The organism is Planomonospora parontospora (assembly GCA_014647935.1).
In the GTDB taxonomy this organism is placed as follows: Bacteria; Actinomycetota; Actinomycetes; order Streptosporangiales; family Streptosporangiaceae; genus Planomonospora; species Planomonospora parontospora.
The window spans coordinates 622,115-679,241 of sequence record BMQD01000001.1; the positions used below are offsets into that span (position 1 = coordinate 622,115).

At 74.2% G+C, this 57,127-nt stretch carries 47 protein-coding genes, 1 tRNA gene and 1 pseudogene (1 of these 49 only partly in view); 20 read left to right on the plus strand and 29 right to left on the minus strand.

Translation table 11 applies throughout. From position 1 onward, the window contains the following. From IEZ07_RS02825 to dhaK, 4 genes are all read right to left on the minus strand, one after another. Positions 1–234, minus strand: partial view of a DUF421 domain-containing protein gene (locus tag IEZ07_RS02825; protein WP_191893299.1) — the start only. Its footprint begins 315 nt before the window's first position; the window shows 234 of its 549 coding nt (coding positions 1–234); the start codon lies at positions 232–234; its stop codon lies beyond the left edge, outside the window. Between the two features lie 188 nt (positions 235–422). Beyond that, positions 423–794, minus strand: a complete 372-nt coding sequence (locus tag IEZ07_RS02830; RefSeq protein WP_068894055.1) for a PTS-dependent dihydroxyacetone kinase phosphotransferase subunit DhaM — start codon at positions 792–794, stop codon at positions 423–425. Beyond that, a complete protein-coding gene (dhaL, locus tag IEZ07_RS02835; RefSeq protein ID WP_239319365.1) occupies positions 788–1,420 on the minus strand; it encodes a dihydroxyacetone kinase subunit DhaL in 633 nt (210 codons plus the stop codon). Before dhaL ends, IEZ07_RS02830 begins: the two co-directional genes overlap by 7 nt. 104 nt (positions 1,421–1,524) lie before the next feature. Next, positions 1,525–2,517, minus strand: a complete 993-nt coding sequence (gene dhaK, locus IEZ07_RS02840; protein ID WP_191893301.1) for a dihydroxyacetone kinase subunit DhaK — start codon at positions 2,515–2,517, stop codon at positions 1,525–1,527. Positions 2,518–2,585: 68 nt separating this feature from the next. On the opposite strand from dhaK, the gene IEZ07_RS02845 reads away from it, so the two are divergent. From IEZ07_RS02845 to IEZ07_RS02880, 8 genes are all read left to right on the plus strand, one after another. Beyond that, the gene (locus IEZ07_RS02845) at positions 2,586–3,521 is read left to right on the plus strand and encodes a sulfite exporter TauE/SafE family protein (RefSeq protein WP_191893302.1); all 936 of its coding nucleotides are present in this window, start codon (positions 2,586–2,588) and stop codon (positions 3,519–3,521) included. A gap of 315 nt (positions 3,522–3,836) precedes the next feature. Continuing rightward, positions 3,837–4,910, plus strand: a complete 1,074-nt coding sequence (locus IEZ07_RS02850) for a polyprenyl synthetase family protein (protein ID WP_068894052.1) — start codon at positions 3,837–3,839, stop codon at positions 4,908–4,910. A 213-nt stretch (positions 4,911–5,123) separates the two neighbouring features. Continuing rightward, positions 5,124–6,542: a family 2B encapsulin nanocompartment shell protein gene (locus IEZ07_RS02855; protein WP_191893303.1), complete on the plus strand. Its 1,419-nt coding sequence runs from the start codon at positions 5,124–5,126 to the stop codon at positions 6,540–6,542. Next, complete coding sequence (locus tag IEZ07_RS02860; protein ID WP_191893304.1) at positions 6,542–8,737, plus strand: terpene synthase family protein; 2,196 nt, start codon at positions 6,542–6,544, stop codon at positions 8,735–8,737. Before IEZ07_RS02855 ends, IEZ07_RS02860 begins: the two co-directional genes overlap by 1 nt. Positions 8,738–8,760: 23 nt before the next feature. Further along, positions 8,761–9,765, plus strand: a complete 1,005-nt coding sequence (locus IEZ07_RS02865; RefSeq protein ID WP_301549299.1) for a family 2B encapsulin nanocompartment shell protein — start codon at positions 8,761–8,763, stop codon at positions 9,763–9,765. Positions 9,766–10,062: 297 nt separating this feature from the next. Continuing rightward, positions 10,063–12,561: an MMPL family transporter gene (locus tag IEZ07_RS02870; RefSeq protein WP_191893305.1), complete on the plus strand. Its 2,499-nt coding sequence runs from the start codon at positions 10,063–10,065 to the stop codon at positions 12,559–12,561. Positions 12,562–12,600: 39 nt separating this feature from the next. Next, entirely contained in the window at positions 12,601–13,344 is a 744-nt protein-coding gene (locus tag IEZ07_RS02875; RefSeq protein ID WP_068894048.1) for a lysophospholipid acyltransferase family protein, read from the plus strand. A gap of 152 nt (positions 13,345–13,496) precedes the next feature. Continuing rightward, a complete protein-coding gene (locus IEZ07_RS02880; protein ID WP_191893306.1) occupies positions 13,497–14,048 on the plus strand; it encodes a hypothetical protein in 552 nt (183 codons plus the stop codon). 107 nt (positions 14,049–14,155) lie between these two features. On the opposite strand, the gene IEZ07_RS02885 is transcribed toward IEZ07_RS02880, so the two are convergent. Genes IEZ07_RS02885 through IEZ07_RS02915 form a run of 7 tightly spaced genes read right to left on the minus strand, consistent with a single transcriptional unit; the run spans position 14,156 to position 23,219 of the window. After that, complete coding sequence (locus IEZ07_RS02885; RefSeq protein ID WP_191893307.1) at positions 14,156–14,995, minus strand: glutamate ABC transporter substrate-binding protein; 840 nt, start codon at positions 14,993–14,995, stop codon at positions 14,156–14,158. 31 nt (positions 14,996–15,026) lie between these two features. Then, complete coding sequence (locus IEZ07_RS02890; protein ID WP_239321021.1) at positions 15,027–16,499, minus strand: GlnX family signal transduction membrane protein; 1,473 nt, start codon at positions 16,497–16,499, stop codon at positions 15,027–15,029. Next, positions 16,496–17,164, minus strand: a complete 669-nt coding sequence (locus IEZ07_RS02895) for an FHA domain-containing protein (RefSeq protein ID WP_191893308.1) — start codon at positions 17,162–17,164, stop codon at positions 16,496–16,498. The genes IEZ07_RS02890 and IEZ07_RS02895 overlap by 4 nt, the downstream gene beginning before the upstream one ends. 13 nt (positions 17,165–17,177) lie before the next feature. After that, positions 17,178–18,512 carry a vWA domain-containing protein gene (locus tag IEZ07_RS02900; protein WP_191893309.1) on the minus strand — a complete coding sequence of 445 codons (1,335 nt, stop codon included), beginning with the start codon at positions 18,510–18,512 and terminating at the stop codon, positions 17,178–17,180. After that, entirely contained in the window at positions 18,509–19,561 is a 1,053-nt protein-coding gene (locus tag IEZ07_RS02905; protein WP_191893310.1) for a PP2C family protein-serine/threonine phosphatase, read from the minus strand. Before IEZ07_RS02905 ends, IEZ07_RS02900 begins: the two co-directional genes overlap by 4 nt. Further along, positions 19,558–21,894 carry a serine/threonine-protein kinase gene (locus IEZ07_RS02910; protein WP_191893311.1) on the minus strand — a complete coding sequence of 779 codons (2,337 nt, stop codon included), beginning with the start codon at positions 21,892–21,894 and terminating at the stop codon, positions 19,558–19,560. The genes IEZ07_RS02905 and IEZ07_RS02910 overlap by 4 nt, the downstream gene beginning before the upstream one ends. Next, entirely contained in the window at positions 21,891–23,219 is a 1,329-nt protein-coding gene (locus tag IEZ07_RS02915) for a hypothetical protein (protein WP_191893312.1), read from the minus strand. The genes IEZ07_RS02910 and IEZ07_RS02915 overlap by 4 nt, the downstream gene beginning before the upstream one ends. 279 nt (positions 23,220–23,498) lie before the next feature. Between IEZ07_RS02915 and IEZ07_RS02920 the strand changes: the two genes are divergently transcribed. From IEZ07_RS02920 to IEZ07_RS02930, 3 genes are all read left to right on the plus strand, one after another. Next, a complete protein-coding gene (locus IEZ07_RS02920) occupies positions 23,499–23,831 on the plus strand; it encodes a putative quinol monooxygenase (RefSeq protein ID WP_191893313.1) in 333 nt (110 codons plus the stop codon). Positions 23,832–24,343: 512 nt separating this feature from the next. Continuing rightward, positions 24,344–26,584, plus strand: a complete 2,241-nt coding sequence (locus IEZ07_RS02925; protein WP_191893314.1) for a transglycosylase domain-containing protein — start codon at positions 24,344–24,346, stop codon at positions 26,582–26,584. Between the two features lie 58 nt (positions 26,585–26,642). Next, complete coding sequence (locus IEZ07_RS02930; protein ID WP_191893315.1) at positions 26,643–27,209, plus strand: hypothetical protein; 567 nt, start codon at positions 26,643–26,645, stop codon at positions 27,207–27,209. Between the two features lie 80 nt (positions 27,210–27,289). On the opposite strand, the gene IEZ07_RS02935 is transcribed toward IEZ07_RS02930, so the two are convergent. After that, positions 27,290–28,066: an alpha/beta fold hydrolase gene (locus IEZ07_RS02935; RefSeq protein ID WP_191893316.1), complete on the minus strand. Its 777-nt coding sequence runs from the start codon at positions 28,064–28,066 to the stop codon at positions 27,290–27,292. 92 nt (positions 28,067–28,158) lie between these two features. On the opposite strand from IEZ07_RS02935, the gene IEZ07_RS02940 reads away from it, so the two are divergent. After that, positions 28,159–28,896, plus strand: a complete 738-nt coding sequence (locus tag IEZ07_RS02940; protein ID WP_191893317.1) for a hypothetical protein — start codon at positions 28,159–28,161, stop codon at positions 28,894–28,896. Between the two features lie 54 nt (positions 28,897–28,950). Here IEZ07_RS02940 and pruA read toward each other — a convergent pair whose 3' ends face one another. Both pruA and IEZ07_RS02950 read right to left on the minus strand, forming a co-directional pair. Continuing rightward, entirely contained in the window at positions 28,951–30,576 is a 1,626-nt protein-coding gene (pruA, locus tag IEZ07_RS02945; protein ID WP_191893318.1) for an L-glutamate gamma-semialdehyde dehydrogenase, read from the minus strand. A gap of 2 nt (positions 30,577–30,578) precedes the next feature. Continuing rightward, on the minus strand, positions 30,579–31,505 hold the full coding sequence (locus IEZ07_RS02950) for a proline dehydrogenase family protein (protein ID WP_191893319.1): 927 nt from the start codon (positions 31,503–31,505) through the stop codon (positions 30,579–30,581). 76 nt (positions 31,506–31,581) lie between these two features. Between IEZ07_RS02950 and IEZ07_RS02955 the strand changes: the two genes are divergently transcribed. Then, positions 31,582–32,676 carry a PucR family transcriptional regulator gene (locus IEZ07_RS02955; RefSeq protein ID WP_191893320.1) on the plus strand — a complete coding sequence of 365 codons (1,095 nt, stop codon included), beginning with the start codon at positions 31,582–31,584 and terminating at the stop codon, positions 32,674–32,676. Between the two features lie 97 nt (positions 32,677–32,773). Here IEZ07_RS02955 and IEZ07_RS02960 read toward each other — a convergent pair whose 3' ends face one another. From IEZ07_RS02960 to IEZ07_RS02970, 3 genes are all read right to left on the minus strand, one after another. Next, positions 32,774–33,391: an FMN-binding negative transcriptional regulator gene (locus IEZ07_RS02960; RefSeq protein ID WP_068894037.1), complete on the minus strand. Its 618-nt coding sequence runs from the start codon at positions 33,389–33,391 to the stop codon at positions 32,774–32,776. A 95-nt stretch (positions 33,392–33,486) separates the two neighbouring features. Then, positions 33,487–34,659: a glycosyltransferase gene (locus IEZ07_RS02965; RefSeq protein WP_239321024.1), complete on the minus strand. Its 1,173-nt coding sequence runs from the start codon at positions 34,657–34,659 to the stop codon at positions 33,487–33,489. A gap of 230 nt (positions 34,660–34,889) precedes the next feature. Continuing rightward, a complete protein-coding gene (locus IEZ07_RS02970; protein ID WP_191893322.1) occupies positions 34,890–36,749 on the minus strand; it encodes a SpoIIE family protein phosphatase in 1,860 nt (619 codons plus the stop codon). A gap of 127 nt (positions 36,750–36,876) precedes the next feature. On the opposite strand from IEZ07_RS02970, the gene IEZ07_RS02975 reads away from it, so the two are divergent. Next, positions 36,877–37,611, plus strand: a complete 735-nt coding sequence (locus IEZ07_RS02975) for an ANTAR domain-containing response regulator (protein WP_191893323.1) — start codon at positions 36,877–36,879, stop codon at positions 37,609–37,611. Positions 37,612–37,699: 88 nt separating this feature from the next. Here IEZ07_RS02975 and IEZ07_RS02980 read toward each other — a convergent pair whose 3' ends face one another. Next, positions 37,700–38,074: an anti-sigma factor antagonist gene (locus IEZ07_RS02980; RefSeq protein ID WP_239321030.1), complete on the minus strand. Its 375-nt coding sequence runs from the start codon at positions 38,072–38,074 to the stop codon at positions 37,700–37,702. A 194-nt stretch (positions 38,075–38,268) separates the two neighbouring features. Here IEZ07_RS02980 and IEZ07_RS02985 point away from each other — a divergent pair, with 194 nt between their 5' ends. The 3 genes from IEZ07_RS02985 to IEZ07_RS02995 all read left to right on the plus strand — a co-directional run bounded on the left by IEZ07_RS02985 (position 38,269) and on the right by IEZ07_RS02995 (position 41,120). After that, complete coding sequence (locus tag IEZ07_RS02985) at positions 38,269–39,045, plus strand: SigB/SigF/SigG family RNA polymerase sigma factor (RefSeq protein WP_068894032.1); 777 nt, start codon at positions 38,269–38,271, stop codon at positions 39,043–39,045. A 257-nt stretch (positions 39,046–39,302) separates the two neighbouring features. Then, entirely contained in the window at positions 39,303–39,686 is a 384-nt protein-coding gene (locus IEZ07_RS02990; RefSeq protein ID WP_239321033.1) for an ATP-binding protein, read from the plus strand. 27 nt (positions 39,687–39,713) lie between these two features. Beyond that, complete coding sequence (locus IEZ07_RS02995; protein ID WP_191893326.1) at positions 39,714–41,120, plus strand: NAD(P)/FAD-dependent oxidoreductase; 1,407 nt, start codon at positions 39,714–39,716, stop codon at positions 41,118–41,120. A 150-nt stretch (positions 41,121–41,270) separates the two neighbouring features. On the opposite strand, the gene IEZ07_RS03000 is transcribed toward IEZ07_RS02995, so the two are convergent. The 4 genes from IEZ07_RS03000 to IEZ07_RS03015 all read right to left on the minus strand — a co-directional run bounded on the left by IEZ07_RS03000 (position 41,271) and on the right by IEZ07_RS03015 (position 43,557). Next, positions 41,271–41,456: a hypothetical protein gene (locus IEZ07_RS03000; protein WP_068894029.1), complete on the minus strand. Its 186-nt coding sequence runs from the start codon at positions 41,454–41,456 to the stop codon at positions 41,271–41,273. A 3-nt stretch (positions 41,457–41,459) separates the two neighbouring features. Next, a complete protein-coding gene (locus IEZ07_RS03005) occupies positions 41,460–42,278 on the minus strand; it encodes a hypothetical protein (RefSeq protein WP_191893327.1) in 819 nt (272 codons plus the stop codon). A gap of 51 nt (positions 42,279–42,329) precedes the next feature. Further along, a complete protein-coding gene (locus IEZ07_RS03010; RefSeq protein WP_239321036.1) occupies positions 42,330–43,031 on the minus strand; it encodes a hypothetical protein in 702 nt (233 codons plus the stop codon). An 85-nt stretch (positions 43,032–43,116) separates the two neighbouring features. Continuing rightward, positions 43,117–43,557 carry a hypothetical protein gene (locus IEZ07_RS03015; protein ID WP_191893328.1) on the minus strand — a complete coding sequence of 147 codons (441 nt, stop codon included), beginning with the start codon at positions 43,555–43,557 and terminating at the stop codon, positions 43,117–43,119. 126 nt (positions 43,558–43,683) lie between these two features. Here IEZ07_RS03015 and IEZ07_RS03020 point away from each other — a divergent pair. Then, positions 43,684–43,760 (plus strand) — tRNA-Pro (locus tag IEZ07_RS03020). A gap of 265 nt (positions 43,761–44,025) precedes the next feature. On the opposite strand, the gene IEZ07_RS03025 is transcribed toward IEZ07_RS03020, so the two are convergent. From IEZ07_RS03025 to IEZ07_RS03055, 7 genes are all read right to left on the minus strand, one after another. Then, positions 44,026–45,009: a BtrH N-terminal domain-containing protein gene (locus tag IEZ07_RS03025; RefSeq protein WP_191893329.1), complete on the minus strand. Its 984-nt coding sequence runs from the start codon at positions 45,007–45,009 to the stop codon at positions 44,026–44,028. Between the two features lie 336 nt (positions 45,010–45,345). Then, complete coding sequence (locus IEZ07_RS03030) at positions 45,346–46,593, minus strand: cytochrome P450 family protein (protein WP_191893330.1); 1,248 nt, start codon at positions 46,591–46,593, stop codon at positions 45,346–45,348. Further along, a complete protein-coding gene (locus IEZ07_RS03035) occupies positions 46,590–47,819 on the minus strand; it encodes a cytochrome P450 family protein (RefSeq protein WP_191893331.1) in 1,230 nt (409 codons plus the stop codon). The genes IEZ07_RS03030 and IEZ07_RS03035 overlap by 4 nt, the downstream gene beginning before the upstream one ends. Continuing rightward, positions 47,816–48,412 carry a GTP-binding protein gene (locus tag IEZ07_RS03040; protein ID WP_068894023.1) on the minus strand — a complete coding sequence of 199 codons (597 nt, stop codon included), beginning with the start codon at positions 48,410–48,412 and terminating at the stop codon, positions 47,816–47,818. The genes IEZ07_RS03035 and IEZ07_RS03040 overlap by 4 nt, the downstream gene beginning before the upstream one ends. Next, positions 48,393–48,719 carry a DUF742 domain-containing protein gene (locus IEZ07_RS03045; protein WP_204054714.1) on the minus strand — a complete coding sequence of 109 codons (327 nt, stop codon included), beginning with the start codon at positions 48,717–48,719 and terminating at the stop codon, positions 48,393–48,395. The genes IEZ07_RS03040 and IEZ07_RS03045 overlap by 20 nt, the downstream gene beginning before the upstream one ends. Positions 48,720–48,748: 29 nt before the next feature. Beyond that, positions 48,749–49,183 (minus strand): roadblock/LC7 domain-containing protein, encoded by a 435-nt coding sequence (locus tag IEZ07_RS03050; protein ID WP_191893333.1) that lies wholly within the window; start codon positions 49,181–49,183, stop codon positions 48,749–48,751. After that, on the minus strand, positions 49,180–50,685 hold the full coding sequence (locus IEZ07_RS03055; RefSeq protein ID WP_191893334.1) for an ATP-binding protein: 1,506 nt from the start codon (positions 50,683–50,685) through the stop codon (positions 49,180–49,182). The genes IEZ07_RS03050 and IEZ07_RS03055 overlap by 4 nt, the downstream gene beginning before the upstream one ends. A 909-nt stretch (positions 50,686–51,594) precedes the next feature. Between IEZ07_RS03055 and IEZ07_RS03060 the strand changes: the two are divergent. Then, positions 51,595–55,107: pseudogene (locus IEZ07_RS03060) on the plus strand (type I polyketide synthase); the annotation flags it as partial. A 247-nt stretch (positions 55,108–55,354) separates the two neighbouring features. Beyond that, positions 55,355–57,034, plus strand: coding sequence for a beta-ketoacyl reductase (locus IEZ07_RS03065; RefSeq protein ID WP_191893335.1), 1,680 nt, complete (start codon positions 55,355–55,357; stop codon positions 57,032–57,034). Positions 57,035–57,127: the final 93 nt, after the last annotated feature.

Below are 57,127 nucleotides of genomic sequence, written 5' to 3' on the forward strand. Positions count from 1 at the left end.
CAGGGCGAAGAGGGTGACCATGCCGAGCAGACCGGCGGGCAGGGTGGGGGAAGGGCCCAGGGCGGTGCGGCCCATGACCGCGCCGAGCGCGATCAGGGAGGCGAAGTCGAAGCTCGACATGGCCGACAGCGCCCGCTGCCCGACGAGTTTGACGAGGACGAGGAAGGCCACGTAGACGCAGACGGTGGACACGACGACCGTGATCGCCTCTGTCCAGGTCAGCTCCAACCACATCGCTCGGCTCTCCTGCCGTCACGCTCGATCACCGTCTCCGCCGAGACGGGCGTGCTCCGCGAACCGGATGTGAATTCCCGCCGGCGGGTAACGGCAGACGCCGGATACGGGCGGGATGTCACCATGCGCCTTCCGGCCGGGAGAGGCGGGCCCGGGATGATCCGCGAGGCGGCGCCCGGCCCGTCACCTCAGCGTTTGCGGAAGGTCCGCGCCTCCTCGGCCGCGGCGAGCACGGCCTCCAGCGAGCCGCCCGCGCTCGCCGCGACGGCCGCCGCGATCGCGCCCTCCACGAACGGCACGTCGGCGACCACGATCCCGGGCCCTTCGAACAGCCGGGCGGTCAGCACCGAGCCGCCCAGGTCGGGGATGAGGAGCACCCCGTCGCCCTCGTCGGCCCGCTCGATCGCCGCCGCGACCAGGTCGGCGCTGGTGCCCAGCCCGCCGTCCTCGGTGCCCCCGGCCGGCACCGGCGGGGAACCGGCGCCGCAGATCCCCGCCGCCAGCGCCGCGACCTCGGCGGCCAGCGGCCCGCTGTGGGAGACCAGCACGATGCCTACCAACGTGCGGCCACCGTACGGAGCGCCTCCACCAGGAGCGCGGCCGAGGCGGCGCCCGGGTCCTCGTGGCCGACGCTGCGCGGCCCGAGGTAACTGGCCCGGCCCTTGCGCGCCTGCATCGGGACGGTCGCCTCCGCCCCGCCCCTCGCCGCGGCCGCCGCGGCGTCCAGCGCCTCCCGGACGTCCCGCCCCTCCCGTACGGCCTGCGCCAGCGCCCTGACCGCCGGGGCGAGCGCATCGACCATGGTCTTGTCCCCCTCCGCCGCCGACCCCAGACTCCGCACCCCGTCCACGGCGGCCTCCAACGCGCCGGCGAGAGCACCGGGGGAGACCTCGGGCTCCTCGCCCAGCGCCTTGCCCGCCTCCCGGAAGGCCGTGCCGTACAGCGGGCCGGAGGCTCCGCCGACCCTGCGGATGAGCGTGCCCCCCACCAGGACGAGCAGCGCTCCGGGAGTCGCGGGCCGGTGGTCGGCCAGGGCCTGGACGGCGGCGGTGAGGCCCCGGTCGAGGTTCGTCCCGTGGTCGCCGTCGCCGATCGCGGTGTCGAGCCGGGTGAGCCGGTCCTTCCCGGCCAGGACGGAGCGGGCGGCCTCCTCGACCCAGGCGGCGAAGAACCCCGCGTCGAGCACCGCCCCCTGCGTCCTCGGTGCCGCTGAGCCTCCCGGTGTCCCCGGCGGCTCCGGCGTCCCCGGGCTTTCCGGTGTCCCCGGTGTTCCGGGCGGTTCCGGGGCCATCAGCGCCCCCAGCGCAGGGCGGGGGTCTCGACCGGGGCGTCCCAGAGCCGGGTGAGCTCCTCGGTGAGCCGGCAGATCGTGACGGAGAAGCCCTGCATGTCCAGGCTGGTCACGTAGTTCCCGACGAGGCTGCGGGCGACCCGCGCGCCTCTGCCCGCCAACTGGTCCACGACTTCGGCGAAGGCGATGTGGAGCTCGATCAGCGGGGTCGCGCCCATGCCGTTCAACAGGACGAGGACGTCACCGGAGACCGGCATGTCCGCGCAGATCGCGTCCAGCGCGACGGAGACCAGGCCCCGGGCGTCGCGTACGGCCTCGCGGGAGCGGCCGGGCTCGCCGTGGATGCCGACGCCGAACTCGGCCTCGGTCTCGCCCAGGTCGAAGGAGGGTCCGCCCGCCGCGGGTACGGTGCAGGCGCTCAGCGCGACGCCGAAGGAGCGGCTCCGCCCGACGACCTCGCGGGCGACCCGGGTCACCTCGGCGAGCGGGGCACCGGTCTCGGCCAGCGCTCCGGCGACCTTCTCCACGAAGAGCGTCGCCCCGGTGCCCCGGCGGCCCGCCGTGTGCAGCGAGTCGCGCACCGCCACGTCGTCGTCCACGAGCACGCTCGCCACCTCCACGCCCTCCTCGGCGCAGAGCTCGGCGGCCATCCGGAAGTTGAGCACGTCCCCGGTGTAGTTCTTCACCACGTGCAGCACCCCGGCGCCGCCGTCCACGGCGGTGCTGGCCTGGACCACCTGGTCGGGGACCGGGGAGGTGAAGACCTCGCCGGGGCAGGCCGCGTCGAGCATGCCGTACCCGACGAAGCCGCCGTGCAGCGGCTCATGTCCGGAGCCTCCGCCGGAGACCAGCCCGACCTTGCCGGGGCGCGGTCCCGAGGCGCGCAGGACGATCCGGTTCTCCAGGTCAACCCGGAGTCGCGGATGCGCGGCGGCGAGCCCGCGCAGCGCGTCCGGGACGACCGTTCCGGGGTCGTTGATGAGCTTCTTCACATTCAGAACATCTCCCCTCCGCGGGGCGGGGGCAAGCGTGATCGGCCGGTCGCGCCCGCCACCGGGTCATGGACGTCGTCCGTGCACCGGTGGCGGCCCGGTGGCGGCCGTGTGGTTGGGTGGCGGATGTGATCGTCGGGGAGGTGCTCGGGCTGGCCGGGGTGGGGGTGGTGGCCGGCGTGGTCAGCACGGTGGTGAGCCTGGCGTCCGTGATCTCCTATCCGGCGCTGCTGGCGTTCGGCCTGTCCCCGCTGAGCGCGAACGTCACCAACACCGTGGCGCTCGTCTTCACCGGCCTGGGGGCGGCGGCCGGGTCGCGGCCCGAGCTCGCGGGCCAGGGCGGACGGGTGCTGCGCCTGGGGTGGGTCACCGCGCTGGGCGGGGCGGCGGGCGCCGCGCTGCTGCTGACGACCCCGCCCCGGGCCTTCGAGGCGGTCGCGCCCTGGCTCATCGCGGGCGCCTCCCTTCTGCTGCTCCGCCCGCCGCGGGCAGGCGGGCCGCGTGAGCGGGGCGGATCGGACGGACCGGGCACGCCTGCCGGATCGGGCGGGGGCGGCACGGGGAGCGGAGGACAGGGCGGGGGCGGCGCATCCGGCGAGGGCGGTGGACCCGGCGGACCCGGCGGGAACGCGGTGGCGGAGCACGGCCGGGCCGCGCGGGTGGCGCTGTTCGCGGTCGCGGTCTACGTCGGCTACTTCGGGGCGGCCGGGGGAATCCTCATGTTCGCGGTGCTCAGCACCGTGCTCCACCAGTCCGCGGTCAAGGTCAACGCCGTCAAGAACGTGGTCTCCGCACTCGCCAACGCGGTGGCCGCCCTCGGGTTCGCGCTCTTCGGGCCGGTCCAGTGGGCGGCCGCCGTACCGCTCGCCGCGGGCTTCCTGGCCGGCGGCTGGATCGGCCCGGCGGTCGCCCGGCGGCTGCCCGGGCAGTCGCTCCGGTTCGTCGCCGCCGCCTGCGGCCTGGTCGTCGCGGTCAAGCTCGGTGTGGAGACCTACCGGGTCTGAGTCCCCGGAACGGATGTCGGGCTCCGATCCGCACCGAATGGACATTTTCCCGCATTTCTGCTCATTGTGAATTATTAACGTTTTCAGGTGTCTCTTCGGAAATTCTTCGTGAAAAAGAAGGAGGCCCTGGATCCATCGACCCGGCTTCTTGACGGGACGGATCGCCTACGAGGTGATATCGACCTCGTATGGTTTTATATGCGCGGCGATCTGCACTTTCTGTAAAAACCGCGATTTTTAAAATGGGTATTTGCATTCTCGTTGTCATGGCGTAACTTCCTCTTTGTAATCCTGTCCGTCATCGAAGGGCCATCTATGACGACGGAGATCGCGGAGACGCCGATCTCGAAAGCCATCGATCAGGTGCGGCGGAAGGTGGACGCCAGGCTGATCCGGTTCCTGGATGCGCATCTCTCCCCGGTGGACGACCCGGATGTGATCGAGGGATACCGGCAGCTGCGCGAGTTCGTGGTCGCGGGCGGAAAGCGGATCCGGCCCATCCTGTGCTACTGGGGATGGCACGGGGCCGGAGGCGGGGACCAGGACGCGCCCGTGATCGACGCGGGTGCGGCGCTGGAACTCTGCCACGCCGGCCTGCTCGTCCACGACGACGTCATGGACGGCAGCGACACGCGCCGGGGCCGCCCGGCGCTGCACCGCAGCCTCGCCGGCTCCGCCCGGCCGCCCGGTGCCCAGGCGTTCGGCGGCTCCGCGGCGATCCTGCTGGGCGTGCTCGCCCAGGCCTGGGCGGACGAGCTGCTGACCGGCGTCGAGGTGGGCCAGGCCCGCACGCACGCGGCCCGGATGCTGTTCAGCCGGATGCGCCTGGAAGTGATCTCCGGACAGTACCTCGACATCCTGGCGGGCATGGGCGAGGAGGCGAACGTCGAGAAGGCCCTGCGGGTGGTGCACTACAAGACCGCCAAGTACACCGTCGAGCGCCCGCTGCAGATCGGCGGGGTGCTCGCCGGAGCCGACCCTCCCCTGCTGGAGGCCTACTCCCGGTTCGGGCTGCCGCTGGGAGAGGCGTTCCAGCTGCGCGACGACATCCTGGGGGTCTTCGGCGACACCGCGGTGACCGGCAAGCCGGTCATCGACGACCTGCGGGAGGGGAAGCGGACCGTGCTGATCGCGCACGCGTTCGCCCGCGCCCGGGGTCCGCAGCGCGACCGGCTCCGCACCTGGTACGGAGCACCCGGGCTGGACGAGCGGAGCGCGGACGCGCTCCGCGAGATCATCGTGGACACCGGGGCGCTCGCCCACGTCGAATCACTGATCGCCCAGCGTGCCGACCAGGCGCTCGGCGTGCTGCGGGACGGTGTGATCCCCGCACCGACCTGCGAGGCGCTGGCGCTGCTGGTCGACCGCCTGGCCCACCGGGTCGTGTAGAGGGCGGCACGGGACGCCGCGCCCCGTGCCGCTGCGCCGGCGGCCCCGGCCCGCCGGATCTCCCGCCGGCACGCCCGGCTTTCCCTCCGATCCGTCCGTCCGGCTTTCCTCCTGCCCGCCGTACCTCTCCGCCCGCTGAGCCCCGCTCACCGGAGCGGGACCGATTCCCCCGGCAACCGGCCACCGGCCGAACACAGATGGGTGACGTGCGCCATGACCGAACCTGTGATCTCCACCGACTCCCGCGGCGACGCCGGCGAGCCCCACGAGAACCGCCTCAGCCTGGGCACCCGGGCCGCGCGCAACCTGGCCACGACGACCAAGACCCCGCCGCAGATGCAGGCGATCACCTCGCGGCACCTGCTGCGCCTGCTGCCGTGGGTGGAGGCCGTCGGCGGCGCCTACCGGGTCAACCGGCGGCTGACCTACCAGATCGCCGACGGCCGGGTGACCTTCGTCTCCACCGGCGCCCAGGTCAGGGTCATCGCCGCCGAGCTGTGCGAGCTCCCCGCACTGCGCGGGTACGGCGACGCCGACGTGCTGGCGAGCCTCGCGGACCTGTTCGTCCAGCGGGAGTACGACCCCGGCCAGGTGATCGCGGAGGCGGGCACCCCGGTGGACGAGGTCTTCCTGCTGGCCCACGGAAAGGTCGGCAAGCTGGGCGAGGGGCCCTACGGCGGCGAGGCGCTGCTGGGCGTGCTCGCCGACGGCGACTACTTCGGGGAGCAGGCGCTGGTGAGCGCGGACGCGACCTGGGAGCACACGGTCAGGGCGACCACCGCCTGCACGGTGCTCGCCCTGCCCCGGGAGGCCTACGAACGGCTCGCCGCGCGCTCGGAGAGCCTGCACGCGCACGTCCAGCGCTCCCAGGAGGACCCCGACCGGCCGCGGAACGCCTACGGGGAGGCGGAGATCGCGCTGACGGCGGGCCACCGGGGCGAGCCGGTGCTGCCGGGCACGTTCGTCGACTACGAGCTCGCCCCGCGCGAGTACGAGCTGAGTGTGGCGCAGACGGTGCTGCGGGTGCACACCCGGGTGGCCGACCTGTACAACGAGCCGATGAACCAGACCGAGCAGCAGTTGCGGCTGACGATCGAGGCGCTGCGGGAGCGGCAGGAGCACGAGCTGGTCAACAACCGCGAGTTCGGGCTGCTGCACAACGCCGACCTCAAGCAGCGCATCCACACCCGCTCCGGGCCGCCCACCCCCGACGACCTCGACGACCTGCTCGCCACCGTCTGGAAGAACCCGGCCGTCCTGTTCGCCCACCCCAAGGCGATCGCCGCGTTCGCCCGCCAGTGCAACAGCCGGGGCATCAACCCGCAGAGCGTGGACATCGGCGGGCAGAAGGCGCCCGCGTGGCGGGGCGTGCCGATGCTGCCCTGCAACAAGATCCCGATCAGTGACGGCGGCCTGACCTCGATCATGGTGATGCGCCTGGGCGAGAAGGACCAGGGCGTCGTGGGGCTGCGCCGTACCGGGCTGGTGGACGAGTACGAACCGGGGCTGTCGGTGCGGTTCATGGGCATCGACGAGCACGCGATCATCTCCTACCTGGTGACCGCCTACTACTCGGCGGCCGTGCTGGTGCCCGACGCCCTCGGCATCCTGGAGAGCGTCGAGGTGGCCTGATGCCCTCCTACGAACTGCCGGACTTCTACCTGCCTCATCCCCCCAGGCTCAACCCGCACCTGGAGACCGCCCGCGCGCACACCCGCGCCTGGGCGGCGGACATGGGCATGCTCGACGACCCGGACATCTGGGACGCGCCGCGGCTGGAGGCCATGGACTACGGGCTGATGTGCGCCTACACCCATCCCGACTGCCCGGCCGCCGAGCTGGACCTGATCACCGACTGGTACGTCTGGGTCTTCTACTTCGACGACCACTTCCTGGAGACCTTCAAGAGGAGCAGGGACCTCAAGGGCGCGCAGGCCTATCTCGACCGGCTCGACGCCTTCATGGCCGACGATCCGCCCGAACCGGCCAACCCGGTCGAGCGCGGCCTGGCCGACCTGTGGCCGCGCACCGTGCCCGCCATGTCGCCGTCCTGGCGGCGGCGGTTCGTCCGGGTCACCCGCGACCTGACCCAGGAGTCGATGTGGGAGCTGTTCCACATCGAGCGCGACGCCGTCTCCAACCCGATCGAGTACATCGAGGAGCGCCGCAAGGTCGGCGGCGCCCCGTGGTCGGCCGCCCTCGTCGAGCACGCGGCGGGGGCCGAGCTGCCTGCCCGGCTCGCCGCGAGCAGGCCGGTCCGGGTGCTGACCGAGTCGTTCGCCGACGCCGTGCACCTGCGCAACGACCTGTTCTCCTACGAGCGCGAGGTCCGGCAGGAGGGCGAGCTGTCCAACTGCGTCCTGGTCTGCGAGCGCTTCTTCGGCTGCGACACCCGGCAGGCCGTGCAGATCACCAACGACCTGCTCACCTCGCGGCTGCACCAGTTCGAGCACACCGCGCTGACCGAGCTCCCGCAGCTCTTCACCGACGAGGGCGTCCCACCCGAGGAGCAGGGACGCGTCCTGCGCTACGTCGGAGGGCTGCAGGACTGGCAGGCCGGCGGACACGCCTGGCACACCGCCTCCAGCCGCTACACCAGGGCCGTCCGTCCGTCCGGGCCCCTCGGCATGAACGTCTCGCGCGCCCACCTGACCGGTCCCGGCGGGCTGCGCAACCACACCCGCGCCCCCTTCACCGAGGTCTCGGTACGGCTGCCGCAGCCGTACATGCCATTCCAGGTGCGGGACAACCCACACCTGGAGACGGCCCGGACCGCCGACGTGGCCTGGTGCGCCGAGATGGGGTTCTTCGACGCCCTCCCCGGCATCCCGGAGACGGCGGTCTGGAGCGAGAGCGAGCTCGTCGGGTTCGACCTCGCCCTGTGCGCCTCGGGCATCGACCCCGACGCCTCGGCGGACGGGCTCGTCCTGGCGACCAATTGGCTGGCCTGGGGCACCTACGGCGACGACTACTACCCCCGGGTCTTCGGCGCGGCCCGGGACCTGACCGGCGCGAAGCTCGCCAACCGGCGGCTGCGGCGGTTCATGCCGGTCGACCTGTCCCCGGCCCCGGCCCCGGCCAACCCGGTCGAGCGCGGCCTGGCAGATCTGTGGCCGCGCACCGCCGGGCCGATGCCGGCGGAGTCGCGGCGCGCCTTCCGCACCGCGGTCGAGGACATGCTCGACAGCTGGATCTGGGAGCTGGCGGGCCACGCCCAGAACCGCGTCCCCGACCCGATCGACTACCTCGAGATGCGCCGCAGGACCTTCGGCTCCGACATGACGATGAGCCTGGCCCGGCTCGCCCCCGGACGGCACATCCCCGCCGGGCTGTACCGGACCCGCGAGTTCCTCGGCATGGCCGACGCCGCCCAGGACTACGCCTGCCTGGTCAACGACCTGTTCTCCTACCGAAAGGAGATCCAGTTCGAAGGCGAGCTGCACAACGCCGTCCTGGTCGTGCAGACCTTCTTCGACTGCGACCCGCAGCAGGGCGTCGCGATCGTCGACGCCCTGCTGACCTCCCGGATGAAGCAGTTCGAGCACATCACCGCCGTCGACCTGCCCGCCCTGCTGGAGCGGGTCGAGGCCGGCGACACGCTCCGCGAGTCGGTCGCCGGCTACGTGACCGAGCTGCAGGACTGGATGGCCGCCATCGTGCGCTGGCACCAGCGCACCCGGCGCTACCCGGGCCGCGCGCCGGCCCGTTCCGCGCCGGTCCGCTGGACCCAGGGCCCCACCGGCCTCGGCACCGCCACGGCCCGGCTCGCCCCGCCGGGACCGGCCGCGGAGGTCCGCGTCCCGGCCGGACCGGTGGGCATCCGGTGAGCGCGGGAGGCGGAGAGACCACGGTGAGCACGGAGACCGCGGGGATCGCCCGGGCCGCTCCCGCGGCGGAGGCCTGCCGGCTGAGCCTGGGCACCGCCGCCGCCCGCAGGCTGGCGACGACGGCCAAGACCGTGCCGCAGACGCAGGCGTCGACGCCCCGCCACCTCCTGCGGGTGCTGCCCTGGACGGAGGTGGACGGCGTCTACCGGGTGAACCGGCGGGCCGTCCTCGCCCCCGGTGACGGAGGCCGGTCCGGGGACGCCCGCGACCGGTCCGCGAAGCCGCGGAACGCCTACGGGGAGGCGAAGATCGCGCTGACGGCGGGCCACCGGGGCGAGCCGGTGCTGCCGGGCACGTTCGTCGACTACGAGCTCGCCCCGCGCGAGTACGAGCTGAGCGTGGCGCAGACGGTGCTGCGGGTGCACACCCGGGTGGCCGATCTGTACAACGAGCCGATGAACCAGACCGAGCAGCAGCTGCGGCTGACGATCGAGGCGCTGCGGGAGCGGCAGGAGCACGAGCTGGTCAACAACCGCGAGTTCGGGCTGCTGCACAACGCCGACCTCAAGCAGCGCCTCCGTCCCCGCTCCGGGCCGCCCACCCCCGACGACCTCGACGACCTGCTGTGCCGGCGCCGCAGCTCCCACTGCTTCCTGGCCCATCCCCGGGCCATCGCGGCCTTCGGCCGGCAGTGCAACCGGCGGAGCCTGTACCCGGCCACCGCCGAGGTAGACGGGGCCAGGGCCATGGCCTGGAGGGGGGTGCCGATTCTGCCCTGCGACAAGATCCCGATCAGTGACGGCGGCCTGACCTCGATCATGGTGATGCGCCTGGGCGAGAAGGACCAGGGCGTCGTGGGGCTGCGCCGTACCGGGCTGGCGGGGGAGCGCGAGCCCGGGCTGTCGGTGCGGTTCATGGGCATCGACGAGCACGCGATCATCTCCTACCTGGTGACCGCCTACTACTCGGTGGCCGTGCTGGTGCCCGACGCCCTCGGGGTCCTGGAGGGCGTCGAAGTGTATTCATGAGATCTGCCGCCCCTGCCGCTTTCCCGCCTTGCCACCTTCCTTCCTTGCCGTCCTGCTGTGCCTGCCGCCCCGCTGTTCCGCCGCCTTGCCGCCCCTGCCGCCCTGCCGCCCTGCCGCCCCGCCCCGCCGCGCCGAGCCGGGGCGGCAGGGCGCGCGGCCCCGTGCGACGCCGACCCGGTGGCGTTCCCGCCCCACCTCACCCACCGTAAACGCGATCACCGCTATGGTCACACAAAGTAATCAGCAAGGCTTGGGTGACGATGCGGGCGGGGGCGCTCCGCCGCGAAGGAGGACGGGGTGCTGCACCACCCTCTGGAGACCGTGGTGGAGCCGCCCGCGGGCCGGCCCGCGGACCCGGCGGGGCCGCCTCCGGGGTTCCTCGTCCGGCGCCGCCGCCTGGTCCTGTGGCTGGCCGCCCTCGGCCTCGCCGTGGCAGCGCTGGCCGGTCACGGCGTACACGACCGGCTGACCTTCGGCGGAGCCACGGTCCCCGGCGCCGAATCCGCGCGTGCCGCGGAACTGCTGGAGAGGGGATTCGCCGGAGGCGACCCGCATCTCGTGGTGATCGCCCGCGGCGCGCAGCCGGTGGACGACGCGCGGATGGCGCGGGCGGGGTCGGACGTGGCGGCGCGGCTCGCCCGCGACCCCGGTGTCGCGCGCGTCACCTCCTACTGGGAGGCGCGCTCGCCCGGCCTCCGCAGCCGTGACGGGCGGGCCGCGCTCATCGTGGCCCGTCTGCACGGCGACGACATGCGCCAGGCGGCCACCGCCGCCCGCCTGGCACCGGGCCTGACCGGCGCGCACGGGCCGCTGACCCTCTCCGTGACGGGGGAGGCCCAGGTCAAGGCCGAGGCCCGGAGCCGCAGCGAACGCGATCTGCGCAGGGCCGAGCTCATCACCGTCCCGCTGACCGTCGTCATCCTCCTGCTGGTGTTCGGCAGCCTCACCGCCGCGGTGCTGCCGGTCCTCGTCGGCGTGTTCGCGGTGACCGGGACCATGGCGGTGCTGCGCCTGCTCACCGAGGTGACCGAGGTCTCCGCCTTCGCGATGAGCATCGCCAGCGCCCTGGGGTTCGCGCTGGCGGTGGACTTCAGCCTGTTCATCGTCACCCGGTTCCGGGAGGAGCTGGCGGGCGGCCGCGACGTGGCCTCCGCGATCCGCGTGACCCTGCGCACCACCGGCCGGGCCATGGCCTTCTCCTCGTTGACGGTCTCGTCCTGCCTGGCCGCGCTGCTGCTCTTCCCGTTCACCATGTTCCGCTCGGTCGCCTACGGCGGCATCGCGGTGACGCTGCTGGCCGCCGTCGGGAGCCTGGTGGTGCTGCCGGCGGTGCTGGCCGTGCTCGGAAGACGCATCGACGGCCTGGCCGTCCCCAGGCCGTGGCGGGCCACGCGCGGCCGGGCGGCGCCGGGGGCCGGGCCGGAGGGGCGGTGGTTCCGGCTGGCCGAGGCGGTGATGCGCCGGCCCCTGGCCGTCGCGGTGCCCACCGTCGTGCTGCTGGTCGCCGTCGCGTCACCTTTCCTCGGCGCCCGTTTCGGCGTCTTCGACGACCGGCTGCTGCCGCCCGAGGCCCCCGCCGCGCGGGCGTCGGAGGACCTGCGCCGCGATTTCGACGCCCGTGACGGCATCTCGGCGACCACGGTGGTGCTGCCCGGGCTGAAGGCGGTGGGCGGCGGTGCGGCGGCGCCCGGCCGTACACCTCCGGGGGACGCCCGCGCCCGGCCGGAGGTCCGTGCTTGGTTGGAGGCCCGTGCTCGGCCGGAGGCCCGCGCCCGGCCGGAGGCCCGTGCCCGGGCGGAGGTTCGTGCCCGGCCGGAGGCCCGTGCCCGGGCGGAGGTTCGTGCCCGGGCGGACGTCCGTACCCGGCCCGAGGCCCGCGTTCGGCTGGAGGCCCGCGTCCAGTCGGATGCCCGTGCCGGGCTGGACGCCTACGCCCGGCGCGTGTCGGCGCTGGCGGGCGTGGCACGGGTGAGCACCGCCACCGGCTCCTACCGCGACGGCGGGCTCACCGGTCCGCCCCCGGGTCCGCCGCAGCGCTTCACCTCGCCCGCCGGGACGTGGCTGGCGGTCGCCACCGACCACGAGCCCTACTCCGTGGAGAACAGCGAGCTCGCCCGTGCGGTGCGATCTGTCCCGGCTCCCGGCCCGGCGGTGGTGGGCGGGCCCGGGGCGCAGCTGGCGGACATCCGCCAGGCCGTCGGCGACGCCCTGCCGCAGGGACTGGCCCTGGTCGTGCTGGCGACCTTCGTGCTGATCGCGGCGATGACCCGCAGCGTGGTCCTGGCGGTCAAGGCCCTGGTGATGAACGCGCTCAGCCTGGGGGCGACGTTCGGCGTGCTGGTCCACGTCTTCCAGGAGGGCCACCTGCGCGAGCTGGTCGGCGGCTTCTCGGTGACGGGCACGCTCGACGTCCTGGTCCCGGCGCTCATGTTCTGCATCGCCTTCGGGCTGTCCATGGACTACGAGATCTTCCTGCTCTCCAGGATCACCGAGGAGTACCGGCGCACGGGGGACACCCGTGCGGCGGTGGCGGCGGGGATGGAGCACACCGGCCGCCTGTTCACCTCCGCCGCCGTGATCTTCGCCGTGGTGATGGCCTCGCTGGCGACCTCCGGTCTCGTCCTGCTCAAGATGGTCGGGGTGGGGCTGGCGCTGGCCGTACTGCTGGACTGCACGCTGATCCGCGCGCTGCTGGTGCCTGCCGTCATGTGCCTGGCGGGCCGGGCGAACTGGTGGTCGCCCCTGCGCGCGGGCCCAGTACGGCGCCGCGCCGCGACGAGCGGATCTACACCGTAAAGGAGTGGGCAGGCCCATCGCCTGAGGTACGGTTCAGCCATGGCTGAGATCGTGTATCCCCCGGTCATCGCGGCGGCGAAGACCATGTTCCGGCTGCTGGACATGAAGATCCGCATCGACGGCGCCGACCGGATCCCCCGGAGCGGCGGCGCGGTGCTGGTCAGCAACCACATCAGCTATCTCGACTTCATCTTCGCCGGGCTCGCCGCCAACCCCGCCGGGCGCCTGGTGCGCTTCATGGCCAAGAAGGAGGTCTTCGACCACCGGATCTCCGGTCCACTGATGCGCGGCATGCACCACATCCCGGTGGACCGGGCGGCGGGGGCCTCGGCGTTCGGCGCGGCGCTGAAGGCGCTGAAGGCGGGGGAGGTCGTCGGCGTCTTCGCGGAGGCGACGATCAGCCGGTCGTTCACCATCAAGGACATCAAGAACGGCGCGGTCCGGATGGCCGTCGCCGCGGACGTGCCGATGATCCCGATCTCGCTCTGGGGGACCCAGCGGCTGTGGACCAAGGGCCGCCCGAGGAGGCTGACCCAGCGGCACGTGCCGATCAGCATCACGGTCGGCGAGCCGATGCGTCCCAAGCGCGGCGACGACTACGACGCCGTCACCGCCGGCCTGCGCAAGCAGCTGGAGGAACTGCTGGACCGGTCCCAGCGGAGCTACCCGGAGATCCCGCAGGGCGTGTGGTGGCAGCCCCGCCACCTGGGTGGCACCGCGCCGACCCCGGAGGAGGCGGCGGCGATGGACGCGGCCGAGGCGGAGGCCCGCCGCAAGGGGTGAGTGCGGAAGGGCCTCGGGGTCCCGAGGCCCCGAGGTGAGGCCCCGGACGATTCCGGGGCCCTGCAAGGCGCGAGCGCGGGGTCCCGGCCGTTCCCGGGGCCCTGCAAGTCGCGAACAGGTGGGTTGCAAGTGACGTAGTGCACCATATGTCCATGAGTGACTCGTTCGACGACATCATCAGCGCGATCCAGCCCGGACCGAAGCCGAGCCCCGGAAACCTGCCGGGGCGCGCGGTCCAGGTGCTGCTCGTCGGGTGCTGGTTGCTCGTCTGCCTGGTGCCGATCCTGCTCGCGGTGGACGGGATCGAGCTCGCGGCCGGGAAGACCGGCACGCCGGGCACGCTCACCGTGGTCTCGTGCGAGGCCCTCGGCCAGGGCCGCTACGACTGCAAGGGCAGCTTCACCCCCGACGACGGAGGCGCTCCGGTCCCGGTGGACGCCTCCCCGGACTCCGAGGCCGGGGACGTCACCCGCGCCCAGCTGACCCCGGAGGGGGACCGCGCGGTGAAGGCGGGCGCGGCCGGCGTCGTCGCCGCCCTCACCATGCCCTTCCTCGGCGTCGGCGGGCTCGGCTTCCTGCCTTACGTGATCATGTACTTCCTCGGCGTGCGGCGGGGCCGGCGCGCCGCGGTGGTCGTCGGTTTCGTGGTCACCGCACTCGGCACGGCGGGTGTGGTCGCCGGCATGGTCGCCTCGTACTCCTGACGCCGGCCGTTCGCCGTGGGGCGGACCGCCGGTGAGCGCGTCGAGGGCCGCGCCGACGCCTGGCCGCACGTGGCCGCCTCCGTACCCGGGGGCGGCCGGACGGAGGATCAGGCGCACCCCTCGAACTGGGGGACGGTGAGGGTGAGCGCCAGTCCCGACCCGCCGAACCACCTGCGCAGCAGTCTCTCGGCGGTGCCGTCCTGGTACATGGCGGTGATGGCGCGGTTGACGGCCTCGCAGCCGTCGAGGTCGCCCTTGCGCATCCCGATGCCCAGCCGCTCGTCGGTGAACGGGGCGTTGACGATCCTGAGCGCCGAGCCGTCGCGCGCGGCGAAACCGGCCAGGATCAGGTCGTCGGTGGAGACGGCGTCCACCGCGCCGGAGCGCAGTTTGGCCAGGCAGTCACCGTAGGAGGAGGCCGGGACCAGCTCGACCGGGATCCGCCGCTCCTCGGCGACCCGGCGCCAGGAGTTCGATCCCGCGGCCTTGCAGAGGCGGCGGCCCTTCAGATCGCGCACGTTCCCGACGGCCCGGTCGCCGGCGCGGACGAGGGTGTCCTGGTGGGCGACGTAGTACGGCCCGGCGAAGGTCACCTTGCTCCGGTTCTCCGGGGTGATCGAGTAGGTCGCGACGACCAGGTCGACCGTCCCTTCCTGGATGAGGCGCTGGCGGGTGGACGACAGCGCGGTGACGAACCTGACGTCGGGCACGCCGATCCGCCGGGCCACCTCGGTGGCGACGTCGACGTCGAAGCCCTCGTACCGGCCCTCGGCGACCTTCACTCCCAGGCCCGGCTGGTCGGGTTTGACGCCGATCACCAGGGTCTCCCGGTCGAGGATCGACGGGGGGCCGCCGGTCCCGCAGGCCGCCGCGGGCAGGAGCACCAGCAGCGCCGCCGCGGTGCGCACGGTCAGGGGTCCCGCGGTGCGTGCGGTCACAGGTCGCATGGTCCCTCTCCCGTCATCGGTGCCCCTTCCGTCATCGGTACTCCGACAGCCGGGGCCGGACCCCGGCGAGGATCATCACGGCCGTGGAGGCCATGGCGATCGGCAGGAGGAACCACAGCTCGCCGATCCGCTCCTCGCCGTTCCGGATCTGCCGGTCGAACGCGACGCGGTGCAGTTCGGCGAGCCTCAGCAGCGCCGCGTCGTACTCCCCGAACGCGGTCTCCAGCCGTCCCATCCGCTGCTCGACGGCCCGGCGCGGCCCCGCCTCCCGCATCGTGCGGTCCGCCTGCTGGAAGTCCCGGTAGCGCGCCAGCACGGCTGCGACCGCGGGCCCGCTGCCGGGCAGGTTCGTACGGGCCGCCTCCTGGCCGACCAGCCCGAGGAAGGCGGCGCGGTCCCCGTCCACCGCCGCCTTCACCGCGCTCTGGTAGGCGGCGAGGTCACCGGCCGGGGTGTACAGCACCGACTGCGACTTGTCGAGGTAGGTCTGCTCGTAGGTGTCGGCCCGCTCGGGGTCGAGCAGCCAGCGGCTCTGGTCGCCGTGCATGCTGCTGCCGACGGCCCGGGCCCGGGCCAGGGTGAGGACCGAGTCGAACCCGTCGCGCTTGGCGGCCCGCAGGACGTCGGCCTCCTGCCCGAGGACCGTGACGCCCGTCAGCGCGTACATCCCGGCGATCGCCGTCGCCACCAGCAGGGCCGGATTGAACACCCGGCGGAACCGGCGCGCCAGGAACACCTGGAGCCAGACCAGGCAGCAGAGGGCGGCGACCCCGGCGACCCCGGTCAGTACCTGCCCCGCCCGCACGGCCAGGGTCCGCTCCTGGTGGGCGCGGCGCACCACGGTCCCGCTCTCCAGGGTGAGGTTGTAGGCCATGGGCAGCAGCTCCAGCCGCATCAGGTCGGTCGCCTCGCGGTAGACCTCCAGGACGGGCCGGGGCGGCGGGCCCGCCGGGTGCCCGGCCTGCTCGTCGAGGAGCAGGGCCCGCGCGGCCAGCCGTTCGTAGCGTCCCAGGCCGTCCAGCACGGCCTGGACGGTCCGCCGCTCGGCCGGGTCGCCACCGGCCAGCGCGGAGGACTGCAGCACCGCCCGCCCGGCGTCGCTCCTGCGCCGCTCGTAGACCTCCAGCGCGCGGGCGCGCCCCTTGCCCAGCCGGTGCTCGCCGCCGATCAGCAGCACGTTGGCGACCTGGGCGTCCATGTCGCTGAGCGCGAAGTACAGGTCGGCGGTGGCCACGACCTGCGGTCCGGCGTCGTGGCCGATGACGTCCAGGCCGTCCCGGACGCTCTGGGCGGCGGTGAACAGGGTGCCGAACAGTACGGCGAGGGCCAGCACGGAGACGGCCGTGATCAGGCGGATCCGGCCGGGGACGCCGCGCGGCAGGAGGGCGCGGCCTGTGCGGTCCGGGACGGCCGGGACCCCGCCTCCCGAGGCCCCGGACGAGACCGGTGGAGGCGGGGGAGCCGCCGGGGCCGGCGGAGCGGGACGGGGCGGGGCGGACGTCATGCGCTCCTCCCGCGCCGCAGGGTGATGAGGGTCCACGCGCCGAGATGGATCCGGGCCCCGTCGTCCACGGGCACGGGCCGGTTGGCCTCGACCGGCCGGCCGTTGACGATGGTGCCGTTGGCGGAGCCGGGGTCGACGAGGGTCCAGGTGTCTCCGGGCCCGGAGAGCAGGACCGCGTGCAGGTGGGAGACGCCCGGGTCCTCCGGCGGGCCGCTCAGGTCGATCTCGGGGGCGAGGGCCCGGGAACGGCTGAGCCTGCCGATGCGGACCTCGGTTCCGGTCAGCGGGACGTCCCGCCGGGGGCAGTACGGCGGGAACAGCACCCGGGCGGCGTCCGGGCCGCCCTGCGCGATCATCTCGTCGTAGTGCGCGCGGTCGGCCTCGACGGTCGCCCGCCACTCCACCGCGACCGCGCGCCGCGCCGCCGCGGCCTGGTCGTGGCCGCAGTCCTCGCAGAACCGCCCGCTGACCGGCGCCCCGCAGGCGGCGCACCCGCCGGGCGACCCGGCGGCGGCCGGAGCAGCCGAAGCAGACGGGGAGGACGGGGGCGGCGGGGAGGCGCCGCCCGCGCCGGGGACACCGGTCAGCCTGCTTCCGCAGACGCCGCAGTATCCGTCGGCGAGCCCGGCCTCGCCCGGGTCGTGCCCCCGGGGGCAGTCGGCCATGGTGCTCCTCCTCTCAGCTCGCGGCGTCCCGGCCGCCGGGGCCGGGCTCCTTCTTGATGCGGGCGGTCCGGACCGAGCCTGTGTCCAGCGCGATCTCGTCCGCCCGGTCGACGGTGCGGCGGAGCCGGGCGGTGCCGGTCCCGGGGTCCACCTCGACGACCTTGGCGAGCAGCTTGGCGGTGTCGGTGTTGCCGGACTCCTCGGCGAGCTCCCTGGCCCGGCCGAGGCGGGCGGTCGCGGTCTCCAGATCGCCCGCGGCGCGTGCGCCCAGCCCTTCCTGGATGAGCTCGAACAGCTCCGCCTGCCCGGTGTAGTGCGCCACCCCCGGACTGACCCGGGTGGACAGCGCCAGGTCGTCGGTCCACCGGGCCAGGACGTTGCCGCGGGCCAGGATGTCGCCGGGCCCGCCCGGCTCCCCGGTCCCGGCGTCCGGAACCACCAGCCGCACCCAGGCGCCGCGGACCTCCTGGCCGACCGCGCCCGGAGGGATCTCGACGCACAGGTGGTACTCGCGGGTCTCCGCGCCCCAGGCGCCGGTCGGGTAGTCGCCGGTGAGCGCGTCGACGTCCGCCCGCAGGCCCGTCAGGTCCGCCAGGGCCGGGGACACCTGCTTGAGGTACTTCACCCGGCCGTGCTGGGGGGTCCAGATCCGCAGCGCGACCTCGGCCACGGCCTTGCCCATCGTGGTCTCGACCATCGCCCGGAAGTCGTCGGCCAGGTCCCCGGGGTCGCGAATGAAGCCGGAGCCGCCCAGCAGCGCCTCGGCGACCCGGCGCAGCTCCGCCGGTTTCCAGTCGGTGCCGACGCCCCGGCAGTCGCAGACGAACCTGCCCGCGCAGTGCGCCAGGGCGGCGGCGAACACCCGTTCGTCCTCGTTGTTCTGGCCGTCGGTCAGCAGGATGGCGTGCCGTACCGCCCCGGGGTGGTCCTGCAGCAGTTCGGCGGCGAGCCGCAGCCAGGCGCCGATCGAGGTGCCGCCGCCGGCGTTCAGCCCGCGCAGGGCCCGGGCGGCCTGCTCCCTGGTCCCGGCGTCCGCCCGCGCCAGCCCGGCCCGGCCACTGGGATAGATCTTGGCCGCCTCGTGCGTCCCGGCGACGACGGCGAAGTGCACGCCGTCGCGGAGCGTCTCCACCGCGACCTGCGCGGCGCGGCGGGCTTCGGCGATCTTGGGTCCGCCCATCGACCCGGAGGCGTCGACGATGATCACCTCGGCCGCCTCGACGCTCCCGGCCGGCTGCAGGGCGGGGCCGGAGGCCTCGACGGTGAGGATCGCGTGGACCTCCCGGCCGCCCGCGGGCAGGTGCTCGTTCTGGTCGATGCTCAGCGTGAACAGGGGCCGGTCGCTCAATCGTTCCTCCTGTGCCGGTGCGTGCCGGGGGCGCCGGCCGGTGCCGGCGGCGGGTCGAACGGGATCACCAGGACGGTGACGTTGTCGCGGCCGCCCGCCGCGAGCGCGTGCCGCACCAGGGCGCGGGCGGCCTCCAGCGGCGCGGTCCCGGCGGTGAAGGGGGCCAGGGCGGCGGCCTCGCGCAGGTAGCCCCAGAGGCCGTCGCTGCACACCACGACCGCGCCGGAGTCCCGCGGGGCGAACGTGCGGACGCGGGCCCCGACCTCGCCCGCGTCCGCTCCCAGCCACGCCGACAGCACGCCGGGTGCGGCGGTGTCGTCCTCGGTGAGCAGCGCGGAGCCGGTGAGCGGCAGGCGGTCCTCCGGTACGGCGGGGCCGGCGGGCGGCACGGGCCGGGTGGGCACGGACCGGTCGGGGGAGCCGGGGACGTCGCGGGAGCCGGGGCCGGGCGGCCCGGAACGGAGCCAGTACGCCCGGCTGTCGCCCACCCAGCCGACGGTCACCCCGCCGGGTCCCACCACGGCGGAGACGTAGGTGCAGGCGGGCGCGTCGTCCGGGGAGGAGGCCAGCGCCGCCACCGCCGCCGCGGCACGCGCCGCGGCCGCCCGGGTGGCGGCCTCGGGGCCCGTCCCGGCGCCGAGCGCCTCCAGCAGTACGGCGGCGCCGGTCGAGGCGGCCGCCGACGAGGCCTCGTCCGCCCGGGGCGAGGACGACACGCCGTCGCAGACGACGCCGACCGTCAGGCCGCCCCGGGCCGGTCCTCCCGCCGGTCCGGCCGCGGCCAGCACCATCGCGTCCTCGTTGCGGGCGTGCCGCAGCCCCCGGTCGCTCACCCCCGCCGCGCCGCCCGCCGTCGTCTCGGCGTGGTCGCGCCCGGTGGGCTGCTTCAGGCCGCAGCGCTCGCAGTAGCCGTCCGGGTCCACCGGCGCGGGTCCGCACCGCGCGCACCGGGCCGAGGAGAGCTCGCGGCCGCACTGCTCGCAGAAGAGATCGCCGGGCAGCACGCCCGCACCGCAGTACGGGCAGAACCCTCCGGCACGGCCCGTCACAGCATCGTCCGGGGGCGGGTGGCGTTGGCGCGGTCGATCAGCGCGTGCCGTTCGGCGGTGGTGGCCGCGCCCCGGGCGAGCCCGCGGTAGAGGCGTTCCAGCTCCCGGCGGAGCGCGCGTTCGGTGAACGGCACGCCCAGGACCGTCCCGGAGCCGCGGCCGCCACCGGACCCGAGCCACTCCAGCGCCCTCTCCAGCACCTCGGTGGCCAGTTCCCCCCGGCGGCGCGGGTCCAGGTCGGCCAGGTCGTCCAGGCGCGCGCCGATCCCGGCGAGCGCCGCGGCGTCCAGCGCGGCGGGGTCCCGCTCCCGTACGGCCGCCGCCACGCAGGCCAGGCGCGCCGCGACGAAGTGGCTGGAGCTCGGCGGCACCCCGTCGAGGACCGCGACCGCCCCGTCCGGGTCGCCCGCCGCCAGCCGGTTCCTGGCCAGCCCGAAGGACGCGCTCACGTAGGAGCGGTCGGTGCGCTGCACCGTCTCGTAGCGGCGCGCCGCCGCCCGCGGATCCCCGGCGCACTCCAGGCAGAAGGCGAGGGCCAGCCGGGGCGCGCACTCGCCGGGCAGGAGGTCGTAGCACCGGTCGAAGATCGCGGTGGCCTTGGCGAGGTCGCCCGAGACGAGCTCGTGCACGCCCCGGCACCACAGGACCCGCCAGTCGCCCGGCAGTTCGGCGGCGGCCCGGACGAGCAGGGCGTCCGTCTCCCCGGCGCCGTGCTCGGCGCTCATCCGGGCGAGGGCGAGCAGGGTCTCGGGGGTGTGCGGCGTGGAGCCGAGCATGGCGGTCAGCTCGCCGGGGGTGCGGGCGGTGAGCCCGGACAGGAAGGGGGTGGCCGGGTCGGCGGGGTCGGCCAGCGGGACCGGCAGCGCGGCCGCGGCGGCGGCGCGCTCCAGCGGGACGAGCGCGCGCCCGCCGCCGGGCGCGGCCAGGGCGGTCCCGGCCGCGATCCGCTCGGGGCCGAACAGGACGGACGGCGCCGGGTAGGGGACGCCGTCCTCGGCGGCGCGCACCTCCCGCAGGACCCCCACCAGCTGGTCGGCCATCTCCTCGGCCCCGGCGAAGCGGGCGGTGGGGGAGGGCGCGGTCGCCCTGAGCAGGAAGCGGTGGAAGGATTCGTTCCGGACGGCCGGCGGGAGATCCTCCAGGGCGGGGACGGGCGCCTCGGCGCCACCGGAGACCGGGCTGAAGGGGATGGACAGCACCGCCAGCGTCCGGCCCACGGTGTAGAGGTCGGAGGCGACCGAAGGACCCTCGGAGGCGATCTCCGGAGCCTGGTAGCCGACGGTGCCGTAGACGGCGCTGTCGGAGTCGCCGATCATCCGGACCGCGCCGAGATCGATGATCTTCAGTTCGCGGCCGACCTGGATCACGTTGGCGGGCTTGAGGTCGCAGTAGAGCATCCCCCGCTCGTGCAGGTAGCCGAGGGCGCGCAGGATCTCCAGCGCGTACGGGATCGCCTGGCGCAGCGGCAGGGCCTCGGCGGCGCCGGTCTCCCGCAGCCGGCGGCGGAGCAGGTCGTGCAGGGACTCGCCGCCGATGTACTCCATGACGAGGTATCCGGCCATCCGCCCGGCGGCCGGGCCGGTGCCGGGCTCGCGGTGCCGGACGAAGTTGAAGATCTTGACGATGTTCGGGTGGTCCACCCCGGTCAGGAAGCGGCGTTCGGCCTCCGCCACGGCCAGCGCCTCGGCGTCGTTGGTGTTCAGCAGGCCCTTGAGGACCACCCACCGGCCGTCGAGGTTGCGGTCGGCGGCCAGGTAGACCCAGCCGAGCCCGCCGTGCGCCAGGCAGCCCTTCACCTCGTACTGCCCGGCGACCAGGTCGCCCTCGCGCAGCTTGGGGGTGAAGGAGAACGGGGTGCCGTCGTGCGGGCAGAACCCCTCGGTACGGCCCGGCCGGCCGTCGCGGCTCCGGCCGACGGGCCTGCCGCAGCCGGGCGCGCCGCAGAACCTGCGGTCCTCCGGCACCTGGGGGTCGTGCAGCACCACCGCCGCCGGGTCCCGGTAGAGCACGGGGGGCACTTCGGCCAGCCCGGTGCCCAGCAGGCCCGGCCGGGACCCGCCGGTGCCCCGTGTCCCGCGGCTCGCGGCGGTACCGGTCCCGTGGCGCCCGGCCGAGGGGATGGTGACGGGTGTGGAGCCGGCGGGCCCCGGGGGAGGAGGGGCCGCGGGAGGCGGCGGGGACGGGGCGGGTGCGGGCCGGGACTGTGGCCGGGGCTGGGCCTGGGGCTGGGGTTGGGGCTGCGGCCGTGGCCGTGGCTGCGCGGCGTGGCCGCACAGGTCGCAGTAGCCGTCCTCGACGGTTCCCGAGCAGTCCGGCCGGGTGCAACCGGTCATGGGGCGCCTCCCTCGATCGCGCGCCGGTATCCCGTCACGGCCACCGTCGCCCGCCGCAGGTCGCAGGGGGCGGTCCGGAGCAGGTCGTAGGCCTGCCGGTGCAGGCGGTCCAGCACGGGGTCCTCGGCCCGGCCGAGCCGTACGGCCTTGGCCCGGAAGGCCTCCAGCCGCCCGCGGAGCTCGTCGCGGCGCGCGAGCAGTTCGCGCAGTTCCGCGATGGCGCGTTCCGCCTGCCGCAGGGCCTGCTCGGCGTCTCGTTCGAGGCCGGCCAGGAGCTCGGCCCGCGCCAGCCACCGGCGGCCGCCCTCGCCTCCCGGGCCGCCGGCCGAGTCCTCCGAGTGGCGGTCCGAGCCCTCCGAAAGGCCCTCCGAACGGCCCTCCGAAGCCTCCGGGCCGCCGTCCGGGCCGCGCGCGCCGCCGGCGGGGTCCGGGCCGCCCGTACGGGGTCCCGTACCGGGTCGGTCCAGCGCGGTCAGCCGGTCACGCAGGAGCGGGGCCAGGCAGGGCAGGGCGGGCAGTGCCGGAGAGGCGATCTTCACCAGCACGAGGTCGCGGGTCCGGCGGGCCTCCTCCTCTGCCTCGGCCACCCGGCCGACGAGCAGCCCCAGCGCCTCGCGGTGCGCGCCGTACCCCCGCCGGAGCGCCGTCGCGCGCTCCGCCCGCTCGCGCAGGCGCCCCGCGGTGGCGGCGGTGCGCTCCACGGCCCCGGCCTGCCCGCGGCCGGAGCCGAGCGGATCGCCGCGGAGCTCCCCCCGGAGCCGTTCGATCTCCCGCTCGCACGCGTCCAGCTCGGGATCGCCGTCCCCGAGCCCGCGCAGCAGCCCCCGGGCCGCGGCCGCCGCGGCCGCCGCGGTGTCGAGCCCGGGGAGCACCGCGCTCCAGACCGCGTCCACGTCCGCGACCAGGGCGGTGACATCGCGGAAGGCGGCGTCCATCGCGGCCACCGCCCCGTCCAGGGTGAGGCGCTCGCCGGGCGAGGCCAGCAGCGACCGGCGCTCCACCGGCCGGGCCTCGGGCGCGAGGCGGACGGCGGGTCCGGTGAGCAGCCCGGTCAGCTCCGCCAGCTCGGCCGCCCCGAGCCTGCGACGGCTCCCGGCGATCCGCTCGGCCCGGTCGAGGACCTCCCGGTAGGCGTCCAGCAGGGTCCAGAGCAGGGCCGCGCGGCGCTCGGCGTCCGCCCAGCGCCGCGCGGTCTCCCCGTGCAGCGCGGAACCGCCCAGCAGCCGGAACACGGTGTGCGCGTCCAGGTCCAGGACGTCGCCGGAGATGCGGTCCCGCTCCTCGCGGCGGACCCGGAGGGCGTGCTGGACGCCTTCGGCGCTCATCGGCGGCCCGGCCGCCCCTGGACTCCCGGTCAACGGTCCCCGTACCTTCCCGTGCGCGAGGCCCCCGTGGAAAGTGTGGTTCTTCATCCGCTCTTTACCCGTTGACGAAGGATCGCAGTGGAAAGTTTCCGAACCGGGATGTTCGCGGCGCCGCCGGGGAGCCCGGCGCGGTTCCCCGTGTCCCCCGTGTCCCGGAGGGGACCGGCCGCCGGGATCACTAGCATCGTCGGCGGGTCGTTCCGCGACCGCGTCCCGCCGTCCACCAGCAGAGGAGAACCGATGATCTTCATCACCGCCAAGTTCCGCGTGCTGCCCGAGTCCGCCGACCGGTGGCCCGAGATCACCCGGGAGTTCACGGAGGCGACCCGCGCCGAACCGGGCTGCCTGTGGTTCGACTGGTCCCGGAGCGTCGACGACCCGGTCGAGTACGTCCTGGTGGAGGCGTTCCGCGACGACGAGGCCGGGGCCGCGCACGTGGGGTCCGAGCACTTCCGGCAGGCGCAGCGGACGCTGCCGCCCCACCTCGCCGCCACGCCCCGGATCGTCAACACCACGATCCCGCAGGACGACTGGTCCCTCCTCGGCGAGATGGCCGTGCCCGAGCGGGACTGAATCCCCCTCCCGCGAAGAGGGGGTGTCCTCCTCCGGCGACGTTTCCCCACCGCTCCGCCTGCGGTGATATCCGTTCCGGTATCCATCGGATGCGTTTACCGGTATTGGACACGAACCGCCAGGTCTGGTCTGCTGTCCCGTGTGATCAGCGGGCGGTGCGGGAGCCGCCGGGGCGGGGGCCGTCACACGTCATGGGACGGCTCCGTCCCCCAGGTCGGCGGGCATCGCGTGGACTCACCGCGAATCCCGTCCCACGGGCCCGCCCATGACTTCCCAGTCGCAGGAGGAACGATGCACGTGGTCGTCGCGAGCCGGTTCACGGCCGCGCCGCCGTCCGGAGAGGCCCGTCGGCGTCCCGGGACCCGGAGGGCGGCCGGTGGGGGCACCGGCGCCGGTGCCGCCGGATGAACATCTTCGGAGAGCCGGGGGCGGTCCCCCCGGAGAAGCGGCCCGGGGCCCGGACGGCGGCGCGGTCGACGGCGCGGACGCGGACGGGGGCGGGGTCCGGTGTCATGCGCCTGGCCCAGGCGGCGGTGGCCGCGGGGGTGCTGGCCGCGGCCCTGGCCCTGCCCGCCGTGGGCGGCGCCGGGGCGCTGGTGGTCACCGCCTCGGACGAGCTGAACCTCAGGCCGGTGGACCTGCCGGAGCCGCCGCTGGCGGAGAAGACGACCGTCCTGGACGCCAGGGGCAACCAGATCGCGCAGTTCTACGAGGAGTACCGCGAGGTCGTTCCGCTCGCCGAGGTGGCCCCGGTGATGCGGACGGCGATCATCGCGATCGAGGACGACCGCTTCTACGAGCACGGCCCGATCGACATCGAGGGGACCATCCGGGCCCTGGCGAAGAACCTCACCTCCGGCGGGGTGAGCCAGGGCGGTTCCAGCATCACCCAGCAGTACGTCAAGCAGGTGCTGCTCAACACGGCCGTCACCGACGAGGAGAAGAACAAGGCGCTGGAGGCCAGCTACGCGCGCAAGCTCAACGAGCTGCGCCACGCGCTGGCCGTCGAGCAGAAGTACTCCAAGGACCAGATCCTGGAGAAGTACCTGAACATCGCCTACTTCGGGGCGGGGGCCAACGGCGTCGAGGCGGCGGCCAAGCGGTTCTTCGGGATCCCGGCGGCCGAGCTCGACCTGGCGCAGGCGGCGACCCTCGCGGCGGCCGTGCAGCTGCCCAACGCCACCGACCCCGAAGGGGGCAGGAAGAACCGCAAGCGGCTGCTGGACCGGCGCAACGTCGTGCTCGACCGGATGGCGGAGCTCGGCAGGATCACCCCGCAGGAGGCCGCGAAGGCCAAGACCAGGAAGCTGGGGTACCGGGGCACGCCGCTGCCCGGCGGGTGCGAGGCCAGCCCGTACCCCTACTTCTGCATGTACGTGCGCCACGAGATCCTCGGCAACCCGAGCTTCGAGAAGACCGAGAGCGCCCGGGCCCGGTTCCTCAACCGCGGCGGCCTGACGATCAGGACCACGCTGGAACCCCGGATGCAGGCCGCGGCGGAGAAGGCGATCAGGGCGCGGGTGCACGCCTCGGACGAACCGGTCGCCGCCCAGGCCCTGGTCCAGCCGGGCACGGGGATGATCAGAGCGATGGCAGCCAGCCGCGAGTACGGCACCTCCCGGCGCAGGAACGAGATCTCCTACAACGTCGTGGCCGACGCCGCGCACGGCGGGGGCATCGGCTTCCAGCCGGGCTCGACGTTCAAGACCTTCACGCTGATCGAGGCGCTGAAGAAGGGCATGAAGCTCGACGACGGTCTCACCGCGGGCGCGGGCTACCGCGCGCCCGCCTACTCGACCTTCAAGGACTGCAAGGGCGGCAACGTCGGCGACCCGACGCACACCATCACCAACGACGAGGGGTCGCCCGGCTTCAAGACGCTGCGCACGGGCACCTGGAGCTCGGTCAACACCTTCTTCCTGGTGCTGGAGGAGCGCGTGGGCCTGTGCGACACCGTGCGGACGGCCAGGTCGCTGGGGATCAAGCGCGCCGACGGCCGGCCGCTCCAGGAGGTGCAGACCTTCACCCTGGGCGTCAACGAGACGGACCCGGTCACCGTCGCCGGCGCGTACGCCGCCATCGCGGCGCGCGGCAGGTACTGCAGGCCGATGGCGATCACCCGGATCACCGACCGGAACGGCAGGGCGACCGACCACCGGCCCCAGTGCCGCCAGGCGCTGGACCCCGCGATCGCCGACGCCACCGCCGACGTCCTGTCCGGGGTGTTCACCAAGGGCACGATGCGGAGCGTGGGCGGGATCGGCCGGCCCGCCGCGGGCAAGACCGGCACCACCGACGACCACGCCACCGCCTGGTTCGCCGGGTTCACCCCCGACCTGGCCGGCGCGGTGAGCCTCGGGGACCCCCGGGGTTCGACGGCGCACAAGCTCCGCGGCGTGACCATCGGCGGACACTACTACGGCGCGGTCTTCGGGGCCTCCATCTCCGGCCCGATCTGGAAGGACACCATGATGGCCGCGCTGAAGGGCGTCAGGGCCACCCCCTTCCACCCGGTCGACTCCGCCCGCTTCGGCGGCTGCGGCGCCGGCTGCGCCCCCCGGCCGCCCGTCTCCGACGCCGGCGAGGGACCCGGGAACGGCGACGGACCCGGGAACGGCGAGGGCCCGCCCGGGAACGGCGAGGGCCCGCCCGGGAACGGCGAGCACGGACCGGGCCGCGGGCACGGACCGGGGCAGGGCCGAGGGCCGGGCGGGAACGGCGGGGCGAACGGACCGGGCGGAGGCGGCGGGTGATCCCGCCCGCCTCCCTTCCTTGATCGATTCTTGATCGATCTTCGGTAGGGTGCGCGTCATGCAACGTCTGACCGGTTTGTTGATCGGCGCGGTTTTCGGCGCGGTCTTCGTGTTCGTGAACTCGCACCCGCCCCTCGATCCGACGATCGCCCTCGTCCTCCGGGTCGCCGCCTCCGCCGCCCTGGGGGGCGTCGTCCTCCTGTGGTTCACCGCCGTGCGGCGGGCCAGGACGACCGGCGTCGAACCGGTCGTCGCCGGAGGCCAGGCCGGCGGGAAGATGTTCGGCCTCGGCTTCGCGGTCATCGCCGTGGCCGAGGTCGTCATGCTGTTCGGCGGCATCGCGGTGCTGCGCGCCCTGGACCGCCCGGTGGAGACCAACGTCGCCTGGATCGCCCTCGTCGTCGGCCTGCACTTCGTCGCCCTCGGGCCGGTCTGGAAGAACCGCACCATCATGCTGCCCGGGCTCGTCCTCACCGTGCTCGGCGCCGTCGGGCTCGCCATGACCTTCACCTCGGCCGTGGAGTGGGTGCCCCTCGTCAGCGGGGTGCTGTCCGGCGTGACGCTGCTGGCCGGCTGCACGGCCTCCTCCTGGTCGGCCCTGTCCGTGCGGACGGGCGCCGCCTGAGCCCTCCGCCCCGCATCCCGGTCCACCGCTCCGGCAGCTCCCGCCGGGCCGGGCTCGGGCGCGGCGGGCCGCGCCGTCCGTCACACCGTGAGGAACTCCCCGGGCAGCGGGTCTCCCGTGACCCGGGCACGGATCATCGCGGTGAACAGCTCGGGCTTCTCCCCGTTCCATCCGTGGCCCACTCCGGGCACCAGCCGTGTCTCGCCCGCGGGGAACGCGGCGGCGATTCCGGTCAGTGAACGCTTGATGAGGTCGTGCTCGTTGCCGCCGGCCACGGCCAGGACCGGACACGGGGAGTCCCCGGCCTCGGCCGGGACCCGGAAGTCCAGGGCCTCCTCGGAGACCCGGCGGAACGCCTGCCGGGTCATGGCCCGCGCGGCCTCCCGGTAGCCGTCGAAGTCCTCGGCGGGGATGTTGAGGCTGCGGGCGTTGGCGCGCAGCATCGGCCCCCATTTCATGAGCGGTGTCATCAGCACGCCCATGATCTTCATCGTGCCCCGGTTGGGGAAGGGCAGGATGTTCACCCCGCTGACCGTCAGGGTCGCCACCGGCTCGGGGTGCGCGGCCGCCAGGTGCAGGCCGACGTATCCGCCCAGCGAGAGCCCGATGACATGGGCCCGCCGCTCGGGCGCGTGCGCGGCGATCATCTCGGAGACGAGAGCGGCGGTGTCGGCGATCGACACCCACGGGTGGTCGTTGCTCCGGCCATGACCGGGCAGATCGGGGACGAGGACGAGGAAATCCGCGGCCAGGTCGGCGATCTGTCTCGTCCACATCCAGCCGCTGGTGCCGGCGCCGTGCAGGAGCACCACTGCCGGCGCGTCGGCTCGTCCAGACTTCTGTACGAAAATCCCCATGATCGCGATTTTGGCACAGAACGCCCCGGGTCGGGCCGAGGGATTTCCTGTTTCGAGGGACGCGGGCGGAAGGCCTGCCGTACCCTCCCGGCGTGGACGATCCGCGGGCAGGCCATCCCTCCGACCGGCGTGAAGAGGCCCGGCTGGAGTTCCGGGAGGCCGGGCGCGAGCTCCGCTGGGCCATGGGCCGGTACGGCGACGCCCGGCAGGCGATCGACTCCGGGGGCGTGTCCATCGGCGAGCTGTTCCGGGCGAGGCAGGCCTGGGCCTGGGCCCTGATGGAATGGGTGCGCACGCTGACCTCCCGGGAGGAGGTCCTGGACGGGGTGCGGAGCGGTCCCGGTGACGGGAGTGAGCGCCCGGACGCCGGTGCCGGGCGCTTCCCGCCGCCCGCCACCCTCGAGGCGGCGCGCCGCCAGGTCGAGGTGCTCTCCGGGCAGTACGAACGGGTCCGCCACAGGGCCTCTCCCGACGAGGTGGCCCTGGCGCGGAGCCTCTGGGCGCGGGCGCTGGCGTCCTGGGCCCGGATGCTGATCGCGGCGGAGGAGGCCGCGGACGGCGTACGGCTCGACCGGCTCGAGGCAGGAGACCAGGTGGGCGCCGCCCTGTCCGGCGAGGACCCGCCCGGCCGGACGGAGCGGTCGGCGCGGCAGCGCGAGGTCGTCACCGCGAGCCGGGAACGGGCCCGGGCCGCCAACCTCGCGGCGAGAGGCTATCTGCCCGGGGAGGACATCCCCCCGGCCGCGGGCGGCGCCGGCGGGCGCGGCTCCCCCGCGACGGAGGCGCCCGCCCGCCGGATCGCGGCCGGGCCGTCCCGGCGGGCCGGATGAGACGGCGGGCGAGGCGTGGGCCCGGAGGCGCCGCGACGGACCGGGCGCCGGCGGTCAGCCCATGTGCGGGTAGCGGTGGTCGGCCGGGGCGACGAAGGTCTCCTTGATCGTCCGGGCGTTCACCCAGCGGATCAGGTTGAAGATCGAACCGGCCTTGTCGTTGGTGCCGGAGGAGCGGGCGCCGCCGAAGGGCTGCTGGCCGACGACGGCGCCGGTGGGCTTGTCGTTGACGTAGAAGTTGCCCGCCGCGAAGCGCAGCCGCTCCGAGGCGGCGGTGATCGCATAGCGGTCCCGGGCGATGACCGAGCCGGTCAGCGCGTACGGCGAGGCGCTCTCCATCTGGTCCAGCACCGTGTCGAAGTCGGCGTCGTCGTAGACGTGCACGCCGAGGATCGGCCCGAAGTACTCCTTGCTGAAGATCTCGTCGGTCGGGTCGGAGGAGACCAGGATCGTCGGCCTGACGAAGTAGCCGACCGAGTCGTCGTAGGAGCCGGTGAGCACGTCGATCGAGTCCAGCGAGCGCGCCCGGTCGATCGCGGCCCTGTGCTTGGCGAACGCCCGGGAGTCGATGACCGCTCCCATGAACGTCGACAGGTCGGCGGCCACGTCGCCGACCGTCAGCGACTCGGCCGTGGCGACGAGCTCGTCGCGGATCGCGGTCCAGACCGAGCGCGGCACGTAGGCGCGGGAGGCGGCCGAGCACTTCTGGCCCTGGTACTCGAAGGCGCCGCGGACCAGCGCGGTGGTCAGCACGGCCGGGTCGGCCGAGGGGTGGGCCAGCACGAAGTCCTTGCCGCCGGTCTCGCCGACCAGGCGCGGGTAGCTCCGGTAGGAGGCGATGTTCGCGCCGACCGTGGACCACAGGTGCTGGAAGGTCGCGGTGGAGCCGGTGAAGTGGATGCCGGCCAGCTCCGGGTGGGTCAGCGCGGCCTCCGAGACCGCCGAGCCGTGGCCGGTCACCATGTTGATCACGCCCGGCGGCAGGCCGGCCTCCTCCAGCAGCCGCATCGTGAAGTGCGCGGCGAACTGCTGGGTGGGGGAGGGCTTCCAGACCACGACGTTGCCCATCAGGGCGGCCGAGGCGGGCAGGTTGCCGGCGATGGCGGTGAAGTTGAACGGGGTGATCGCCAGGACGAAGCCCTCCAGCGGGCGGTACTCCATCCGGTTCCACACGCCCGGCGAGGAGGCCGGCTGCTCGGTGTGGAGCTGCCGGGCGTAGGCCACGTTGAACCGGAGGAAGTCGATCAGCTCGCAGGCCGCGTCGATCTCCGCCTGCTGGACGGACTTGGACTGGCCGAGGATCGTGGCGCCGTTCAGCGTCCGCCGCCACGGGCCCGCGAGCAGTTCGGCGGCGCGCAGGAAGATCGCGGCCCGCTCGTCGAAGGGCAGCGCCCGCCAGGCCGGGGCCGCCGCCAGCGCGGCGTCGATCGCCGCCCGCACGTCACCGGCGGTGGCGTCGGCGGTACGGCCGAGCACGGCGGCGTGGTTGTGCGGCTGCACCACGTCGACGGGGGCGCCGCCGGCCATCCGCTGCTCGCCGCCGATCGTCATGGTCAGGTCGAGCTGGGAGCCGGCCAGCTCCTTGATGCGGCCGGTGAGCGCCTCCCGCTCGGGGCTGCCGGGCGCGTAGCCGTACACCGGCTCGTTGGCGGGGACGGGAACGTTGGAGATGGCGTCCATTGCTACTTGCCTCCCAGGGCGCGGAGAAAGAAGGCGACGTTGGCCGGGCGCTCGGCGAGGCGGCGCATGAAGTAGCCGTACCAGTCGTCGCCGTAGGGGATGTAGACGCGGACGGTGTGCCCGGCGCCGGCGAGGGCCTGCTGCTTGTCGGTGCGGATGCCGTAGAGCATCTGGTACTCGTAGTCCCCCCGGGACCGGCCGAAGCGGTCGGCGAGAAGCTCGGTGATCGAGATCAGCCGGTCGTCGTGCGTGGCCACCATGGGATACCCGCCGCCGGCCATGAGGATGCGCAGGCACCGGACGTAGGCCTTGTCGACCTCGGCCTTGTCGCGGTGCACGACCGAGGCGGGCTCGGCGTAGGCGCCCTTGACCAGGCGGACCCGGGAGCCCTCGTGCGACAGGTCGCGGCAGTCGGCCTCGCTGCGGAACAGGTAGGCCTGGAGCGCCACGCCGGTGCGGGGGAAGTCGCCGCGCAGCGCGCGCAGGACGCCGAGCGTGGAGTCGACCGTGGTGTGGTCCTCCATGTCGAGGGTGACGTCCGCCCCCGCGGCGTGGGCCGCCTCGCAGATGCGCCGGGCGTTCTCCAGGGCGATCTTGTCGCCGTCGGCGCCGAGCGCCTGGCCGACCGCGGAGAGCTTCACCGACACCTCGGCGCGGTCGCCGAGGTCCAGCTCGCGCAGCGCGCCGAGCAGGACGGTGTAGGCCTGCGCCGTACCCGCGGCGGCCCCGGCGTCCCGGGTCTCCTCACCCAGATGGTCGATGGTGACGGTGAGGCCCGCGCCGGTCAGGCGGCGGACGGCCTCGACGGCGTCCTGGGGGGTCTCGCCCGCCACGAAGCGGTCGACGACCTTGCGTGTCAGCGGGACGCCGGAGACGGCACGCCGTACGAACGGCACCCGTGACCCGGCGAGGAGCAGTGAACCGAGCATGTTCTCCAGCTTAAAACTCCAGGTCAGAACTATCGAATGTGCATCTGCCACGATCGCGGGAGCAGGGTTTGTACAGATGTACGACAATGGCGGCATGCTCCAGGAGACCGTCGACGAGATCGCCGCCCGCCTCGGCGCCGCCGCCACCCTGGAGGACCGCTCGCTGAAGCTGCTGGCCTACGCCGCGCAGAGCGGCGACATCGACACCGTGCGCCAGGAGTCCATCCTGCGCCGCCGCGCCTCCGACGAGGTCCGGGCCTACTTCGAGGGGTACGGCATCGCCACGGCGCCCGGCCGGGTCCGCATCCCCGCCGACGCCGAGCTCGGCGTGCTGGCCCGGGTCTGCGTCCCGCTCCGGCACGACGGGGTGACCTACGGCTACCTGTGGCTGCTGGACGACGGCACGCTCACCGACGAGCGGCTGGCCTCGGTGGCGGGCCTGGTCGGGCGGGCGGCGGCGGCGCTCGCGCAGGAGGCCCGCCGCCGCCGGGACCTGGGCGCGCACCTGCGGGAGCTGTTCTCGGCCGACGCCGAGGAGCGCGCGCGGGCCCTGCCGCTGCCGGACGCGCTGGGCCTGCGCGGCCCGGTGGCGGCGATCGCCGTGCACGGCCCGGCCGACCGGGTCGCCGCGCTCTGGACGCTCCCGCGCGACGTGCTCGCCGAACCCGGCCTCCCGGCCGCGGACGGACCCCTGGTCGGGCTGCTCGCCCCGGCGGCCCACGCGCGGGAGGTGGCCGGGCGGGTCCAGGCCATGTACGGCACCGCCGCCGGGATCGGCGGCGCGCGCGACGAGCCGGGGGAGGCCTGGCTGAGCTGGCGGGAGGCGGTGGGCGCGCTCCGGGCGGCCGTCCGGGTGCCGGGCCTGGCCCCGGTCGCGGACTGGTCCGGCCTGGGGGCCTACCGGGCGCTGCTCCGCCTGGCCCCGGCCGACCTGCGCGAGCTGGCGGGGGAGACCGCCGCGCTGGCGGCCGACCCCGAACTGGCCAGGACGGTGGAGGGCTACCTCGACCGCGCCGGGCACGTCCAGGAGACCGCCGCCGCGCTCGGCGTGCACCGCCAGACGCTCTACTACCGGCTGGGCAAGGCCGAGCGGCTCACCGGGCGCGACCTCGGGGACGGGGAGGCCCGGCTGCTGGTCCACCTCTCCCTCAAGGCCGCCCGGCTCCTGTAGCCCGCGGAGGACCACTGGTCCCGCCCGGGCCGCACGCCCCGCCCGGGCCGCCGCCGGACGCCGGGCGCCGACGCCCGGACGGCCGGTGCCGGAGGGATCAGCCGCCGAGGCGGCGCAGCAGGTGCGCGCGGGCCGGGGCGTCCCCGGGGCCGCCGCGCTCGGCGAGCCGGTCGGCGATGTGGCGCCGGTGCGCCTCGTCGGCGTTGCCCCCGTACTTGAACTTGCCCTCGACCTTCCGCACGGTCAGGCGCAGCCCCAGGATGCCGGGCAGCCGCCGCGCGTGCTCGGCCGGGTCGGCCAGGGCGCCCTCCGGCTCCAACCGGGCGAGCTGGGCCCGCAGGATGTCGAGCTTGCCTTCGGGATCGGTGACGACCTCGGCGTGGCAGACGAGCTGGACGGCGGCGTAGTAGGTGGTGGGCACGCCGAGACGGGGGTCGTCCTCGCCGGGCAGGACCTTCCACGCGCCGGGCACGTAGGCCCAATCGCCGGCCACGGACAGCAGCACGGCCGGGTTCTCCGCGATCGCCGCCCAGACCGGGTTGGGTCGGGCCAGATGGAGCAGGACCGTGCGGTCGTCGGCGAGCAGGAACTGGGTCGGCACCACGACCGGGACGTCACGGTCCCGGCCGGAGGCGATGAGGTGGCCGAACCCGCTCGACCGGACGAACTCCAGCGCCTCGTCGGGAGCGGCGGCGTCCCACGGATGGATCATCATGCGGTCAAACGTATACCTATCCAGCCGGATGCATCAAAAAGCCCGGTCCGGGAGCGAACCGCGTCCCGGGCCGGGCCGAAGACCGGGCGGAGCCGTCAGGCGGCCGACGGCTGCAGGGTGCGCTCCTCGGCGGGGACGACGTCCCCGTAGACCCGCAGGAGTTCCTGGCTGATCCGCTCCCACGAGTAGCGGGAGCGGACGCGGTCGGCGCCGGCGAAGCCCAGGGCCGTCCGCCGCGTCGGGTCGGCGAGCAGTTCGCGGACGAGCCGGGCGGTCTGCGCGGGACGGTCCGGCGCGACCAGCAGGCCGGTCACCCCGTCCACGACGGAGTCGGTGTGCGCGCCCACCGCGGAGGCGACGACCGGCACGCCGCAGGCCATGGCCTCCAGCGCGACGACGCCCGCCGCGGCCTCGCGGGGCAGTGAGACGACCACGTCGGCGCTGCGCATCAGCTTGGGCACGGCGGCGTGTGCGACCTGCCCGAGCAGGGTGACCCGGTCCTCCACGCCGAGCTCCTTGGCCAGCATCATGGCCCGGTGCGCGTCGGCGTCGTGCTCCAGGTCCGCGGCGGCCGGGCCGCCGGCGACGAGCAGCTCCGCGTCCGGGACGCCCTCCAGGGCCCGGATCGCGGTCAGCACGCCCTTGCCCTCGGAGAGCGGCCCCACGTGCAGCAGACGGGACCGGGTGCCGCGCGGCGCGGCCGGCCCCTGCCGGCGGAACCGCTCGACGTCGATGCCGCAGGGCACCACGGCGATGTTGCGGCGCGGCACGCCCATCCGGATCAGCTCCGACTCCTCGCCCCCGCAGCCGGCGACCACCGCGCCGGCGCGCCGGCTGATCGCCCGCTGCAGCCGTGCCTTCCTGGGGTCGGCGCTCTCGCAGATGAAACCCTGGACGACCGGGATCGACAGGCCGTCCGCACCCGCGATGGCGGCCAGCCCGGCGGTCCAGGAGCAGGCGTGGACGACGTCCGGGCGGTCCTGGCTCCAGCGGCGGGTCAGCTCGGTGCCGAAGCCGGACAGGTGGCGCAGGACGTCGTCCTCGGACAGGTCCTCGGCGGGCCCGACCGCCAGGTGCTCCATGGTGACGCCGTGGGCCACGCGCACGCGGGCCTTGCCCGAATCGGAGGCCCTGCGGGTGTAGACGGTGACCTTGTGCTCCTTGCCGAGCTCCCGGGCGATGGCGAGCATCTGGGTGCGCTGGGCGGAGAGGTCGGACCAGTCCTGGGTGGCGGACAGGGCGTCGGAGAAGACGAATGCAATATTCACGGCACACCTCTGGGAGGAGACAGGCATGGAAAGCCAAGGATTCCTTCAGGGGTGCCTGCGTCTTAGGCACTCATCTGTATGCGAGAAACCATACCCGGATCGCCGTCGATGGCAAACCTCCGTATTCCCGGCACCGCCGGGGTCTCACGAGGACACCGCGGGCGGCGGCTCCCCGCTCCGGCGCCCGCGGGCCGGAAGGCGGCCTCCGCGACGCCGTACCCGCGGGAGGCCTACGCCACACGCAGCGCGAGGACCACGACCTCGTCCCAGACCCGGCCGCCGGAGAACGCGTGCCGGTCCTCCTCGACGGTCTTGACCACGGTCGCGGGCGACTGCGAGACGCACCGGGCCAGCACGTCGGCCAGCCGCATCTCGCCGTACGCCTCGCCCTCGTCGTTGCGCGAGGCCACCAGGCCGTCGGAGTAGAAGACCAGCATCTGGCCGGCGGTCAGCGTGAGCTCCTCGTCGAAGGTCTCCCCGTCGGGGGAGATGCCCAGCGGCACGCCGCCCCCGGCGGTGAAGCGCACCGTGCCGTCGGGCCGCAGCAGCGCGGCGGGATGGTGCCCCGCGCTGGCCAGCCTGATCCGCCGCCCCTTGACGAACCCGGCCAGCGCCATCACGAACATGCCGCTGTGCTGCACGGCCAGCGCCTGGTTGAGCTTGCGCAGCGCCTGGCCCGGATCTGACTCCCAGACGCTGAGCACGCGCAGCCCGTTGCGGACCATGGCGCTGACCGAGGCGGCCTCCTCGCCCTTGCCCGCCGCCCCGCCGAGCGCGAAGCCCCAGCCGTCCGCGACGGGGAAGACGTCGTAGAACTCGGCGCCCACCGGGCTGGACCCCGCGTGGTAGATCGCCGCGGCCTCGAACCCGGGGATGTCGGGGAGGCTGCGCGGCACGACGCTGGTGCGCAGGGCGTCGGCGGCCTGCGACCGGTTCTGGAAGCTGCGCCGGGCCCGCACCGCGAGCCCGAGGTGCACGCCGATCTCCTGCATCACGCCCAGGTCGGCCAGGGAGAACGGCTCGCGGTCGCGCAGCCGTACCAGGGTGAGGGAGCCCGCCGGGCCGTCCTCACCGCCGATCGGCACGCACAGCACGGAGGCCCCGCCCATCACCCGCAGCAGCGGCGGCCCGTCGCCGGCGCCCCCCAGCAGGTTCTCGTCCTCCACCATCTCGTGCACCACGCCGGAACCGCCGGTCAGCACGTGGGCGATGAGCGGCGCCCGCAGGGGGTTCAGCCCTTCGACCAGGCGGACCAGGTCGGTCACCGGCCGGTCGGAGGGACCGAACACGCACGCCCGGCGGGGGTTGCCCTCGCGGACCACGTCGGCGATCACCCAGTCGGCGGTCTCGGCGGCCAGCAGCCGCGAGGCGCGGGTGACGGTCACCGGCTGGCGCAGGCTCTCCTCGTCCAGCAGCAGGCGGGTCATCCGGGACAGCAGCTCCTGGCGGCGGGCGGAGGCCAGGATCAGGGCGGCGTCCGACCGGTCGGCCGGTCCCGGCGGGGCCTCGGAGACCTGCGTCTCCAGCGGCAGGATCACCACCGCGGTCATCGCGTGCGGCTCACCCGGCATCGTCAGCCGCACCAGGGCGAGCTGCACGGTGTGCGCGCGGCCCTGGTGCGCCAGCCTGGTCTGGAACGTCGCGGTCTGGCCGCTCTGCTGCACCGCGGTCAGGTGCGAGCGGAACGCCGCCCGGCGCGAGACGTCGACGAACAGCGGGAACGACCGGCCGATCAGGTAGCCGGCCGGGCTGCCCAGCATCTGCGAGGTCTCCGCGCTGATCCGCCGGACCACCCCCGAGCCGTCCAGCACCGCCACCGGCACCGGGAACGTCTTGAACACCTGGCGCAGCAGCTTGAGCTCCCGCTGCGAGCCGTTCTCCCGCTCGCCGGAGCGCCGCGGGGTCCTGCGCAGCTCGCGCAGGGCGGCGTCCAGCAGGTCGCGGGCGGTGTCCAGCTCGGCGAGCGCGGCGTCGAGTGTGGACCGGGGGTCGGCGGGGTAGCTGGACCTGGCCTCACGCAGGGACAGGACCCTCGCGGTCAGCGCGTCGAGCGCCTGCTCCAGGGCGGGAAGGCCAATGGGTTCGGTCAATGCTCGTCCTCGTCCAGGGCCGGAGTGGGAGGTGTCCCGCTGTAGACGGTACGCCACCCCGCGGGTCTCATCGGTGCACGGTCAGGTAGTGGTTAAGTTATCGAAACTCCGGAAGGGATCTCATCACATGGACATGATGACCCCCGTTCTCGCCCGAGATCTCGCCGCCCTCGGCAGGGTGAGCGAGGAGACCTCCAGCGAGAGCGTGCTGTGCGGGCTGACCGCCACCCTCGCGGGCGGCGTGCCCGGCTGCGCGGGCGGGTCCGCCGAGCTCTGGCGGGAGGAGCGGCTGGTGGTCTCGGCCTCGCACAGCGAGCTCGTCGTGCTCGTCGACAGCGAGAGCGGGCTGGGCCGGGGGCCCTGCGCGGAGGCACGCTCCACCGGCCGCCACGTGGTCGTGCAGGACGTCCTGCGGGAGACCCGCTGGCCCGACTACACGGCGATGGCGGTCCGCTGCGGGGTCCGCTCCGTCCTGGCGATGCCGATCACCGTCGAGCGCGCGGTCCTGGTCCTCGGCCTGTACGGCGTGCGCCCCGGCGTCTTCGCCACCCGGAACGTGACCCCGCTGGCCGAGATGCTGGCCGAGCAGGTGACCGTGGCCCTGGCCAACATGTGGGACTACGACGAGGTCCGGACCGACGCGGCGCAGATGCAGGAGGCGCTGGCCGGGCGCGCCGTCATCGACCAGGCCAAGGGCATCATCATGAAGTCCAGCGGCTGCTCCGCCGAGGAGGCCTTCGACGAGCTGCGCCGGGTCTCCCAGCACCACCAGGTGAAGGTCGCCGACCTGGCCAGGCTCCTGGTCGACGAGCACCAGCGCAGCCGGGGCGGCCGGTCGGTCCGGCCGGACCAGGTGCTCTGAGGACCGCTCCGCTCCGGGAGGCGGCCGGGACGGACTCCCGGAGGCCGGGGCCGGCCGGGGCCGGCCGGCGAACGGGCGGCCCCTGCGGTCAGGACCGCTCGAACGCCGCCAGCGCGTCGTCGAGCGTGTCGTAGAGCGGCAGCCGCTGGGCCAGACCGGTGATCCACATCACCTTGGTCTTGGCGTACTCCACCCCGATGAGGGCGAACCGTCCGCCGGCCTGGGTGCCGACCTGCCACTGGTGCACGATGAGGCCCAGGGCGCGGGAGTCCATGAAGGTGACGCCGCCGAGGTCCAGGACCATGTCGATGCCGTGCTCGGCGGCCTCCGCGGCGAGGTAGTCGGCGAACTGGTCCCTGGTCGTGGCGTCGAGCAGGCCCGTCACCCGGATCACGTTCACTCCGCTCACGGTCGCCGACGCCAGGGCCAGGGCTGATCCATCACCGTTGTTCGACACCGTCACCCAGATCCTCCTCGCGGTTCGCATAGCAACCTTACTGTTACCTGGCGGGGAGTAATACTCCCGGAATCTGGGGAATACTCGAGACGAGGTCCAGCAGAGGGCCTCGCCTCGAAACGTGGTCGAGGCGATGCCGTCTGCCCGGATACTGCTCCGCTGGCTTCGGCGCCGCCCGACAGTCATATCAGGGAGCAGCAATGTCTGTTCAGGCACTCGAACTCAACGACATGACCGCCGAGGACCTTCTGGCGGAGATGGTCTCGCCTGAAATCTCTGAATACCGCGCAGAGCGACTGCGTGAGCGCATCGTCGAGATGCACCGCCCGCTGGCGATGGAGATCGCCCGCCGCTACCGCTACCGGGGCGAGCCCCTCGAGGACCTCCTCCAGGCCGCGTACGTCGGCCTCATGAAGGCCATCAACGGCTTCGACCCGACCCTGGGCCACCCCTTCCGGGGATACGCCGTCGTCACGATGACCGGCGAGGTCAAGCGGCACTTCCGCGACCGCACCTGGGCCATCCGCGTGCCCCGCGTCTACCAGGAGCGGCGGGCGGAGCTGAACCGCCTGGTCTCCGACCTGAGCCAGGAGTTCGGCCGCGCCCCGACCGTCGCCGAGCTCGCCGAGAAGATGAAGATCAGCGAAGAGGACGTGCTGCTCACCCTCGACGCCTCCGCCGCCTACAGCGCGCTCTCCCTCGACGCGCCGCTCGGGGCGGACGACGACACGGCCGCCCTGGGGGACGTCATCCCCGACGAGGACGACGCGCTGTCGGTGCTGGTGGACCGGGAGGCGGTCAAGCCCCTGATCGACAAGCTGCCGCCGCGGGAGAAGAACATCCTGCTGCTGCGCTTCTTCGGGAACCTCACCCAGGCCGAGATCGCGGCGGAGTTCGGCATCTCCCAGATGCACGTCTCCCGGATTCTGCGTAAGGTGCTGGACCAGTTGCGCGCCGAACTTCTCGCCGAAGCCTGAATATGACCCTGGTTGCGGGGCAGCTCAGTCGGCGGGAGCCTAGGTGGCATAGAGTGCGTTCCGATGAGTCCCGGGCACTCACGGTGCTGGTGCCACGGGGCGGGGGAGGCGGTTCACGGGTGAACGAGGACGGTGCTCGTCCGGCTCGCTTTCAGGCGGCCGACGACCGGCTTCGGCCTTCCTTCGAGGGCGCGCCGCCCCTCGGTGAGACGGCTTCGGCGGACGGGTCCCCGTCCGCCGGAGGCGGCCCGGCGCGGATGGCCCGGGCCGAACTCGCCTTCTGCCTGCCGGACCTGCCGCAGGTGCGCGAGTTCGCCACCGTGCACGCCCTGCGCAGCGGGATGGCGGAGGAACGCCTGCCCGACTTCCTGGTGGCGGTGAACGAGGTCGCCACCAACGCCGTCACCCACGGGCACGCCAGCGCCAAGGCGCTGCTGCGGATGTGGGCCGAGGACGGGACCCTCGTCGTGGAGGTCCACGACGAGGGCCGGTGGGTCCCCGAGACGACCCCCGGGACCACCCCTCCCGGTCCCTTCGCCACCAGCGGCATGGGGCTGTGGGTGGCCCGGATGGTCAGCTCCGGCATCGACTTCCGGACCGGCCCGAACGGGACGGCCGTCACGATGTCCTTCACGATCTGAGGCGGCCTTTCCGGGTAGGGGCCGGACATGAGTCACATTCCCCGCATTCTGATCGTCGGTGGCGGCTACGTCGGCATGTACACCGCCCTGCGCCTGCAGCGCAGGCTCCGCCGCGGCGAGGCCCGCGTCACCGTCGTCGACGCCGACTCCTACATGACCTACCAGCCCTTCCTGCCGGAGGCGGCGGCCGGGAACATCGAGCCTCGGCACGTCGTCGTCCCGCTCCGCCGGGTCCTGCACAGGTGCGAGATCGTCAACGGCTGGGCGGTCGGCGTCGACCTGCAGGCCCGGACCCTGGAGGTCCACCCGCACCAGGGGCCGCCGCGCACCCTCCCCTACGACATCCTCGTCTTCGCGCCCGGCTCGGTCTCGCGCCTGCTGCCCATCCCGGGCGTGGCCGAGTGCGGCATCGGCTTCAAGACCGTCGAGGAGGCCATCCACCTGCGCAACCACGTCCTGGCCCAGCTCGACCTGGCGGCCTCCACCGAGGACGAGGAGATCCGCTCCCGGGCGCTGACCTTCGTGTTCGTCGGCGGCGGTTACGCCGGCGTCGAAGCGCTGGCCGAGCTGGAGGACATGGCGCGGGACGCCTGCCGCTACTTCCCGTCCGTCGACCCCGGTGACATGCGCTGGATCCTGGTCGAGGCCACCGGCCGCATCCTGCCCGAGGTCGGCCCCGACATGGGCCGGTGGACGCTGGAGCAGCTCCGCGCGCGCGGCATCGACGTCCGGCTGAACACCCGCGTCGAGTCGGCCGAAGGGGGCCGCGTCGTCCTCGACGACGGCGGGGAGTTCGACTCCGCCACGCTCGTGTGGACCGCCGGGGTCAAGCCCCACCCGCTCGTGCGGGCCAGCGGCCTCCCCCTGGACGACCGGGGCAGGGTCAGGGCCACCGCCGAGCTGACGGTCGAGGGGCATCCCGCCGTCTTCACCGCCGGAGACTGCGCCGCCGTGCCGGACCTGACCAAGCCCGGGGAGACGTGCGCGCCCAACGCCCAGCACGCCGTACGGCAGGCCCGGACGCTGGCGGACAACGTGGTGGCCGTCCTGCGCGGTACGGACCGGAAGGCCTACCGGCACGCCTACGCGGGCTCGGTCGCCAGCCTGGGCCTGCACCGGGGCGTGGCCCAGATCTACGGCCGCAAGCTGCGGGGCTTCCCCGCCTGGTTCATGCACCGGACCTACCACCTGTCACGGGTGCCGACCTTCAACCGGAAGGTGCGGGTGCTGATCGACTGGACGCTCGCCCTGTTCTTCCGCCGGGAGATCACCTCGCTCGGCGCGCTGTCCGATCCCCGCAAGGAGTTCGAGCTCGCGGCCCGCCCGGAGTCCCGCTTCCCGGAGCGGGCGGAGCACCCGTTGCAGGAAGGGCGGCCGGGACCGCGGGCCGCGGAGGAGCGGTCCGGCTCCCCGTCCCCGGCCGAGCGCCGGTGAGAACCGTGAGCACCGCCCTCCCGGACGAGGGAAGCCGCCGGTGAGATCCGCCCGCACGGGAACGGGAGGGGGCGCCGCCCCGCAAGGGCGGCGCCCCCTCCCGTTCCCGTCTTCCGGCCTGTCCTCGTCCCGGCTCCCGCCGGGGCGCGCTCACCTCCTGCGCCGCCAGCCTCCGCCGCGCCAGCCGGCGGTGCCGACGCCGGCCTGGTGCAGGGCGAGCAGCAGGAGTCCGAGCAGGATGAAGGTCGTGCCGGTGATGCCGGCCCCGAGCCTGGCGCCGATCAGATCGAGCAGCAGGCCGAGACCGAACACGATGGCGGCGGCGATCGCGAGCATGGGTCACCTCTTCCGGGACGACATGGGGGACGCGGGCGACGGAGCGGGCGCGCCGCCGGACGCGGTGGACGGGGCCGACAGCTCCAGCAGCTGCTCCAGCACCGACCGGTAGTCGCGCAGGGCCGTACGGAGCAGCTCGGTGTCGGCCTGCTCGGCGTTCTTCCAGCGGCTCCGCAGATCGGAGGCCCGGGCCTCCAGCGCGGAGCGGATCGCGGCCGTCACCTCGTCCAGGAGCGAGTCGGCGCGCTCCACGGCCCTGCGCGGGTCGTCCACGAAGCCCACCTGGACCTCCTGCCAGCGCCGCCGTACGTCCTCGGGATCCTCGTCGAGGAGCGAGAGGCGGGCGGAGGACCGCGGCGCGGAGGGCTCGGGGACGGGGCTGCTCTCGTGGAGCGGGCCGTCGGAGGTCGTCCGGTCTCCGGTCGCGCCGTCCGGGACCGCGGCGTACTCGGCGCCGCTGTGGGCCGGATCCGGGTTCGCGGCGTGCGCGCCGCCGGACGCTGCGGAACCGGCGGCCACGGCGCGGTCGGCGTCGGTGGCGGGCGGCTCGGCGTCCGGCAGGTCACCGGGCCGGCCGGCGGGTGCGTCGTCGTGGGCCGCGCCGGTTCCGGAGGGTCCGTGGGCCGCGCCGGTCCCAGAGGCATGGGCCGTACCGGTTCCGGAGGGCACCGCGTCGGCGCGCGGGGGAGGCACCAGGGGGCCCGTGTCGCTGAGCCCGTCGTCGTGGCGGTTTCCGCGGCCGTCGTCGCGCGGGTGCACCAGACGGTCGGCGATGCGTTCGGAGGTGCGGCGGTCTGAGTCTCGGTCGGGTCGGTCGTTCATACGGTTCACCGTCCTCAGGGGGATTGGGGGGTCTGCGATCCTCAGTGACCCTCAGTCGGTCCGCGTGTCCTCGCGGGCCTGCCCGGAGCCCGCCTCCGCGTGCCGGGGGGAGCGGTCGTGGGAGGGGCGCTCGGGGCGCTCCCCGAGGGAGCCGTTCCGCGGAGAGCCGCTCCGGGGGGCGTTCCGGGGGGAGCCGTCGTCCGCGCCGCGGGACCCCGGGGCCTCCAGCAGCTCCTCGAACAGGGCCCGGTAGTGCACCATGGCCTGCCGGAGCTCCTCGGTGGAGGCCGCCTGGCGAACGGCGCGGCCGCTGATCTCGTGGGCCTTGCGGTAGTGGTCGAGGGTGCGGCCGTGGGCCACCGACAGGTCGGCGATCCGCTGCTCGAAGTCCTCGGTCGGATAGCCCCGGTCGGCCATCACCGAGGTCACCAGCTGGTCGGCCTCGGTGACCGAGAAACCGGGAGCGTCCACGAAGCGCTCCTGGACCTCGGTCCACTTCTTGGCGTAGGCCTGGCGCGCCTCGGGGCTGAGCGGGCGGATGTCCAGGGAGTCGAAACGCTGCTCGCGGGCGAGGAGCTCCTGCTCGGCCTCGCGCCGGTTCTCGCGCTCGCGCACGGTCCGGTCGTACTCGGGGCCGAACCGGTCGCGGAGCCGGTGCCGGCGTCGTTGCCGCAGTACGGCGTAGCCGACTGCGACGATCGCCACCACCGCGACCACGACGGCGGCCACCCAGACGAGGGTATCGGCGGACATGTGGGCCTCCGGTCGGTTGTGTCAGCGGTTGCTTTCGTGCGCTGCCCCGAGGGGCCGCCTCGAAACCGCCGACGAGACCGGGGGATCAGGGCCCGGGGCGACCGTCGGGCAGGGCCCTGCGGGCCTCGGCGAGGACCTTCCCGACGAGCGACTCCCCGGCGGCGGCGGCCGGGACCTCCCGGAATCCGAGCTCCGGGTCGTAGGCGACGTCCAGCCCCGCGGAGACCAGCCGGTCCGCCCAGCGCAGGGCCGTGTTGAGCTTCTCCGGAGGGATCGTGCGGCCCTGTGCGGCCGACGACAGGTTGCGCAGGTTCGTCGCCGGACCGGACTGGGTGTGCGCGCGGTTCAGCTTCCACGGGATCGCGCGGGAGTGGTCGAGCATCGGCTTCGACAGCCCCGCGGCCCGCTTGGCCTGCAGGATGCCGGACTCGCTCACCCCGAACCGCGCGGCCAGCTCCGCGTTCGACAACCCCTGCCCGGCCAGCCGCCGCAGCTCCTCGTGGTCGATCAGCGCCCTGCGCCCCACACGCCCCGCCCTTCAGTCGATCACTTCGCCCGGCGAACGCCTCGGCGTGCACATGTCCACTCGATCTGCGCTAAGGTTATGACGTCCGCCCGAGAGGGGTGGCCCGCAAGGGCCGAACGGACAAACCGGGACGTAGCGCAGCTTGGTAGCGCACTTGACTGGGGGTCAAGGGGTCGCAGGTTCAAATCCTGTCGTCCCGACCACGCTTAGGCTGGTCGGCAAGGGTGTCACCCGCAAGGGAGACACCCTTTCTGCATTCCGGTGACCGTCCCGGTGACCACCGCTCCGTTCATGTGAAGATCGGTTCCGCAGCCTCGGCGTCACCGAGCGGCGCCGGGCGGATCTGCCTGCGGTGGACCGGCTCCGCGCCGGCCGGCCCACTGCGGCCGGCGAGCGCCCGAACCTCATCCGTGAACGCGGCGAGATCGGCAGACGGCACGACGGACCTCGATGCCGGGCCTCTCCGGGTCACAGCCGGCGCAGCACCTGCATGGCGTCCTTCTCGATGCGCGAGAGATCGTGCAGGATGACGCCGGCCTGCTCCAGGCATCCGGCGTCGCCGCTCTCCCCGGCCTTCGCGATCAGTGCGGACACCTCCGTCCACAGGACGGAGGCCTCGGCGTACAGCCGGTGACCGGTGCGGAGGCCGTCGTCGTCGATCAGCCGGGTGCACTCGGCGAGGAAGTCGCGGTAGAGGGTGCGGAACAGGGCGCCTCCGGTGCCTCCCCGCTCCATGAGGAGGGCGGCCTGCGGCAGGTCCCGCTGCGGGTCGCCGGCCCGCAGCAGCCATCCGGGCACCTGTTTGCCGGCCTTCTCGATGCCGCGGTGGCCCAGGTTCGCGATGGGAGCGGCGAGGAAGGCGTCGGCGCAGGCTCTGACGGCGGGGATGATCTGCTCCTGCCAGGAGAGCGGGTGAGCCGGCAGGCCGATGGTGAAGGACCGGTTCCTGGCGGTCATCGGGCCCCGCTCGGCCCGCGCCGCGGCGAGGCTCGCCCGGCTGGTGCGCACCGCTCCGCCCTGCTGGCCGGTGTCGACGAGGTGGACGTCGTGCTCGTCGTAGCCGTACATGGCGACGACGTGACCGCCGAAGTGCACCTTGGAGCGGAAGTAGTCCAGGTGGTGGCAGTCGAGCTGGAGGCCGACCGGCCGGCCGGCGTCGACGGGGGCGGCCGCGTTCTCCCACGCCTTGCGCGGTGAGGCGGTCTCCCGGACCGTCAGCGTCAGTCCCAGCCTGGCGGCCAGGTTCCTGGTGAGCTCGAAGGGCTTGACGCGGCCTCCGAGAAAGGGGAACGCCATGCCCCTGCCGTCCCAGTAGACGAAGGACAGGCCCGAGCCCAGCCCGAACAGCATGGGCTCGGACAGGTCGAGTCCCTCGTGCCGCAGCAGCACTCCCAGTGCCGTCGTCTCGCAGTGGTGCATGCCGCGGGCCTCGACGCCCTTCACGATGGTCATGTGTCCCTCTCATTCCTGCGCGGAGAACGGTCCGCCGTCCTCGACGCGTGATCGACCGCTGGGAGCAGCATGAGGCCTCCCACGGAGGGAGAGTCCAGGCGCGCGACGGGGCGGCGGCTCCGGGAGCCGGCCCGAACGGGGAGGGCCGTCGGCGACGGCGCCGGCGGGTCCGGCATTCGCCTGCGCCCGGCCACCGGCATGTCATATGCTCGTCGAGCGCGAGGGAACCCCTGTCGGTCCGGGTGGTGTCGGGTCGCCGTTCCGCCAGGAGTCCCGTCGTCTTCGTACAGCATCGCGCCGGGCGGGCCCGCCCGGCGCGATGGATCAGTCGACGGATCAGCCGACCGGTCCCAGCAGGACGGGGAGCTCCCGGTAGTCGTTGCCGATGAAGGACGGCTGCGGAGACAGTGACGTGCGCTCACCCGCCAGGCGCAGGCAGGGGAAGCGCTCGAACAGGGCGGGCAGGGCGACGCGGGCTTCCAGCCGGGCCAGCGGAGCGCCCAGGCAGTAGTGGATGCCGTAGCCGAACGCCAGGTGCTGGCGGTCGGTCCGGTCGATGTCGAACCGGTCCGGTTCGGGGTTGGCCTCCGGGTCGCGGCCGTGCGCGCCGAACGCGATCAGGACCAGATCGCCCGCGCGCAGGGTGACGCCTTCGCCGAGGTCGATGTCGGCGGTGGCGTACCTCAGGGGCAGGTGCATGATCGGCGGATGCTTGCGGAGCGTCTCCTCGACGACGTCGTCCCAGCGGTCCGGGTCGCCGAGCGCGACGGCCAGCTGGCCGGGATGGGAGAGCAGCTCGACGACCGCGTGGTCGATCAGCGCGACCGCGGTCTCCGACCCCGCTCCGATCATCAGGATCAGGGTGCTGACCAGTTCGGCCTCGCTGAGCCGGTCGCCGTCCTCCTGCTGCGCCGCGAGCAGGAGGCTGGTCATGTCGTCGCCGGGAGCGGCGCGCTTGGCCGTGATGAGGGCGTGCATGGCGGCGAACAGATCGTCGCGGGTACGGCCGGCCTGCTCGGGGGAGGCGCTGGTGTCCAGGATGGCGTCGATGACCCGGAGCATGCCGGGGCGCTGGTCGTCCGGGACGCCGAACAGGTCGCAGATCACCCGGGTGGGCACCGGGTAGGAGAAGGCGGTGCGCAGGTCGACCGGCCGGTCCGGCGCGTCGGTCCGCAGCTTCTCCAGGGCGTCGAGCAGACCGGTGACGATCGTTTCGACGGCGGGGCGCATGGCGTCGATCCGGCGGGCCGTGAACGCCCGGGCGACCAGGTCCTTGAGCCGCTTGTGGTCGGCGCCGTCCGAGGTGAACATGCTGACCACGTCGACCCAGGCGGTCAGCCAGGGGTGGGCCCCGGGCCGGTAGCCGGGCCAGCTCGCCCGCGCGTCCTTGGAGACGTGCGGGTGGACCAGGAGCCGCTTGGCGACGTCGCCCCTGCTGACGGACCAGGCGACGAGGCCGCCGGGCATCTCGACGCGTACGGCGGGCCCGCCGGCGCGCAGGTGTTCGGCCTGCTCGTACAGGAGCCGGCCGGTCGTGTCGAGCACGGCCGGGGTGCCGGCGGGGGTACCGGTGCTGGTGGTCATGTGGAACCTCCGGGGGGTGAGGCGGTGAGGGCGTCGGCCGGTTGCGGACGGAAACGAACGCCCAGGGCGGCGGGGCACTGGTGGAAGGGACCGTGCCGGTTGGGGACGCCGGCGTCGGTGAGCTCCAGGTCCCAGAGCCGGTCGAGGAGCGTCTCGATGGCGGTCTGGGCGATGACGGCGGCATGGCTGTCGGCCGGGCAGCGGTGCGGACCGGCCGACCAGGCCAGGTGGGAGCGGTTGTCGTGGCCGAGACCCGGCGGCAGCTGCGGGTCGGTGCCGGTGGCGGCGTGACTGATGAGGATGGGCACGCCGGGCGGGATGGGGACGCCGTGCAGCATCGTGGCGCGCCGGGCGAAGTGCACGGCGAAGTTGGCCATCGGCGAGCGGGTCCACAGCACCTGCTCCATGGCGCGGCGTACGGTGACCGCGCCGCCGGTCAGGTCGCCGGCGTAGGCGTCGTCCTCCAACAGCAGCCGCAGGCCGGAGGCGATCCAGGCGGCCGTGGGGATGACGCCGGCGCCGACGAAGCAGAACAGCTGCTGGAGGATCTCCTCGGGGGCGAGCCCGGCGGGGTGGGCGAGCATCCAGGAGGTGAAGTCCCGCCCCGGCGTGGTCTTCTTCATCTCGATGAGCTCGGCCAGGCACCGGGCGAAGTCGGCCGCGGCCTGCATCGCCTCCGGGCCGGCGCTGATCAGGCCCTGGGAGCCGGCGACCATGCGGCCGACCATCGGGGCGGGACAGCCGAGGATGTCGGTGAAGACCAGCAGCGGTATCGTGTCGGCGAACTCGGTCATCAGGTCGGCCCGGCCGGCCGGGGCGAAGCGGGAGATGAGCCCGAGCGAGTGGCGCTGGGTGCTCTCCCTGAGTTCGTGCAGGTCGATGCGGGCCGCGCAGTCCTCGATCGCTCCCCGGAGCCGTTCGTGCTCCCGGCCGTCGGCGTAGAGCAGGTTCGGCCGGTAGGCCATGATCGCCAGGACCGGGCTGTCGGGCGGGACCTGCCCGCTGTGCAGCGCGGCCCAGGAGCGGCTGTCCTTGCTGTAGGTGGCGGTGTCGTTGAGCAGCGTGACCGCGGCGCGGTGGCTGGTGACGACCAGCGCGTACACGGCGGGGGCGATCTCGGCCCACGCGACGGGGCCGTGCGCGCGCAGGGCGGCGTAGGCGTCCTGCGGCCGGGCGGCGAAGTCCTCGCCGAACAGCTGGGGGATGGGGGCCGGGTGCTGGGTCATCGGGCGGGCTCCGGGCGGGGACGGCTGAGGATGTCGGTGACGAGGGAGATCAGCCCCTGCTTGGCCGAGTCGCGCGTGCGGGCGTCCAGCCACACCAGAGGCCTGTCGTCGGCCATGGTGAGCGCGTCGCGCAGGGCGGCGTCGTCGTAGCGGGGTGCGCCGTCGAAGTGGTTGACGGCGACGGTGTACGGCAGGCGGGCGGACTCCAGCAGGTCGATCGAGTCGAAGCTCTCGTCGATCCGCCGCGTGTCGACCAGGACCAGTCCGCCCAGGGCGCCTTCCATCAGCGAGTGGACCATGCGGTGGAAGCGCGGCTGGCCGGGGGCCCCGAAGAGGTAGAGCACGATGTCGTCGGCCAGGGTGACCCGGCCGAAGTCCATGGCGACGGTGGTGGTGACCTTGCCCCGCAGGCCGCCGAGGTCGTCGACGAGTTCCCCCGCGCGGGTCATCCGCTCCTCGGTGCGCATCGGCCGGATCTCCGAGACGGTCCCCACGAAGGTGGTCTTGCCGACCGCGAACGGGCCGAGGACGAGCACCTTCACCGAACGGGCCCGGTCCGGGACGTAGCGGCGGTCAGAGCTGCTGGAGTCCATGCAGAACCCTTCTCAGGAAGTCCTCGTCGTGCTGGTCGGCGGTGGCGGTGAAGGGCGCGCGGGCGACCAGGTGCCCGCTGTCCACCAGACCGGAGACGATCACCTTGGTGACCGCGCCGGGAAGCCGGAGGTGGTGCGCCACCTCCGAGACCGACAGCACCCCGGGCAGGCACAGCTCCATCACCCGGCGGGCCTGCGCCTGCAGGCCCGCCAGCGGCGGCTTGGCGTCGGCGATGAGCAGGGTGGCCTCGTCCAGGCTGGTCCGCGACGGGGTGGCGCGGCCGCCGGTGGCGGTGTAGGAGCGCACCACGCCGTTCCTCCGGTGCCCGCGCGGGCTCATGCGCCGCCGCTTCGCTCGCGGGCCGCCAGCACCGGGCGCAGCCCGGCGATCATCTTCAGGGTGGCGGTGATGGCGAGCGCGACCTCCTGGCTCATCGAGCCGCCGCGTACCGCCACGCCGAGGCCGGTGCGCTCGCCGGCGGCGAACAGCAGGACGGTGAAGTCCTTCAGGTCGCTGACCACGTGCCGCATGGGCAGCGGGGCTCCGCGGTCGGGCAGGCCGCAGAACGCGGTGAAGTCCCCCTGCAGCGACTTGACCCCGCACAGGGCGGCCGCCGCGCGGTCGGCGTCGTCCCTGGCCAGGCCGTCGGAGGCGGCCAGCACCAGCCCGTCGGTGCTGAACAGCAGGGCGTTGACGACGCCGGGCTCCTCGGTCAGCCTGTTCAGGACCCAGGCCATGTCGGTGGAGTCGGCGGTGTGCTGGTCGCTCATGTCCGGGAACGTCCTCCAGGGTCGGTGTCGCTGTCGCCGTAGCCTTCGCTGAGCGCACGGCGCATCTGCTCGAAGCCCTCGGCCAGTGCGGCGGGATCGCCGCTGTCGGTGAGGGCCTCCTGGCTCGGGAGCGAGGGCCGGGGCGTCGCCCCGGGGTCTCTGGGCTGCCGCTTGGGCAGCCCCAGCGCGGTCGTGAGCGGTGCGGCCGCCTCGGCGGGGCCGGTGGGTTCGGTGAGCTCGGCGGCCACCGGCCCGGTCTGCCCGGAGGCGGCCTCGGCGGCGGGAGGGTCCGGGGGCGCGCCGCCGGGCAGGGCGGGAGCGTCGGAGCCCCCGGCGGGCGGTACGGCGGGGGCCTCCCGGGAGGCGGGCCGGGTCCCGGCCTGCGCGGCGGACCGGCTCATGAGGCCGTCGGGCACCACGAGCACGGCCTTGACGCCGCCACCGGCCGAGGGGGCGCTCACGTCGACGCGGAACCCGTAGTCGCGGGTGAGCCGCCCGATGACGGCGAACCCGAGCTTGCGCTCGTCCTCCAGGGTGGTGACGTCGAAGACCGCGCGGTGCGAGAGCAGCCGCTCGGCGGCGGTCCGCTGGAAGTGGTTCATGCCCAGGCCGGTGTCCTCCACCACGATGCGGTAGCCGGCCTGCACCCGCTGCACGTAGACGCTCACCGGGTCGCTGGAGTAGTCGGTCGCGTTGGCCAGCAGCTCGGTCAGGGCGACGACGATCGGCTCGACCACCCGGCCCTCGACGAACAGCTCGCCGACCTCCGGCAGGTAGGTGTGGTCGACGCGGTCGTAGGGGCCGATGCGGCCGCGGGCGCTCTCCACGATCTCGCGGAAGGTGCAGTCGGCCCGCTGCGTCCCCGGCCACGAACCGGTCAGGATGCGCAGGCGCTGGACCGTGTGCAGGCTCCGGGTCGCGACGTGGTCGATGTCGATGAGGCTCTGGTGGTAGGCGCTCGCGGCCGGATGCCTGTCCAGCTCCTCGTCGATCTTGATCTGCAGCCGGGTCAGGAAGGCCTGCGCCTCGTCGGCCATGCCGCGGACACCGGCGCGGGCCGCCCGGCCGACGCCGGCCCGGGCGCTCTGCAGCGCCTCGCGCACCAGGTCCTCGACCGCCTGGTGGAGCTCCTCGAACGAGGTGCCCTTCAGCAGGGGGTGCAGGAGGCCGGGAACGACCACGTCCGAGCCGGACCGGGTCTCGGCGTCCAGCAGCGCCGGGAGCCGCTGCCCCACCAGGTGCCGGGTCTCCTCCAGCGCGGTCTGGTACCACTCGGCGTTGACGGTGATCTGCCGGCGCAGCTCCTCGGTGTCCTGCGCGAAGAGCAGCTGCGCCTTCTCCAGGTCCCGTGCCGCCTCGATCCTGGCCTTGACCACCTCGTCCTCGGCGGCGTGCCGCGCCCGGACGGCGGCGTTCCTGCCCCGGGTCCGCACGGCCAGGGCCCCGCAGGCGGCGGCCAGCCCGCCGCTCAGCAGCACCTCCGCCACGACGTGTTCGATCATGAGAGTCCTTGAGCTGGGGGGCAGGGCACGTGCCGGAGTCGGGGCCTGCCGGAGGGCGGGGCCGAATCCCCGGTCGCGGGGCGACGCGCGACTGCGGATGCCCCCGAACCGATTCGACCAGTGGCCTTGTCAATTCCGAACGCGACTCGATAATGGAATCGACGATAAACGCTAGCACGCTGTCATGTGATTCTCCACCGCTTGTCATATGTCTCGACCGGCCTTATGCGCTCTTGCTCGGAGTGCCATTCCGTGTGCGCCGACGGCGGCGCGTCATGTGCGGTTGCGGGGCGGGCGCCGGTTTTGCGCATGGTCCGACCGCGGCCGCTCAGTGTGTGATTGCGTCACCCCTGTGTGATTGTTTCACCACTGTGTGAATGAATGCCTGGTCAGGCGAGTGGAGAAGGGATTCACGGCCACCCGGGCGGATGCCGGCGAGGTGTTCCTCCGGCGCCATGCGAGAAATATTCACTTTTCCAGGGTGTGCCGGGGTCCGTTTTGGCCGTCGGATGCGCTGAATGGCGGTGGATGGGTTCGGACGCGTCCACCGCCGTGTTCAGCCCCGCTTCTCGCTGAATCGACGGCTGCTTTTCCCCGGGAAACCCCCGTGGTGCGGGCGACTTCCGGGACGGGAAACACCGGAGAGGGAACGGTGCTTCCGGGGATCCGCGGGACGACGGGCCCGAAGGAGACGACGCACCCGCCGGGTGGAGGTGCGGGGCCCCACCCGGCGGTTCCAAGTCCGCTGCCTCCGGATCCCAAGTCGTCCGCAATCGTCCCCAAGTCTCCCGCAATGCCGGGCTGGCAACGTGACAGAAGACGCAAGAAGGAACGAAAGATATACAAGGGGATCAGATGAACTCGTTCGATGACGGCCGCTCCGGCTCCGAGCCGATCGCCGTGGTCGGCATGGCCTGCCGGCTGCCCGGCGCCCGCTCGCCGCGAGAGCTGTGGGACCTGCTCCGCCGGGGGGAGAACGCGATCTCCGAGATCCCCGCCGACCGCTTCCCGGTCGAGGAGGTCTTCCACCCCGCGCCCGGAACGCCCGGCAAGCTGTCGTCCCGCTACGGCGGGTTCGTCACGGGCATCGACGAGTTCGACGCGGAGTTCTTCGGCATCTCGCCGCGCGAGGCCGCCGCCATGGACCCGCAGCACCGCCTGGCGATGGAGACGGCCTGGGAGGCGTTCGAGGACGCCGGTCTGACCCTGGAGCAGATGCCCGGCCTGACCGGGTCGGTGTTCATGGGAGTGATCACCAGCGACTACTGGGACCGGCAGTCCGGGGTCGTCGACGAACTGGACGTGCACACGGTCGCGGGCAGCACTCGCGGCGGCAACGCCGGCCGCATCTCCTACGCGCTGAACCTGACGGGCATGAGCGTGGCGCTCGACGCGGCCTGCTCCTCCTCCCTGGTCGCCGTCAAGCTGGCCGTGGAGTCGCTGCGCGCCGGCTCGTGCGACCTGGCCTTCGCCGGGGGAGTGAACGCCATCCTCACCCCCGACCACGCGATCGGGTTCTCCCAGGGGTCGATGATGGCCCCCGACGGGCAGTGCAAGACCTTCGACGCCCGCGCCGACGGCTACGTCCGCAGCGAGGGCGTGGGCATCGTCGTGCTGAAGACCCTCTCCCGGGCACTGGCCGACGGCGACCGCATCCACGCGCTGATCCGCGGCGGCGCCGCGAGCAACGACGGGCACGGCGAGAGCTTCATGGCGCCGCAGGCCGCCGGCCAGGCGGCGGGGCTGGAGGCGGCCTACCGCGACGCCGGGGTGGACCCGCTCAGCGTCGCCTACGTGGAGGCCCACGGGACCGGGACCAGCGCGGGCGACCCCGTCGAGATCGCCGCGCTGGACGCGGTCCTCGGCCGCGGCCGTCCGGCCGACCGGCCGCTCCTGGTGGGCTCGGTGAAGACCAACCTCGGCCACACCGAGGGCGCGGCCGGCGTCACCGGCCTGATCAAGGCCGTGCTCTGCGTCAAGTACGGCCGGCTGCCCGCGAGCCTCAACTTCTCCACCCCCAGCCCCGCGATCCCGTGGGACCGGACGGCCGTGCGGGTCTGCGACCGGGACCAGGCGTGGCCGGAGCAGGACGGCCCCCGGCGGGCGGGGGTGAGCAGCTTCGGCATCACCGGGACCAACGTGCACATCGTGGTGGAGGAGCCGCCCGCCCCGCGGCCGGAGGACGCGGACGGGGAGCCTGGAGAGACCTCCGGTCGCGGCGACCGGCCGGTGCTGCTGCCGGTCTCCGCGCGCACCCCGAAGGCGCTGGCCGAGCTCGCGGGACGCTACCGGGACCTGCTCGTCTCGGCGGAGGCGCCGCTGCACCGGGTGGCCGCCGCCGCGGGCGTACGGCGCAGCCACCACGACTTCCGGCTCGCGGTGGTCGCGGGCACCCGCGAGGAGGCCGCCGCGCGGCTGGACGCCTTCGCGCGGGGCGACCGGCCCGACGGGACCTGCAGCGGAGAGGCCGAGGAGTCCGAGCGGGGGCACCGGACCGCGTGGGTCTTCCCCGGCCAGGGGGCGCAGTGGGCCGGGATGGGCCGCGACCTGCTCGCCGCCGAACCGGTCTTCGCCGCGGCGGTCGCCGAGTGCGAGCGGGCCATGCGCCCCTACGCCGACTGGTCGCTGACCGGTGAGCTCACCGCGGGCCCGGAGGAGTCGCGGCTCGCGCGGATCGACGTCGCCCAGCCGGTGATCTTCGCGGTCCAGGTGGCGCTCGCCCGCCTCTGGCGCTCCTGGGGGTTCGAGCCCGACGCGGTGGTCGGGCACTCGATGGGCGAGGTCGCCGCAGCGCACGTCGCGGGGATCCTGAGCCTCGACGACGCGGCGCGGATCATCTGCGGCCGCAGCCGGATCATCCGCACGACCAGCGGGCGCGGGGCGATGGCCGCCGTCGAGCTGACGGCCGGACGCGCCGGGGAACTGGCGGCGGCCGGCGGCGGCCGGTTGGCGCTGGCGGTGCACAACGCCCCGGCCTCGTGCGTGCTCGCCGGGGACCCGGAGGCGATCGACGCCGTCCTGCGCGACCTGGAGGCCGAGGGCGTCTTCGGGCGGCGGGTGCAGGTGGACATCGCCTCGCACAGCCCGCAGATGGACCCGCTGCGCGGGCCGCTGCTGGAACTCCTGGCGCCGCTGCGCCCGCAGGACGGCACCGTGCCGATGTGGTCCACGGTCACCGGGCGCTTCCAGCGGGGCGCGGAGATGGGCGCGCAGTACTGGGCCGACAACCTGCGCCTGCCCGTGCTGTTCGCCGGCGCCGTGCAGGGCCTGGCCGAGGCCGGGTTCGACACCTTCGTCGAGTTCAGCCCCAACCCCCTGCTGGCCCGCGCGGTCCAGCAGAACCTGCGCCACACCGGCGCCGCCGGGACGGCCGTCACCGCCCTGACCCGCGAGACGCCCGGCCCGGCCGCCGTGCGCGAGGCGGTGGCGGAGCTGTACGCCGCCGGCCGCGCGGTGGACTTCGGCCGGATGCAGCCGTACGGCTCGCACCGCGGCGCGCAGGCCGGGCGGGCCCGGGTCGAACTGCCCGCCTACCCCTGGCAGCACGAGCGGTACTGGAGGACGCCGGGCCGGACGGAGAAGGGCCGGACGGCCCCCGCGTACGGCGCCGGCCACCCGATCGCCGGTGAGGCGCTGCGCCTGGCCCCCGGCGACCGGCTCGTGTGGGATTTCGACCTCGACCTCGACCGCCTGCCGTACCTCCTCGACCACCGGGTGCACGAGATGCCGGTCCTGCCCGGCGCGGCCTACCACGAGCTGGCGCTGGCCTGCGGCCTGGAGGCGTATGCGGGCGGGCCCTTCCAGGTGGAGGAGCTGACGATGGAGCGTGCCCTGTTCCTGACCCCCGGAACGCCCCAGCGCGTCCAGGCCGCCCTGGACGGGGCGGACGGGGACGGGAACCGCCGCTGGACGCTCTACACCGCCGAGCCGGCCCCCGCCGGAGCGCCGGACGAATGGGCGCGGGCCGCCACCGCGTTGCTCCGCCCCCTCGCGGCGGACGAGGGCGGGCCGGAGGGCATCGACGTCTCCGACCTGTCCGCCTACCCCGGGCGGCCCGACGTGGCCGGGCACTACGCCGCCTCGCGGCGCCGCGGCATCGAGCAGTCCGGGGCCTTCCAGGGCGTCGCGGCGCTCCACCGGGGCGACGGGGCCGTGCTCGCGGAGCTGACCGTGCACGAGGGCGTCGCCGCGGGATCGGAGCGCTATCTGCTGCACCCGGCGCTGCTGGACTCGGCGCTCCAGCCGCTGATGACGCTGCTCGACACCGCCGGCGCAGAGCAGGACACCTACCTGCCGGTGCGCACCGGGGTGTGCCGGTTCCACGCCCGGCCGGAGGCGGGCCGCCGCCTGTTCTCCCGTGCGGTGCGCACCTCACCGGAGGGGGAGCGGGACCTGGTCGAGGGCGACGTCCTGGTCACCGACGACGCGGGCCGCCCGCTCGTCTCCGTGACCGGGTTCCAGCTCAGGAGGCTGGCGTCCGACCTGCCGGAGGTCGTCGAGCGGAAGGCGCGCAGGTTGCTGTACGGCACGCACTGGCAGGAGCTGGAGGCACTGGCGGCCCCCGCGCCGGAGGCGGGCGGCGGGCCGGGAGACTGGCTGGTCGTAGGCGGCTCCCCGGCGGGAGAGCGGCTGTGCGCCCTGCTCGCCGAGCACGGCGGGCGGGCGGGCGGTGCTGGTCCGGCCGGGCGACGGCTACCGGTGGATCGACGCCGGAAACCGCGTGCTGGACCCCGGCTCGGAGGACGACTGGAGGAGGCTGGTCAAGGAGCAGACCGAGGCCGGGGCCTGGCCGCCCCGGGCCGTCGTCCACCTGTCCGCCCCCGGGACCGCCGGGACCACCGGAACGGCGGCCGTCCAGGCGGCCGTCCAGGCGGCCGGCGCGGTGGCCGGGGCCGAGGCCGTGGACGGCTGCTTCGGCGTGCTGAACCTGGTCAAGACGCTCGCCGCCGACGGCGCGCAGCCCGCGCCCCGGCTCTGGCTGGTCACCTCCGCCGCGCAGGCGCTGGAGGGGACCGAGGACGTCGACCCCGGCCAGACGGCCGTCTGGGGGCTCGGCCGGGTGGTCCCCTACGAGCACCCGGAGCTGCGCTGCTCCCTGGTCGACCTGCCCGCCGCCCCGGGCGAGGCCGTGCTCCGCGCCCTGCGCGACGAGATCCTGACCGGTGGGCAGGAGACCGAGCTCGTGCTGCGGACCGGGAGCCGCCGGGCCGCCCGCCTCCGGCACCGGCCGCTCCCGGCCGCGCAGCCGGTCCCGGTGAGCTCCGGCGCGACCTACCTGATCGCCGGCGGGTTCGGCGGGGTGGGGCTGCTCACCGCCGAGTGGCTCGCCGCGCACGGTGCCCGCCACCTCGTCCTGGTGGGCCGGAGCGGCGCCCCCGCCGAGGCACGGGACCGGATCGCCGCGCTGACCACCGCCGGGGTGGAGGTGTTCGAGGCCGCGGCCGACATCACCCGCCGCGAGGACCTGGCCGGGCTCCTGGACGGGATCGCCCGGCGGATGCCGCCCCTGCGCGGCGTGGTCGACTCCGCGGTCGTCCTCGACGACGGGACGCTGGCCCAGCTCGACCGCGCCAGGTTCTTCGCGCCGATGCCGCCCAAGGTCGCCGGGGCGTGGTACCTGCACGAGCTCACCCGCGACCTGCCGCTGGACTTCTTCCTGCTCTACTCCTCGGCGGCCTCGCTGATCGGCTCGCCGGGCCAGGGCAACTACTCCACGGCCAACGCCTACCTCGACGGCCTCGCGCAGCACCGGCGGGCGCGGGGGCTGCCGGCCCTCAGCGTCAACTGGGGTCAGTGGGCCGCCACCGGGCAGGTCGCCAAGGCGGACAAGGACCTGCGCCTGGCCGAGCGCGGCTTCGGCGGGTTCGCGCCCGAGGACGCGCTGGCGATCCTCGGGCGCCTGCTCGCCGACCCGCCGGTCCAGGCGGGCGTCATGTCCTTCGACCCCGCCCGGTGGACGCACTACTTCCCGGCCCTGCGCTCGGCCTCCCTGCTGCGGGAGCTCGTGCAGGAGGGCCCGGCGGACGGGACGGCGGCGCCCGCCCTCACCCGGGAGGCGCTCGCCGGGTGCGCGCCGGAGGAGGCCGGCCGGCTCGTGGTCGACTACCTGTGCGCGCAGGTCGCCGCGGTCGTCCAGCTCCCCAGGGGGAAGGTCGACGGGGCCCAGCGCCTGCACCGGCTGGGCTTCGACTCCCTGATGGCGGTCCAGCTGCGCAACCGCGTCGCGCTCGACCTGGAGGTGAGCCTGCCGGTCGCGGTCCTGCTGCAGCGCCGGTCGATCGCCGACCTCGGCGCGCTGCTCCTCGCCCGGATCGGGGACCCGGACGCCTCCGGCGAGGGCCGGGGCTGAACCTCCCGCGCCCCCGACGGCCGGGCCCGGCCCGCCGGGCGCCGCGAAGGTGTCCGCCGGGCCGGGGAGCACGGCGACCCCCGGGTGCGCTCC

Bases quoted from the DNA above. Each gene is read 5' to 3' on its own strand.
- IEZ07_RS02845 (WP_191893302.1), top strand. From the start codon at position 2,586: ATGGACGTCGTCCGTGCACCGGTGGCGGCCCGGTGGCGGCCGTGTGGT.
- IEZ07_RS02850 (WP_068894052.1), top strand. From the start codon at position 3,837: ATGACGACGGAGATCGCGGAGACGCCGATCTCGAAAGCCATCGATCAG.
- IEZ07_RS02855 (WP_191893303.1), top strand. From the start codon at position 5,124: ATGACCGAACCTGTGATCTCCACCGACTCCCGCGGCGACGCCGGCGAG.
- IEZ07_RS02860 (WP_191893304.1), top strand. From the start codon at position 6,542: ATGCCCTCCTACGAACTGCCGGACTTCTACCTGCCTCATCCCCCCAGG.
- IEZ07_RS02875 (WP_068894048.1), top strand. From the start codon at position 12,601: ATGGCTGAGATCGTGTATCCCCCGGTCATCGCGGCGGCGAAGACCATG.
- IEZ07_RS02880 (WP_191893306.1), top strand. From the start codon at position 13,497: ATGAGTGACTCGTTCGACGACATCATCAGCGCGATCCAGCCCGGACCG.
- IEZ07_RS02885 (WP_191893307.1), bottom strand. From the start codon at position 14,995: ATGCGACCTGTGACCGCACGCACCGCGGGACCCCTGACCGTGCGCACC.
- IEZ07_RS02890 (WP_239321021.1), bottom strand. From the start codon at position 16,499: ATGACGTCCGCCCCGCCCCGTCCCGCTCCGCCGGCCCCGGCGGCTCCC.
- IEZ07_RS02895 (WP_191893308.1), bottom strand. From the start codon at position 17,164: ATGGCCGACTGCCCCCGGGGGCACGACCCGGGCGAGGCCGGGCTCGCC.
- IEZ07_RS02910 (WP_191893311.1), bottom strand. From the start codon at position 21,894: ATGACCGGTTGCACCCGGCCGGACTGCTCGGGAACCGTCGAGGACGGC.
- IEZ07_RS02915 (WP_191893312.1), bottom strand. From the start codon at position 23,219: ATGAGCGCCGAAGGCGTCCAGCACGCCCTCCGGGTCCGCCGCGAGGAG.
- IEZ07_RS02920 (WP_191893313.1), top strand. From the start codon at position 23,499: ATGATCTTCATCACCGCCAAGTTCCGCGTGCTGCCCGAGTCCGCCGAC.
- IEZ07_RS02925 (WP_191893314.1), top strand. From the start codon at position 24,344: ATGCGCCTGGCCCAGGCGGCGGTGGCCGCGGGGGTGCTGGCCGCGGCC.
- IEZ07_RS02930 (WP_191893315.1), top strand. From the start codon at position 26,643: ATGCAACGTCTGACCGGTTTGTTGATCGGCGCGGTTTTCGGCGCGGTC.
- IEZ07_RS02935 (WP_191893316.1), bottom strand. From the start codon at position 28,066: ATGGGGATTTTCGTACAGAAGTCTGGACGAGCCGACGCGCCGGCAGTG.
- pruA (WP_191893318.1), bottom strand. From the start codon at position 30,576: ATGGACGCCATCTCCAACGTTCCCGTCCCCGCCAACGAGCCGGTGTAC.
- IEZ07_RS02950 (WP_191893319.1), bottom strand. From the start codon at position 31,505: ATGCTCGGTTCACTGCTCCTCGCCGGGTCACGGGTGCCGTTCGTACGG.
- IEZ07_RS02955 (WP_191893320.1), top strand. From the start codon at position 31,582: ATGTACGACAATGGCGGCATGCTCCAGGAGACCGTCGACGAGATCGCC.
- IEZ07_RS02960 (WP_068894037.1), bottom strand. From the start codon at position 33,391: ATGATGATCCATCCGTGGGACGCCGCCGCTCCCGACGAGGCGCTGGAG.
- IEZ07_RS02975 (WP_191893323.1), top strand. From the start codon at position 36,877: ATGGACATGATGACCCCCGTTCTCGCCCGAGATCTCGCCGCCCTCGGC.
- IEZ07_RS02985 (WP_068894032.1), top strand. From the start codon at position 38,269: ATGTCTGTTCAGGCACTCGAACTCAACGACATGACCGCCGAGGACCTT.
- IEZ07_RS02990 (WP_239321033.1), top strand. From the start codon at position 39,303: ATGGCCCGGGCCGAACTCGCCTTCTGCCTGCCGGACCTGCCGCAGGTG.
- IEZ07_RS02995 (WP_191893326.1), top strand. From the start codon at position 39,714: ATGAGTCACATTCCCCGCATTCTGATCGTCGGTGGCGGCTACGTCGGC.
- IEZ07_RS03000 (WP_068894029.1), bottom strand. From the start codon at position 41,456: ATGCTCGCGATCGCCGCCGCCATCGTGTTCGGTCTCGGCCTGCTGCTC.
- IEZ07_RS03005 (WP_191893327.1), bottom strand. From the start codon at position 42,278: ATGAACGACCGACCCGACCGAGACTCAGACCGCCGCACCTCCGAACGC.
- IEZ07_RS03010 (WP_239321036.1), bottom strand. From the start codon at position 43,031: ATGTCCGCCGATACCCTCGTCTGGGTGGCCGCCGTCGTGGTCGCGGTG.
- IEZ07_RS03025 (WP_191893329.1), bottom strand. From the start codon at position 45,009: ATGACCATCGTGAAGGGCGTCGAGGCCCGCGGCATGCACCACTGCGAG.
- IEZ07_RS03030 (WP_191893330.1), bottom strand. From the start codon at position 46,593: ATGACCACCAGCACCGGTACCCCCGCCGGCACCCCGGCCGTGCTCGAC.
- IEZ07_RS03035 (WP_191893331.1), bottom strand. From the start codon at position 47,819: ATGACCCAGCACCCGGCCCCCATCCCCCAGCTGTTCGGCGAGGACTTC.
- IEZ07_RS03040 (WP_068894023.1), bottom strand. From the start codon at position 48,412: ATGGACTCCAGCAGCTCTGACCGCCGCTACGTCCCGGACCGGGCCCGT.
- IEZ07_RS03050 (WP_191893333.1), bottom strand. From the start codon at position 49,183: ATGAGCGACCAGCACACCGCCGACTCCACCGACATGGCCTGGGTCCTG.
- IEZ07_RS03055 (WP_191893334.1), bottom strand. From the start codon at position 50,685: ATGATCGAACACGTCGTGGCGGAGGTGCTGCTGAGCGGCGGGCTGGCC.